Source organism: Nonomuraea sediminis (assembly GCF_018531495.1).
Taxonomy (GTDB): domain Bacteria; phylum Actinomycetota; class Actinomycetes; order Streptosporangiales; family Streptosporangiaceae; genus Nonomuraea; species Nonomuraea sediminis.
In genome coordinates, this window is record NZ_JAHDTI010000005.1 from 445,067 (window position 1) to 499,190 (window position 54,124).

Genomic DNA, 54,124 nt, shown 5'->3' on the forward strand with positions numbered 1-54,124 from the left:
AGCAGGCCGAGCAGAGGCTCAAGCAGGCGCAGCAGGACGAGAAGCAGGCACAGGAAGACCTGACGCGGGCGCGAGAGGCCGGACGCCGGGCGCTCGAGGACATGAACTTCTCCCTGGAGAGGTCGATCCTCAGCCAGAAGGACGCCGCGCTCGCCGTACGCGAGGCTCAGCAGCGTCTCGCCGAGGTCCAGGCCGACCCCAAGAGCACGCAGCTCGAGATCGAGCGGGCGATGCTCAACCTGGAAATGGCGCAGGAGCGGTCCCGCGAGCAGGAGGTCAAGACTCAGCGGGCCCGCAAGGACACCGCCGAAGCGAACAAGGCCGGGGTGAAGGGCACCAAGGAGTACCAGGATGCCGTCACCAAGCTGAAGGAAGCCCAGGAGAAGGTCGCGCAGGCGGAACAGCAGCTGAAGATCGCCCACCTGCAGCAGCAGCAAGCCATGTCGGGCGGCGGCGGCGCGGCCAACAAGCTCAAGGACGCGTTCGCCGGCCTGTCCAAGCAAGAGCGTGAGCTGGCGAAGGATCTCAAGGGCGCCAAAGACGAGTACCTCAAGTGGCAGGTCAGCCTGCAGTCCGCCACGTTCCCCGCCATCAGCGGGGCGCTCAACCTGATGACCTCGCAGCTTCCGCGGCTGACGCCGATGGTGACTGGTGCGGCCGGAGCCTTCCAACTGCTGGAGAGGGACGCTCAGAAGGCCCTTGCGGGCCCGTTCTGGTCGCAGTTCCTGGCCAACCTCACCCACCAGATCCCTACGGCGATCGTCGGGCTCGGCCGCTCTTTCGGCAACATCACGACAGGCGTCGCCGGCGTCATCAACGCGTTCTTGCCGTTCGTCCCGACGATCGTCGGAGGCATTCAGAAGGCCAGCCAGGCGTTTGCCGAGTGGGGCCAGAAACTGAAGGACAGCCCTGAGTTCCACTCCTTCATCAACTGGGTGAAGGCGGAGGCTCCGGTTGTCTGGGAGCTGATCAAGAACGTGGCCCAGTCGATCGGCAACATCGTGACCGGGCTCGCCCCGCTGGGGACGACTTCCCTGGCCGGGCTGAACCTGCTCTCCTCGATCGTCAAGGGCATGGATCCCGGGCAGATCCAGCTTGTCGCCCTGGCGGTCGCCGCGGTGTACACCGCCGTCAAGGCCGGTCAGGCGATCTCAGCCGGCGCCGAAGCGCTCAGCGTTCTCAAGGCAAAGATCTCCGGCGTCGGCGACGTGGCGGGCACCACGAAGACCAAGCTCGGCGGGATGGCCAGCTCGCTCGCGAGCGGCGGCCCGTGGGGCGTCGCCATTGGGTTGGGTGTAGCTGCGCTCGGTCTGTTCGCTTCCAAGCACGCCGAGGCCGAGCAGCGGGTCCGTGATCTGACGGAGGCCATCAAGGCTGACTCGGGCGCTCTCGGTGAGAACACCCGTAACAGAGTGATCAACACCTTGTCCACCGAGGGTTACCTGAAGAAGGCAGCAGACCTGGGCATCTCGGTGAGGACCTTCACCGACGCAGCTCTGGGTAACCGGGATGCGCTGGCGCAGGTCAACGCTCAGCTTGAGGCCACCGCCACGCGGATGACTGCAGTCGGCGGGCGTGGCGCCTCCACGAGTACGCAGTGGAAGGGCCTTACTGCCGACGCGCAGAAGCTGAAGGACGCCCTCGGCGACACCAACAGCGAGCTCGGTCAGGCGGTTGAAGCGCACCGCCTGGAGGCCGAAGCTGCCGGCAAGACCGGCACCACCGCCACCACGGCCGGGAGCGCCATCTCAACGATGGGCGGCAAGGCAGCGGTCACGACTGGCCAGGTGACAAGCCTTCGCGATGAGCTGGACAAGCTGACTGGCGCGAACTTCAACGCCGAGCAGGCCAACATCTCCTACCACTCGGCGCTGACCAGGGCGACCGAGGCGGCCAAGGAGAACGGCCGGACCATGGACCAGAACAAGCAGGCTTACTGGAACAACAGGTCCGCCCTGGTCGACCTTGCCCGGTCGTCGAACGACGTCCGCAAGGCGATGGAGGAGCAGCAGGTCCCCATGGCGCTGGTGAACGAGAAGGCCCGCGAGCAGCGGGACGCGTTCATCCAAGTGGCCGAAAAAATGGGCTACACGAAGGGTGAGGCCAAGAAGCTGGCCGACCAGATGGGGCTCATCCCGTCGAAGGTGGAGACCAAGGTCGACGCCCCGGGCATGCCGCGGACCAAGGAGGAGTTCGAGAAGCTCGCTACCCAGATCGGGATCAGCAAGAAGCGGGCCGACGAACTGTGGGAGAAACTGCAGGAGATGGACGGCAAAACCGTCCACATCACCATCGAGCAGCGGATCACACAGAACAACAAGACGGCAGAAGCCCGCGGCACCGCTATGGGCAGCATCGACCGCTACGCGGCGGGCGGCATCACGACGATGTCCGGAGGCGGGCTGCGTCCTCAACCGCCACACATCGTGTCCAAGCCGACCATTCTGTACGGCGAGGGCAGCACCGGGGCTGGCGCGACCGAGGCGTTCATTCCATATGAAAGCCGGTATCGGCCGAGGGCGATCCAGCTTCTCGGCGAGGTGGCGGCCGACTTCGGGCTCGAGGTGTACAACGCCCAGGCCGCGAAGCGGGTCGACTCGCTGGGTGGACAGATCAAGGAAGCACAGGCCGGGATCACCTCGTCCAGCAACAGGAGCCGGTCGTCTAGCTCGGGCAAGGGCAAGAGCAGCGGGACAGGCCGGGCTAGCCAGGGCGAACGAGCGGTGCCGCCCCCGCCAAAGACGGCGCTTGAGAAGCCGGTCGTGATCACTGCTGACCGGGTCTCTCCGTTGTACGGCGGCGGCGACACCTACGTGACCACGTCGGCGCCTCAGCAGCTGATCTCCGGCCGCACCACGTCGTGGCCGTCCGGCGGAGACGCCGGCGGGTCAGCACCTCCACCCGCGGTGGTCAACCGGACAGTGAACTTCCCGGACATGGTGGTCCGGGAGTCGGTCGACGCGGACGTGGTGTTCGCCAAGGCCGGCATGTTCCTCAACTCGCGCTAACCCGCCTTCTCACACATCAACCAGTTAGGAGGCGGGCTTCGGCATGCCTTGGGATCCATCTAGCGGCCAGACGTTCGGCGAGTGGATGCGTGATGGCGCTCCACTCGGCGAGGGCCGTACCGCGGACGTGGTGGTCGGGGAGCGGACATGGGCCACCCGCGACCAGGTGGAGGAGGGCCGCACCGAAGAGGGCGGCCGGTACAAGGCCGTACGCGATCAGAACGGCCACCACGTCATCGAAGAGACGCGACCGTCTGGTGAGCTCCGCCAGCACGTCCAGATCAACCTTTAGGGAGCGTGCATGGCTCTTAGCCAAGACGCATGGTTTAACGACAGCTACGTCAAGACCATGCGCCAGACGGTCACCATTGATCTTGGCAACACGACGCCGGGCACTTTTAAGGGCGCGTTGTGGACCGGGAGCGTCACCCCGGACTTCTCACAGTCCAACCCCGCCTACGGAACGTCGCCTTGGAACAGCGGGGAGACGTCGGGGCCTGGCTATTCGGCTGGCGGCAACTCGCTGACGGTAATCAGCTTCGCGGAGCTGGCTGGGATCGCAAACAAGGTCGGCTGGCGGTTCAACTCCACCTCGTGGACGTCAGCCACGATCTCCGCTGACGGGCTGCTGATCTACGCGCCCGGCATTTCAAACCGCGCCTTCCTGCTGCGGTACTTCGGCCAGACGTACACGAGTAGCAACGGCACCTTCGGTCTTGCCTGGGACTCAACCGGGGCGTGGCGGACCGTGCTTCGCGCCACCCCGTGACCTGAGCTCCATCCATTCTCGGCCTCGCCTCGGCGGGGCTTTTTGCATGAAAGGGGCCAGGTCAGATGGCTCTGTATTGGGCTGCCTCCGGGGCGATGGCCACCACCTCCCAGCTCGCCACCGTCACCACCACGACGACGCTGAAGACCCTGCTGCAGATCGCCAGCCCGTCTACGCGGGTGCTGCGCATCGTGGAGTGGGGCATTTCGTTCGACGGAAGCGCCGCGGCGACGCCGATCGCGTGCGAGTTGATCCAAACCGATGTGGCGGCGACGGTGACGGCGCACGTCAGTGCTGGCGTTCAGCCGTTCGATGATCCGAACGCGCCTGCCTCGCTGGTGCAGTTGGGGACGTCGCTATCTGGCTACAACGCCTCCGTAGAGGGGACGACAACAGCAACCCGTACGGCCGACGTTCAGTTGGTGTCGCCGACCACGTCGTTTGTGCGCCAGTGGCCGTTGGGTAGGGAATTCGTCCTGCCTCCGTCGAAGTTCCTGCGGGTGCGGGTCAAGGCCACCGGCACCGGCGTGAATGCCTACGCCTACGTGGTGTGGAGCGAGTCGTAGATGGCGCTGGCGATCGACTCGTCCACGCCCGCCATCGCCCAGGCTGACAACACCTGCACGACGGCGTCGTTCACCGCTCCGGACAGTTCGCTGCTGGTGGCGCTGTGCATGTGCAACTCGGGCAGCGGTTCCACGAACTCGGTTTCGAACTCTGGGACGGCGTTGACGTGGACGCAGTGGGTGAACCATCAGGCGGGTGAGGATTCGGGTGCCTTCAACGCCACGGTGAAGATCTTCACCGCGCCGGCGGCGACGTCGGCTGCGCGGACGGTCACTCTCACCACGAGCGGCAGCGGCTACACCGCCCTGAAGGTTCTCGTGTTCACTGGGGCCGACCTGAACGCACCGGTCGGCGCGACGGGTGAAGGGCATTCGAGCACTGCGGCGATCACGCCGAACGTGTACACGTCGACTGTCGCGAACTCGAGGTGTGTCGGCATCGGCTCCGACTCCACCAGCTTCAACAGCCCCACCACGACCGATGTCGGATTCACGTACTCCAACATCTTCCCGCAGATGTCCGGCTTGGCCGCCTACAAGTCGTCCGACACGGCAACGGCCGGCAGCACGGTGACGCTCAACTTCGACGGCACCGGCAACTCCCGGACGTGGAACTGGGTGGCCGCCGAGATCTTGCCGCTGGTGCCGCCGCTGCCTCGTCCCGGGCTGATGCTCGGCCAGGCGATCAACCGCGCCGCCTACTACTGATAGGGGGCGTGGATGGCCCGTCTCGGCCGTAGCCAGCCGATCCCGGTAACCGTCCGGGGCCGCCTCACCTACACCCTGGTCGATCTGACGCTACCTGCGTTTGAGAGCGTGTCGGAGTGGCCGACGGTCACGGTCACCTCGCCGGACGTCAACCTCAATCTCGGCCCATTCGAGTCGGTCAGCGAGTGGCCGGCGCTGTCGTTCACGATCGATCGCAACCTGACGCTGCCGCCGTTCGAATCGATCTCCGAATGGCCGGCGCTGACGGTGTCGGTGCCGGTCAAACCCGGCGACGCGCTCACGGGCGCGGACGGCGAGATCGACTTCAACGGCACTCTGTGGGGTCCGAGCACCAGTTACAAGGTTCAGATCCCGGTCGAGGGCTGGCTCGGGCTGCCGTCCGTCGACAACCTGAATGTGGAGCGGCCGACCTGGCACGGCGCGTGGGATGCCCGCAAGTTGGCCCAGCAGCGGATTGTCACGTTGCGGATCCAGGTCGATTCGGCGACTGACCCGTCTGATGTGGAGACGCTGCTGCGGCAGGTCATCGCGGTGACCGGCTTGCAGGACGACGAGACGCCGCTGCCGCTGGTGGTCAAGGGCTACGGGCCGCCCAGCCTCGCCATGGGGCAGGTTGTGGACCGGCGCCTCGACATGGACGGCGACTACAACGCCGGCCTACCCACGGCGATGGTGCTGGTGGCGTGCGCCGATCCGCGACGGTACGGGCTGGACCTGCGAGGCGTCACCGTCCCGGTGAACAGCCCGATCGCGCTGGCCAACCCGGGCAACACCGCCGCCCACCCGTTCATCCGCTTGGAGGGCCCGGTCACCAACCCGGTCCTGACCAACCAGCGGCTCAACCGGACCTTGCAGTTCAACCTGACCGTTGCTGACGGCGAGGCACTGGAGATCGACACCTTCTACAGCACCGCCACGATCAACGGCGTGTCCAAAATGTCCACGCTGACCGGCACGTTCGTCCCGGTGCACGACTTCGTCCTATCGGCGGGCGCGGACACGATCTCCTACACCGCTACCTCCGGTGGCTCTCAGGGCGTCGACTTCATCTGGCGAGACGCCACGATCTGACCGCAGGGCGGGGGTGGCCGATGCCCGCACTCGTCCGCTCCGTTCAGGCCAGCACCGTGCACGGCCCGTCCGGTACAGCATCCAGGGGCGCGGCTCAGCCGGGAGACCTGCTGCTGGCCTGGCAGTCAGCCGACTCGGGCGGACACAGCGCCATCCAACTGTCCGGCAGCTGGACCGTCCTGGACGAGTACGGCGGCGGGTTCTGGCCCGGCAGTGGCGGCAACAACTGGTCAGGCATCACCCTGTGGACGCGTACCTGCGCCGCTGGCGAGCCGACCAGCTACACGGTCTCCCAGGGCTCGGTCGCCGACGGCGTGATTGTCATCGCCGCCATCAGCGGCGCGGTCGCGGCCAGCCTCGTGGTCGCGCACAGCTCCAGCAAGATCGCGCCCACGGCCACTCCTTCATCCGCGGACGGGCTGGAGCTCAGGTACTGCTCCGGGGTTCCATCGCCGCCTACCGGTGGAGCCGTGTCCTGGTCGACGCCGTCTGGGTACACGGTGGAGACGGCAGCCCAGTCCGGCAACTTCACGTCCGGCGTGCTGGTCTCCAAGCCGATCATCTCCACGTTGGCGGTGGGCGAGGTCGGGTTTGCCTCGGCGCAGATCGTCGCCGCGGGCTCGTTCACGGTGCTGATTGCGGCTTCGGCCGCCAGTGGTGGCGAGCCTCCGCAACCGCCGGTTGTGCAGCCTTTCGCGCCCGGCAAGGGTTCCAGCCTCTACCGGTATGTGTTCACCCGCCTGCTGGACCGCACCTACCTGGGCGACTTGGACCTGGTCGGCGTCTCGTTCGACAAGCGGATCCTCCAAGCGGGCCAGTTCAGCGCGACGATCCCGATCCCGTCCCGCAGGGTCGGCGACCAGGTGGCGGAGATCATCCCGCGCGACGAGACCTACCTTGACCGCGGCCCAGGCGTGATCACCTGCCAGATCTACCGCGAGGGCGCACCCTGGGGCGAGTACTGGATCACCGCAGCCCAGCCCGCCCGCAGCAGGCGCGGCACGCCCGCCATCCAGTTGCGCGGCAGCACTCTGGACGCCTACCTGGCGCACGTCGAGATCCAATCCGATCTGCCGTTCTCGGCTGTTGACCAGATTGAGATCGCCCGCGGCCTCCTCGTCCACATGCAGGGCCGCCCCCACGCCAACATCGGGCTCAACCTCCAGACAGGCACGTCCGGCGTACCGCGCGACCGCACCTACCTCGCATCCGAGGGCGGCACCTACGGGCAGCGCCTCACAGAGCTGGCCCAGGTCGACAACGGCTTCGAGTGGTCGATCAACCTCGAGGTCATCAACGGCGCGCTACAGCGCCGCTGGGTGTGGGGCTACCCGCAGCTCGGCACGCTCGATCCGCCGCCGCACCTGTTCTCCGACGGACGCAACGGCGGCGACATCCTCGAATGGTCCGAGGAGATCGACGCCCTCCGCGGCGCGACCAGGTGGCGGGCCCGCGGCGAATCCGCTGGCGACGCCTCCACCACCGGCAGCAGCCTGATCTCGACCGCGCATGAGGCGACCGACCACCTCGCCGCAGGCTGGCCGAGGATCGACCGCACCCTGTCCTACAGCACGGTCAGCGTGTTGCAGACGCTGGAGGATTACGCCGCCTTCTGGGCAGCCCGAGCATCCGGCGCTCTGAGGGTGGACCAGGTGACGGTGACGTTTGGCCAGCTTCCGTCGTTGACACCGAACAACCTGGGTGACGCGGCGCGGCTGTACTTCAACAACGAGTGGCACCTGCCGCACTGGCGGACCCGCCGCATCATCGGCATCGCCATCACGCCCACCAGCCGCACCGACGGCAAAGAACAGGCCCGCCTCGTACTCGAAGGGACGGAGGTCCCAGGTGCCTGACGTCTATCCCGCCGATCTGCTGGCCGAGATCCGCGACCTGAAGAGGCGCGTCGAACAACTCGAAGCCTCACGCGGATCGCTGACCGCCGCGTCCAAGGGCTGGCTGATGTCCGATATGGCGATCCCGTCCGTGTCGTCGGGCCAGATCCAGATCGGGTGCAACGGCGGCGATTTCTACGTCAAGACGTCCTCGACCGTCAAGCGCATCCCTGGCGTCGCCGCATCGGTGGCCGCGGTCTCAACTACGGACGCCGGATCTACCTACACCACCAGCGTACAGACGCTGATCAACGAGCTGAAGACGAAGCTGAACGCCTTCATCAGCAACAACAAGTCCGCTGGGCAGATGCAAGGCCCATGATCGTGGCCGCCCGCGCGGGGCCTGCGCTGTCAGCCCCACATGGTGAGGGATGCGCGGGCGGCCACCAGCACCATGCACATCTATCGAGGAGCTGGTTTGAACATGTCCGCCGGAGAGCCGACTCTTGGCGAGGTCGCCCGCACGTTGGAGAGGTTCGAGCGGACCACCGACGCACGGTTCGGCGACCTGGTGACCTCGATCAGCCTGATGGTGACCCGCGACCTGTACGAGGCGCACCGGACCGAGTACCGCGACGACATCACCCAGCTGCGCGAGGAACTGAAGGCCGAACGTGAGCATGTCCGCGAAGAGCTGAAGGCCGACCGCGACCGTAAGGCGTCAGACCGGCGGATGGTCGTAGGCGCCCTCATCAGCGCGGGCCTGGCCGTCGTCGTAGCCATCATCACCACCTGGCTGAAGCTGCAAGGAGGCTGACATGCCCGGACTGGACGCGATGATCAAGGCCGCTTCGGGTGAAATCGCCTACCGCGAATCCGGCACCAACTTCACCCACTACAACCGCTGGCTCGGCAAGCTGCCCGGCTATCCGCACGACGGGTACGGCTACCCGTGGTGCTCGAGCTTCCTGTCCTGGTGCCTGAACGCCTCCGGCAACGCCGGCGCGGGCCCCAAGACCGCGGGCTGCGAGACGGGCGTCGCCTGGTTCAAGGCGCGTCACCGCTTCTACAGGACACCCGAGCCAGGCGACTTCGTCTACTACGGCCCTGGCGGCGGCACACACGTCGAACTCGTGGTGGAGGTCACCAGGACGTCGATCACGACGATCGGCGGCAACACCTCCGGCAGCCTCGACGGCCGGTACTTCAACGGCGACGGCGTCTACCGCAAGACCGTCGACCGGGACAGCCCCCGCATCTACGGCTACGGACGCCCCGACTACCCGGCCGCCGCGCCAGGCAAGACGCCGGCCCCGGCCAAGCCGAAGCCCGAGCGTGACAACACCACGGAGGCCATCGTGAAGAAGCTCCCGCTACTCAAGCAGGGCGACGAGGGCTGGCACGTGAAAACCATGCACTACCTGCTGGCCGCCCGCGGGTACGCGGTCCTGCCGGGCGTGGACGACACCCAGTTCACCAGCTCCCACGTGGTCGCTCTCAAGCACTTCCAGGACGGCGTCGGCCTGCCGCAGACCGGCACGACCACGCCCGACACGTGGGCGGCCCTGCTGAAGGTCGCCTGATCGTGGACGGCCTCCACTCGCTGATCGGGCTGTACGTGACTCGTACTGCTTCTGAACTTTCTACCGACCCTGAGGAGGGCCACATGAAGATCGGCTCGTATGCCAAGGCCGTCGTCGCCGCAGTCTCGGCGGGCATGGCATCCTTCGTCACAGCCGCCGGCGACGGCGTCGTCAACACCGGCGAGTGGGTGACCGTCGCCCTGGCCGTGGTCGGCGCCCTCGGCATCACCTACGTGGTGCCCAACAGCGAGAAGTCCGAGTCGCGCCAGCGCTACTGACCCTTGAACTTGTACGGCTAGCGCGAGGCCGTACAAGCGCCCTCCCCGGGCGCCGAAGAGCCTCCGTCCTCCTTCGGGAGGGCGGAGGCTCTTTTTCGCGTGCCCGAAGATCTACTCTCCGCTCTCTGGCGGCTTCACGAACGTGCCCCGCCCCGGCAGGGTCGCCACCAGGCCGCGGTCCCGCAGCTCCTCGGTGGCCCGCCGGATCGTGCCGAGCGCCGCCCCGTACTCCTGCGACAGGGCCCGCTCGCCGGGTAGCGGCATATTGGGCTTGAAATGGCCTGCCTTGATGCGGAGCGCGATGTGGTCTGCGATCGCGGCATACCGGTAGGCGATGCCAACGGTGTCAGGGTCCCACTCGGGCACGACGATCTCCTCTGCCATACAGATCACGCTACGGCGGCCCTGAGCTGCACAAACACTCAGGTAGCGGCATAGCGCTGTACAGCGCGTCATACCGCGTCATACGATCCGGGCATGACCCTCCAAGTGCCTGACGTGTACCAGTGCACGGTGCGGCGTCTCCCTGATGGCCAGTTCAAGATCACTCACAATCAGACCGGGGACGTCGAGATCGCCCGCGACGAGCGGGATGCACAGGTCAAGGGCATCCTCTTGCGGACCGCGGCGGCTATGGGTCTGGAGATCCCGTTCACGACTGGGGACTTGGCGTCGTGACAGCTCCAGCCCCATCTGCAGGGACATACGAGGCGCGCAAGGCACCGGACGGACTCTTCTACATCTACCGCAACGGCGCCCGGCACTCCTCCAGCGGGATAGAGCCAATCGACTACTTCGAGGAAGTCGCCATATACGTCCTGGTCGCCTTGCTCAACGAGGATCGTCGATTCCGGCTGCCGCAGCACATGCTGACCCTGGCCTCCGAGGTCGGCATCCCCGCCGAGCGGCTGAGGAACGACCTCCTCAAGACCGCGTACCACCTCATGCGCCGCTTCACTTTCGGGGATGCGGCGGCACCTCGATAGACGGCCTGGCCCCTGCCGCTTTCGCGGGCCAGGTGTGGCAGGCCCCCGCCCCAAGACTTGGAGGGTCTCCGGGGCGGGGGCCTGTGTATTTCCCGCGAATATGACTAATCAGCCTGCATGCGTCGGATGTTGCGTTCGGTGATGAAGTGCTCTAGGCCATGCATCTCGGCGTCCTCATAGTCGCCGCGGGCGCTGGCATCGATCTCCCGGCACATGGACTCGAATGACTCCTTGCTGAGCTGCTTGATCTTCGCCTCCTTGGACAGCTTCGCCTTGGCTGCAGCGACAGCCTTCTTCTTCGAACCGAACATGGTGATCTCTCCTTCTCGGTGAGGGGCCCTATCGGCCGCGGATCTCTCCGGCCCGGCCGCAGCGCGGGCAGGGCCGGTAACGCCATGGCATGAGCCATGACCGGATGACGCCGGCGCCGTGGCAGTGCGGGCACTGGCGTAGCGGGTGGCGGGCGCGCGTCCTCCACAGCAGCCACACGATCACTGCGGCTGTGAGGAGCGCCGCGATCACCTCCATGACGGCCTCCTTTCGAGCCCTGCCGGGCAGTGATGGACGGAGTTAGATCGCCGGATACGAGTTAGATCGGTAACTCCCAACCAGCGGAGGTGTAACCAACGGCCCGACCTGCGGAAAGTTAGGTCCGGAGGCGAGTTAGCCCGTGCTTGGAAACGCCTCCAGCAGGGCTGTGGAGGCGTGTTTCGCGGGGCGGGGCGAGCTAACTTAACCCGGCTCATTCGTCACGCTCCCGCCGCGCCAGAGCCTCCCGCACCGACTGCGGAGAGACGGGCCACCGGTTACCGGTCGAGGGCACCTTCACCCCCATCTCGGACAGCTGCGCCCGCAGCTCCTTACCGGTCAGCGACCGGTACGGCAACCAGCTCGGCGCCAGCCTGGCCAGCAGCGCGGGCAGGTCAGCGACCGGGACCGGGTCGACACCCATGACCGTGTCTACGTCCGCGAGCAGGTCCCGCACCTGCAGCCCGCCACCCAGCGCCCGCCGGGCGCTCGAGAGGCCGTCCTGGAGCTTCAGCGCCCGCTCCACGACAGGGGTGACCTCGTCCACGCCTGAGCCCTTGGCGATGTAGTAGCTGCGCAGCAGGCCTGGCTTGGACTGGAAGCCGCGGGCCATGCAGGTGCCGATGTCGCCGGGTCCCTCGGCCGTCTTGGGCTCGAGGTCGACGGCGGAGATGCCGGCCTTGTAGGAGCCGGTGCCGAGGATGGCGTCGTTGCTGCGCTGGTCGCCGATCGCGAAGCACGCCTTGTTCGAGGTGACGGCCATCAGGCGGCGCGGCAGCGACGTGCTGGACGGTTCGGGCGTCGCCCACACGAATGTCACCGCGTACTTGCGCGCCACGCTGATCGTCTTCACCGCGAGGTCGGCGGCTTCCTCGCCCAGCAGCGGATGCATGAACAGGCCCTGGCACTCGTCGACCACGACAATGCGGGGGCGTAGCCGTTCGTCTTTCTCGGCGAGGTTGCGGTTGACGGCGCGCTCGCCGTGCTCCTGCAGCGCCTGCCCGCGGATGGTCAGGTCGGCGTGGATGTCGCGCAGGGTGTCCATGCAGGCGGCCACGACATCGTCTCCAGGCCCGGCCAGCAGGGTGGCCAGCCTCGGCCGCATCGGGTCGTAGTCGGCGTTCGTGGCCAGCACGAACGTGTCGATGACCACCAGCGGGTCGAGCATCGCGCCCAGCAGCAGAGTGATGATGAGCGTGCTCTTGCCGCTGCCCATCATCCCGGCCACCGCGTAGTTGGCCTCGAACAACCGGCCAAACACCACGTCGCCGCGGATGTCGATGGTCAGCGGAACGCCTTTGAAGTAGTCGGTGGTGCCCTCGGTGAGCAGCGGCCACGCCGGGACCGGCCCGGACAGTGATCCCTGGTCGGCGACCCACAGATCCAGGATGCCGGGCTGCGTCTTGGGCTCGGTCGGCCACACCTCGACGGCGTGCCTGACCAGGTTGTGCGCCAGCACCTTCTTCTTCTGGGTGATCATCTCGACAGTGACGCCCGGCGGTAGCTGCAGCTGCGTGCGGTACCCCTTGCCGTCGCGCTGCGTGGGCAGCACCACCCGCGCCCGCCACCCGGCCTTGAACGCCTTGTTCAGCGGGGCGATGGGCAGGTTGCGCAGCGCCTCGAGGATCGCGCCCTCGTCTGGCACCACCTGGCGGCCTTCGGACTGTTCCTGGGGCTTGACCAGCCAGCGCGGCGGCTCGGCCCGCCGCCGCCCTTCCCGCCACCCTGCCAGCAGCAGCAGCGCCGGCAGCGCGACAACTAGCACGCTCCATGCCAGGTGCAGGGCGCTGATCAGCCAGCGGACGACCCCGGCCGCCCACGCCCAGACGTCGCCGAACTCTCCCGCTCCCGTCCCCGCGACCAGGATCGAGACCACCAGCAGCAAGACGATGACGCCGGCGACTATGAAGGCCGTCGCCTTGGCCAGCCCGACCACCAGCAGCGGCAACTCCATCAGCTTGGCGTGCCGCCGATCGGCCGCATGCTGCCTGCGGTCCATCCACGCAGCCAGCGCCTCAGCGTCGCCCGTCGCCTGCGCGATACGGATCTGCTGCCGGTAGACGCCCAGCGTCAGCCCGTCCCATGCCCTGACCAGCCACGAGTGCCAGCCCTGCAGCACGGTCACCGCGGCGCCGGTCACGCCGCGCCCGGCACGCCGCGCCTGCTCCGAGCGTGGTGCGTGAGCCAGGCGGCCGACAACGCGCACGGTGATGTCCCGGCTCCGCCGTACGGGAGTCTGGACCGGCTGGTCATCTTCCTCGACGAGCTCGGCGTCCACGATCTCCTCGACCGGCTCGATGTCGTCGTCAGTCGGCATGGCCAACTCCCCGCCCGGCTCGACGCCGGGCAGGTCCGTGAGTCTCCCGGTGTCGGGAACGTTCACCGCGATACCTGGACGAGCTGCCCGAGGTAGGTCTGCAGCCGCCGGGCCCGATCTGTACCTACCGACATCTCGTCCTTGATCGTCCGGACGGTTGGAAGCTCGCCACCGACGAGGTCCGGCAGATAGCGGCTGAGCGCCACCGGGCCGAGCGGGTCGTCCTGCTCCGACTCCGTACCGGGCTGTTCCTGGTGGGAGAACACGGGCTCGACGGGAGCCAGTGTCGGCCCTGACTCACCGGTCAGGTCATGGCCATTGACCTGCGGAGGTACATCGTGGATCGGGTCAGGTACAGCGGGCGGGATCTCCGCCGCGGCGGCGACCGTCACCGGCTCCGCGACAGTAGGCAAGGGGGTCTCAGCGACCCTCTCGGCCTCCACCGCGACGGGCGCCACCACCGGCTCAGGTACAGCAGGTACAACGACGGCCACGGGCTCGATCTCATCCCGCGCGGCCACGCTCAGGAGGTGCGCCAGGCCGCCGAGCGCCACTGGCGGGACGATGCTGACCGCGACCACGAGCACCCACGCTGAGCTGCCGAGCACGATCACGTGCGCCTCGATCAGGTGGTACACGGCGTTGGCGAGCACCGACACAGCGACGGCGGCGAGCGCATGCCCGAACGCCTGCTTGCGCACCTCCGCCGAGTACCGCGCCTTGTTCGTCGCGATCCGGGTCGCGCCCACACCGTAGGCGTCGACCGTGAGCGGGAGCAGCCACGACAGGTGCAGGTCCGCCGTGTCGAACACGGTGACGAACGCGCGCCAGCCGGCGAGCTCGCCGAGCCCGGATTGTGCGGTGAACGACGCGATGACGGTCGAGGTGGCTACGGCCAGGACCGTGACGATGAGGATCCAGTCGCGCTTCACGAGCGCCGAATCCGTAGGGTTGGGCATCAGATCCACTCCTGGTCTTGCAGGGGATGGGTTGAGGTCCCCGGCGGCGGTAGGGTCGCCTGCCGGGGACCGGCTCATAGGGTCAGGGGTTGGCGCCGAGCAGGACACCCGCCCGGTACAGCACGTGCGCGATGGCCGACAGATCCCGTACGTCGACCGCGGCCAGCAGCTCGGACCAGTCGGCGGCGGCCTCCGGCGTCACGTCCAGCTCCCGCTGGCGTCCGTCCACGCGGAATACCAGCCGGACGCGCGTCACGTCCGGCTCGGTGCCGGGCTGCTCGGCGACGATCGGGATCACGGTCAGCGAGTCGAGCCGCTCCGCGATGACGTAATGCAGCGCCGCGTCCGCCTGGTGGGTGCTCTCACACCACGGGAATCGGCAGCTCATCGCCGGTCCTCGTTGAGCATCTGGGCGCCCTCCTCGAGCAGCGTCCCGAGCTCGCGGATGCCGCGCCGGTCGAACGCCGCGATCAGCGACGCCAGGACGCTCGCCCCCTCCGGCGCCAGGCGCAGCGCGTACTCGGTCCCGTCGAGGTGGGTGTACAGCACCTCCACGAACCGGGTGTCGCCGTCGGCGATGACGTTGATCTCGATCAGGCAGTCGCGGTTGTCGAGGTGTTCGATCAGCTCGAGGTTGAGGCGGTGACGAGTGCTGCCGCTCCGATGCGTTGCCCTGCACCACGAGTACGTGGTGCAGGCGGGGCCAGTGGTCGGTACGTTGTCCACTAGATCCATCTCCTGTTAGGGCAGGGGCTGGGTTCAGGCCCTCGGCCGGTGCTCCAACACCGGCCGAGGGCCGCCGTGCTATGAGGACGCCGTGGCGGCGTTGGTCGCCTTGCAGACGGTGCAGGACGGCTCCGAGCAGCGGCCCTGCGGGTCGAACGGGGTGACGACCGGACCCCAGCCCCGGCCGCGCGCTGAGGCGACCAAGTTCTGCAGGATGGCGATCGCCTGCTCGGCCTCGTCCAGCGTCAGGTGCATCTCGAGCTGGTCGCCGCTGTCGCTGAGCGTGATCCGCGGCTCCACCTCCCGCACCTCCTGAATGAGGGACAGGTGCAGCGCGGGAGCGGCAAACCGGGTCCCGTCCGCGTACACCATGGGCACCGGAGGCATGCTCACCAGGTCCACCATGTGAGTGGTGCCGGTGTGGGAGCGGTCGTCCGGGTGGTCGGACGACTGGTGCATCTCGGTGAACTCGCACCAGTCCGGACACGGGTAGGTGGACAACCAGAAGGCGGGCCCGTCGTCGTTGGCCTGCGCCCTCATCGTCGCGCGGTACTCGGCCCGTACCTCAAACGCGGCGCGCTCCCCGGCCTTGCGGGCGCTCTCCTCCCACGCCTCCGAGATCGGCGGGATCTCCTCCTGACGGGCCTCGGCCGTGCCTACCTGGGCGAGGATCGCCTGCGCGAACTGGCGGGCCTGCTCGGGCTCCATGCCGTCGCACCGGTCGAGGTAGACGCGGTGCCCCTCGTCGGGGGTGTAGGTGAGGCCGACAACTCCGCCGTACACGTCGCCCGCGTCCAGGTCGGCGCCGGTGCAGATGTCACCGTCGTCGTGCCTCACGCACCACGGCTGGCAGCCCGGGGACACCGTGTCCCCGGCCTCCGGCTGCTCGGCCTGTACCGTCTCGGCGCCGGCGCGGTCCTCGCCGAACGGCGTTCCGCAGCCGCGGCAGGTGTCCCTGGCGTCGTTCAGCGCCGAGCAGGACGGGCACGTGACGAGTTCCGTGTGGCTGGCGCAGGCGAAGACCTGGCCGTGCACGGTCGACCCGAGGGGGGTCATCACGTCGGGCTCGGCGTGGCAGATGACGCAGGCGTGGCCGCTGCGCTGCCTGTCGCTGAGGGCAGCTGGGTCGAACTGGCGGGAGGTGGTGGTCTCCTCGTTGAGACCGCCCGTACGATTGTTCATGGATTAGGAGCTCGATTCCTGATCAAGGTCCTCGTCGGGTGTTCGCAGCACCTGGCGGGGACCGTCTTGTCTCTTGATGTGCTCCGTGCTAGTTGTGGTGGGGCACCTTCAAGATGTCGGCCGCGGGTGAGACCCGGCGCAGGATCTCCGCCTGCGCCTCCGTTTCCACGTCGCCGCCGAGCAGCACCGAGCCCGCCCGCCAGCGTGCCCGCATCACGACGCTGGAATTGTTGATCACGCTCCCCTCACCCTGGCCGCCCATCTCACCCGCCCCGGGGTCGGGCGCCAGCACAGTCAGCTCGCACGGCCCGAACACCCAGTGCATGCCCGGACTCGCCACCCATTCCGGCACATGCCACTGGCCGAGCTCGGCCACGATCCGCCCGCTTTCCTGCGGAGCCGTACGCCGTGGACTGACGACCACCGCACCAACCCGCCGCCCGCGCACCACACCCGGCAGCCCGTCCACGTGATCGGCATGCGGGTGCGTGAGCACGACCAGCGGCACATCCCGCACCCCCAGCCGCCGAAGGCACTTGTCCATCACATCCGGATCCGGCCCGGTATCCACCACCACGGCCCTGCCCTCCCCGGCGGCCAGCACCAGCCCATCCCCTTGGCCCACGTCACAAACCACCATCAACCACCCCTCGGGTGGCCAGGGCGCAAGAACAGGACGTACGGCGAGCACTGCCACCAACGCGGCACCCGCCACGGTCAGTACGACCGCCCGCCAAGCCCGCCGCCGCCAGACGGCGATCGCCACGGCCACCGCCACCCCGAGCAGGACCAGCCCCACCCACCCGCCGGGCCACGGCACACTCGCCAGCGGCATCCCCACGGCCCACCGCGCGACCTCGATGATCCACCCCACGGCGTAGCCGGCGGGCACAACCAGCAGCCGCGCCCCCTCCGGCCACACCGGCGCCACCAACGCGGCCAGGAACCCCAGCAACGTCGCGGGCGCCACCGCAGGCTCTGCCAGCAGATTCGCGGGCACGGCAACCAACGTGATCTGCCCCGACATCAAGACCAGAACCGGCGTAACCGCCACCTCTGCAGCGGCCGACACAGCCACAGCCTCCCCGACCCACCGCCACACCCACCGACCCGCCGATCCCGGGGGCGAGGACTGCCTACTCCCTGCCCGACGGGAAGGTCCGCCCAGGAGATGCCGCAGACCGTGCAGTTTCTGTCGGGGTGAACAGGAGGCTAGATCCACCGTTTCCGGGACACTCCCGGCTTGGGCAGCGGGATTGCGGTAGTGAGGGGCGGTGGAGCCGTGAGGCGAGGCGGTGGAGCCGTGAGGCGGGACGGCGGAGTGGTGGGCCGAGATGGCAGAACCGCGAGATGGACCGCCGGAACCGCGAGGCGAGGTGACGGAATCGGGAGGCGGGACGGTGGGGTGGTAGCGCGAGGTGACGGAGCCGCGAGGCTGGACGGCGGAGCCACGAGGCGAGACGGCGGAACCGGGAGACGGCTCGCCGGGACCGGGAGGCGAGATGGCGGAACCGGAAGGGGGGACGGCGGGGTGGTAGCGCGAGGTGGCCGAGCCGCGAGGTGCAACAGCGGAACTGCGAGGCGGGGCAGCAGGGCGGTCGGGCGAGATAGCGGAGCCGCGAGGCAGGGCGGCGGGGTGGTGGGGCGTCAGGTGGGATCGCCAGCGTGGGGCCAGGAGGAGGATTCCTGCCGTGGCTGCGACCGAGAGGGCGAAGCCGTACGAACGGGCTAGTTCTGGATCGAAGAGGATCAGGAGCAGGACCGCGGCCGAGAGGGCCGCGAGGCCGTCCTTGGCTCGGCCCGTGCCGAGGGCCGTTGCTGCGATCAGGCCCATCAGGAGCGCTCGCAGGACGCTGGGCGACGGGCGGGCGATCACCGTGAACGCGATCATCGCCGCGGCGGCCAGGACGGCCCGCCACGCGAGCGGGACTCCGGCCAGGCGGGATAGTGCGATCACCGCGCCTGCGACGATTGCGAGGTTCGCGCCGCTTACGGCGTTCAGGTGGCTCAGGCCCACTTCTTTGAGGTCCGCCGACACGTGGGGGTCCATGCGCGAGACGTCCCCGACGACGAGGCCGGGCAGGAGACCTCGCTGGTCGGCCGGCAGGACGTTGGACGCCTCCCGGAGCCCCTCGCGGAAGCTGCCCGCCACGGTCTGCACCCACGACAGGCCGCCCAGCCTGCGCGGCTGGCCGTGCATCAGCAGGATGCCGCCGACCAGCTCGCCAGCATCGGGCCTGGCCAGCCGCCCAGTGACCCGTAGACGCTGGCTCGGAAGCAGGCCGGGCCATTCGTGTCCGCTCGCGAACACGATGACGGGCGTGCGTACGGCCAGCCGTACCGAACCCGTCTCGATCACCTCGACGTCGGCGGGGACCACCACGCGTTCCTGCTTGAAGCGGCCTCCCTTCGAGGCACGTACCTTCGGATCGTCGGTCAGGACGATCTCCGCCGTCACCTGCGAACCACGCTTCGCCAGCTCGGCAACGGGGCCCGTCGTGACCGCATACATCTGGAATCCAACGACGCCCGCTGTGGCCGCCATGCAGCCCAACAGCCCGACGACCACGTATCGCCAGCCCATCGACGCATTGACCCGTCGCAGCCACTTCCGCATGGACGGGCTAGCCCGCTGCAGCCACCTCCGCGCGAACGGGCTGACCCATCGCCGCCACCTCCGTGCGAACGCGGGAACCCTTCGCGGGGGCGGGCTGACCCTTCGCAGCCCCCTCCGCGCGAACATGGGATCCCCTCGCAGCTCCCTTCGCGGGGACGGGCTGACCCATCGCCGCCACTCCCACGCGAACACGGGATCCCTTCGCAGCTCCCTTCGCGGGGACTGGCTGTCCCACAGCCGCCACTCCCGCGAGGACGCGGGAACCCTTCGCGGGGACGGGCTGATCCATCGCCGCCCCTCCCGCGAGGACGGGGTGACCCATGGCAGCTGCCTCCGCGCGCGGGGCCGAAGGGTCCGGGGCGCGATGCGGGGCCCGTCGATGATCGCGACGACTGCCGTGGCCACAGTGAGCGCTGCGGCGACCGCGAAGGCCGTACCTGGTGAGCTTCCGAGGAGCGCCAGGGCGGTGGCCCACGTCGCCAGGGCGGGCGGGACGAGTGCCCACGAGCGCACCGCATGGCCTTCCTCCGCCCCGGCGTCAAGGCCTCCTCCTGCGGTGGCGGCAGGGCCTCCTCCTGTGGTGGCGGTGGGACGCGTGCCGCCTGGTCCCGGAAGCAGGGTGCGAGCGAGTGCACGCAGACGCTCAGGGAGCGGATGGGTGGGGTTCGGTGGTGCAGGCATGGGCTCCTGGGCAGTGGTCAGAGTTCGGCGGCAGGGGTCGAGCGTGTCGACGGCCATGGCGGATCGCGCATCAGGCGCGGGACGCGGGCGGGGATGCCGCGACTGGAATCGGGGTGGGCGGTGGCTCGCCCATAGCGAGGTGGCAAACGTGATCGAGGAGGAGCTGCCGAGATCAGGACGTGGTTGTCGGCGGTCAAAGCGGAGCGCGCTTCGCGGCAGGGGGCGAGCGTAATCAGCGAGAGGCTGCCGTGATCAGGGCATGGTTGTCGGCGGTCAAAACGGGGCGCGCTTCGCGGCAGGGGGCGAGCGTAATCAGCGAGAGGCTGCCGTGGTCAGGGCGTGGTTGTCGGTGCTCATGCGGAGCATGCTTCGCGGCGGGGGCGAGTGTGATCAGGAAGGCGGCTACGGCGATCAGAGCGTGTTGATGGTCCAGCTTTCGCGGGGTTGTGAGCGTTCCCGTGAACGAGGTCACGATGGGGCGGTGGTTGCCCAAGTGGGTCGGCCTGCAGGCGCGGGGCGGGTGATCAGGGGAGGGGTGTGGGTCGAGGTGAGGTGTCGTGGTCGGGGTCGCGGTCGGGGTCGCGGTCGGGGCCGGGTCGGGGGTCGGGGGTCGGGGTCGGGTCGGGTGTCGGGGTCGGGTCGGGGGTCGAGGGTCGGGGTCGGGGTGAGGTGGGGTGGGGATGTGGGGTGGTTAGACGTGGACCTTGGGTTTGAGGGCTTCGAATTTTCTTGGGCCTATGCCGGAGATCTCTCTGAGTTGGTCGATGGTGTGGAAGCCGCCGTGGGTGGTGCGGTAGTCGAGGATGCGGCCGGCCAGGACCTCGCCTACGCCTGGGAGTTGTTCGAGCTCGGCGAGGGTGGCGGTGTTCAGGTCGATCGTGGTCGTGGATGGGTCGGCGAGGGCGGGGTTGGGGGGTGGGGCTCCGGGGGGTTGGGGGCCGACGATGATCTGCTCGCCGTCTATGAGGCGGCGGGCCAGGTTGATGGTGCCTGGGGTGGTGCCCTGGCGGAGGCCGCCTGCGGCTTGGAGGGCGTCTGTTACTCGGGAGCCGGTGGGGAGGGTGCAGACGCCGGGTTTGCGGACCTTGCCGGTGATGTCGATCGTGACTGTGCCTGTGGGGCTCGGGGAGGGGGCGGGTTGGGGGGCTGCTGCTGGGGGTGGGGGCAGGGGTTGGGGCTCGGGCTGGGAGCGCCAGGCGTAGATGGCCGCGACGATTGCGGCGGTCACGGCTATGGCGAGCAGGATGCGGACGCGAGGTTTGGTGGGGGCGGTGATGCCTGCCGTACGGAAGGCTTGGAAGGTTGGGGGAATGTCAGGGGGTGGTCGGTGCGGGGTGGTGATCGACCGTAGCCGGGACTCGGCTATGGCCTGCTCGGATGTCGGGTCGGGCGCGCGCACGGGATGAAGGTACGGACGGGTTGATGGGGCGGGCAGGGCCGAATCGTGTTCTGGGGATAGTGGGGGTCGCCGCCGGGTGGTTGTGGACGCGCAGGCGGCCGTTACCAGGGTGTGGACGGGCTGTGTGCGCAGGGGTACGCGCGGGCACGTGAGTGCGCGGGCGTACGTGGGCACGTGGGTGCACGGGCGTACGTGGGCACGTGGGTGCACGGGCGTACGTGGGCACGTGAGTGCGTAGGGGTAGGCGGACACGTGGGTGCGCAGAGACCTAGGGTGCGAGCAAATGGGCGCACAAGGCCGTAGGGGGGTGCGGGCAAGCCGGTGTCCGGATTTCCAGGAGTTAGGGCAAGTGCGCAGAGCTCCCAGAGGGGTGTGGGCCAGTGAACGCGCAACACCCCGAGGGGGTGCGGGTCGGTGAGTGCACTAGGTCCGAGGAGGATGATGCGCGCTGGTGAGCCCGCTCCGGTGGTGGGGCTAGAGGGCTGGGGTGATGGTGAGGCCCAGCATGCCGGGGCCTACGTGGATCCCGATCACGGGACCCATTTCCACGGTGCGGAGGTCGGCGAGGGCGGGGATGCGGGTGGGGAGGGTGGTGGCCAGGGACTGGGCCTTGTCGGGGGCCGCCAGGTGTTGGATGGCGATGTCGACGGGGGCCGAGCCGGCCGCTTGGACCGCCAGGTCCTCCAGGCGGGCGATGGCTCGCGAGGCCGTACGGACCTTTTCCAGGGGAAGGATGCGGCCGTCCGTGATGTGCAGGAGGGGTTTGATCATCAGGGCCGAGCCGACGAGGGAGGCCGCCGTGCCGATGCGGCCGCTGCGGCGCAGGTGGTCGAGGGTGTCGACGTAGAAGAACGTGCGGGTGGCGGCACCGGTACGGCGGGCCGCTTCGGCGACCGCCTCGAGGGGCTCACCGGCGGCGGCCGCCCGGGCGGCCGCGAGGACGGGGAAGCCGAGGCCCATCGCGATGGAGCGGCTGTCGACGACCTCAACTGGGATGGGGACCTCGGCGGCGGCCAGCCGGGCGGCCTCGACGGTGCCGGACAGCTCGGCCGACAGGTGTATCGAGACGACCCCCTCGAAGCCCTGGGAGGCGAGGTCGCGGAAGAGCGCCAGGAAGCGCTCGGGAGAGGGCCTGGACGTCGTCGCGCCGGCGAACCCACGTCCCCGCCCCTGCGACACGGCGACCGAGGACCGAGCACGCCCGGCTTCGGGCGCCCCCGCACTCGCGGAGCGAGTGCCGGGTACGGCCGTCCCGCGCGATGCATGACCGGCGCCCTCGGTCTCGGATGCGGGATGACCGTTCGCACGCCCCGATGAGGGCACCCCGAACGGAAAATCAACCTCATCCCACGAAATACCGTCATAAATCACTTGGACGGGGATAACCCACACCCCAGGCACATCAACCAGGTAAGACGTGGAATCCGTGACAACGGCGACCGATGGCGGCATACCCCGAGATTAACGACTACTGAACGGGCGTCCCACCCTGCCACACCCGTCGCGGCTTCAACCCGAACGCCCACGCGAACGCGCCCTCATGGTCGGCGTCCCACTGCACGATGTCGGCCAGCCGCCCGGGCGCCAGCACCCCACGGTCGGGAGCGCCAAGCACCGTGGCACCGCCCAGCGTCGCCGCCCGCAGCGCGTCGTTGACGCTCATCCCGAACGCCGAGACCGCCATCGCGATCACCAGGGACATCGAGGTGATGCCACAGTATCCGGGGTTGTGGTCGCTGCCGAGCGCGATCTGCACGCCGTGCTTGATCATCTGCCGGACCGGCGGCAGGTTGCCGCGCTGCTGCGCCGTGGCGGGGCACACGACCGCGGGCACGCCGTACCGGGCCATGATGGCGATGTCCTCGTCGGACAGGTGGTGCAGGCCGTCGGCGGAGGCGCAGCCGAGCTCGGCGGCCAGCTGGATGGCGCCGCGGCGGCTGAAGAGGCCGGCGTGGATGCGGGGCAGCAGGCCGACGTTGCGGCCGGAGGCCAGCACCCAGCGGGACTCCTCGGTGGTGAAGTGGCCCTCGTCGCAGTAGACGTCCACGCTGTCGGCGCCGGCGGCGGCCGCGTCGGCGCACCAGGCGCCCACGGCCTCGACGTACTCGCGCTGGCGGCCGAAGTATTCGGGCGGGACCACGTGCGCCGCGAGGAAGGTGACGTGCACCCGCGGCATCATCGGCTCCTTCTCCAGCTCGCGCAGGAGCCGCACGTCGGCCAGCTCGCCGTCGCGGGTGAGGTGGTAGCCGGTCTTGGCCTCGACCGTGGTGGTGCCGCTGAGCAGCCAGGAGCGCAGCCGCTCGCGCACGCCGTTGCACAGGGTCCACGGGTCGGTGCCGCGGGTCACGGTGACCGTGGAGCCGACGCCGCCGCCCGCTGCGGTGATCGCGGAGGAGGTGGAGCCCCCGGTGCGGATGGCCAGCTCCGCATAGCGGTTACCGGCGTAGACCGGATGGGTGTGAGCGTCGATGAGGCCGGGCGTGACGAGCGCGCCGCCGAGGTTCTCGACGTGGTCGACGTCGACGATGTCGTCGACGACCCCGGGCACGCTCTGCGGGAGGTCAGGCGCGCGGCCGACCCACGCGATGCGGTCGTTGTGCACAAGGATGGCCGCGTTGCTGAGGACCTCGTTCCCGGTCCAGAGGCGGCCGATGTTGGTCAGCAGGCGAACGGTCATCGCATCACCCCACGGACAGAGCGCAGCACAGAGCGCACGGCCTCCGCCGCGCCCACTGAGTCCGCTCCGGGTCCGGACGACATGGGGGTCTCCTGCTCTCATCCGCGTAAGACTGCGGTGACCTTATCGCCAGACTCATGATCCTGGCGATTTCAGTTCAGTTACGTTATTTCACAGGTCGGCTTGCTGTACAGGGTTATTCGGAAGAAAGCCCAATCGTCCCCGTGGCCCCCGCATGCTTCATGCTTCACAGCAGCCATCATCCGAAACCGCGCCATTAGTGTCGTAAGGCTTGGCTCATGGTAGCAACCCCGGCCGCACACGACCACTGCCGCTTTTGTGCAGCTTTGAGAGGTACGGCGACGCATCGCCGTACCTCTCAGGTCAGGTCAGGACACCCGCTCGACCGGCTTGCCCACCCTCTCCAGCTCCTGGAACAGGCTGGGCAGCACCCGGGCGTGCAGGATCGTCCCGTCGGCCTCGTGCTCGACGGAGAGCACCTCGCCCTCCTTGTGCGCCCGCGAGATCAGGTCGCCGCGGTCGTACGGGACCAGCAGGTGCACCTCGTGGTCGAGCCTGGGCAGCCGCTCCTCGATGAGCCGCATGAGCTCGCCGATGCCCGCGCCGGTGCGCGCGGAGACCACGATGCTGTCCTGGCCGAAGCGCCTGGCCAGCCGGTCGATCGTCTCCTGCGGGGCCGCGTCGGCCTTGTTGACCACGATGATCTCGGGCACGTCGAGCGCGCCGTCGATGTCGGCGAACACCTCGCGGACCGCCGCGATCTGCCCCTCGGGGTCGGGGTGCGAACCGTCGACCACGTGCAGGATCAGGTCAGCGTCGGCCACCTCCTCCAGCGTCGAGCGGAACGCCTCGACGAGCTGGTGCGGCAGGTGGCGGACGAAGCCCACCGTGTCGGCCAGGGTGAACAGCCGGCCCTCCGGCGTGCGCGAGCGGCGCACGGTCGGGTCGAGGGTGGCGAACAGCGCGTCCTCCACCAGCACGCCGGCGCCGGTCAGCCTGTTGAGCAGGGACGACTTGCCGGCGTTGGTGTATCCGGCGATGGCGACGGCCGGAACCTCGCGAGAGGCCCGGTGTGAGCGCATCGTCTCGCGCGCCACCGACATGCCGGAGATCTGCCGCCGCAGCTTGGCCATCCGCTCGCGGATGCGCCGCCGGTCCAGCTCGATCTTGGTCTCACCGGGGCCGCGGCCGCCGATGCCGACGCCGCCCGCGGCCCGACCGCCGACCTGCCGGGACAGGTTGCCACCCCAGCCACGCAGGCGGGGCAGCAGGTACTGCAGCTGGGCGAGCTCGACCTGGGCCTTGCCCTCGCGGCTCTTGGCGTGCTGGGCGAAGATGTCGAGGATCAGCGCGGTCCGGTCGATGACCTTGACCTTCACGATCTCCTCGAGCTGGCGCAGCTGGCCGGGGGTCAGCTCGCCGTCGCAGATCACGGTGTCGGCGCCGGTCGACTCGACCACGTCGAGCAGCTCCTGCGCCTTGCCGGAGCCGATGTAGGTGGCGGGGTCGGGCTTCTGGCGGCGCTGGATCAGGCCCTCGAGGACCTGGGAGCCGGCGGTCTCCGCCAGCAGCTTCAGCTCCATCAGGGAGTTGTCCGCGTCGACGGCCGTGCCGGAGGTCCAGACGCCCACCAGGACCACCCGCTCGAGCCGCAGCTGCCGGTACTCGACCTCGGTGATGTCTACGAGTTCGGTGGACAGACCCGCCACGCGGCGCAGCGCCTGACGCTCCTCCAGGTCCATCTCGCCGGTGTCGAATTCAGGGTGCATTCGTGTCATCTCTAATAGGGAACGTCTGGACGCAACAGAATCATCCCCCGCTGGACGTCCCTCGTCACCTGGTTATCCTGCTGCCACGTCCACGTCGCCGGATCCGACGTCCAGCGAGATCTTGTGCGAGGAACCGGAGTCGCTGGGCAGGGAGACCTTCTTGTCCCCGGAACCCACGTGGGTCTTGACGTCATAGGAGCCGTTCGGCACACGCAGGGTGATATCGCCGGATCCGTTCTTCATGTCCACATTGTCAGGCTGTGTGGCGTACTTCAACTCGATGTTGCCGGAACCGTTCTCGGCGAAGACCTTCTTGCCGCCGAGCGCCGACCCGTCGATGTCCCCCGAGCCCGCGTTCAGCGTCAGGTCGCCGGTCAGCGAGCGCAGCGTCAGGTTGCCGGATCCGGCGTCGGCGTCGAGCTTGACGCCCTTGGGGATCTCGATCTTGTAGTCGACGCTGCAGCTGCCCCAGTTGGCCGGGCAGTCGTAGGTCATGAACAGCGTGTCGCCGTTGACCTTGTGCTGCGGCTTGGGCTTGTTGTCGCGCCACTGCAGCGTCTCGGTCACGCGGATGGCCGTGCCGTCGTACTCGCTGATCACGCTGTCGCCCGAGCCGCTCTTCAGCTGCAGCGCGGTCACCTTGTCGGTGACCTGGTAGTTCTGCGTCTCCTGGTTCGTCGGCCCGCCGATGCTCTTCAGTCCACACCCCGTGAGCAGCAGCGCCGACGCGAGCAGGCCGCCCGCGATCACCATGGTCCTCATAACCGGAATCCTTCCGCGCCGTCACGCCGCGGGCATCAGGGATCACCCGGGGGGAACCCCACCTTTGACCCCTGCCGACCCATGAAGTAGCTTCACTTCCATAATTCAGAAGCTATTTTCCACAAAGCGGAAAAGAGGCCACATGGAGATCACCGGCCCGATGCTCGACGGGTTCGACGAGATCCTCACTCCCCAGGCGCTGGGGTTCCTGGAGACGCTGCAGCGCGAGTTCGGCGCTCGCCGCCTGGAACTGCTTGACGCCCGCCAGGTACGGCAGGCCGACCTGTCAGCCGGGGGCACCCTCGACTTCCTGCCCGACACCAAGGAGATCCGCGAGGGCCAGTGGCGCGTCGCCCCGCCCGCGCCCGGGCTGGAGGACCGCCGCGTCGAGATCACCGGCCCGGTCGACCGCAAGATGACCATCAACGCGCTCAACTCCGGCGCCAAGGTCTGGCTGGCCGACTTCGAGGACGCCAACTCCCCGCTCTGGGACAACTGCGTGTCCGGCCAGCTCAACCTGCGTTCCGCGCTGGACCGCACGATCGACTTCGAGACCGGCGACAAGCGCTACGAGCTGCGGCCCGACGAGGAACTGGCCACGATCGTGGTGCGCCCGCGCGGCTGGCACCTGCCGGAGAAGCACGCGCTGGTCGACGGCGAGCCCGTCTCGGCCTCGCTGTTCGACTTCGGCCTCTACTTCTTCCACTGCGCCAAGCGGCAGCTCGCCAAGGGCAAGGGCCCCTACTTCTACCTGCCCAAGATGGAGTCGCACCTGGAGGCCCGCCTCTGGAACGACGTCTTCGTGCGCGCCCAGGACCTGCTGGGGATCCCCCAGGGCACCATCAGGGCCACCGTACTGATCGAGACCTACCCCGCGGCCTTCGAGATGGAGGAGATCCTCTACGAGCTGCGCGACCACTCGGCCGGGCTCAACGCCGGCCGCTGGGACTACCTGTTCAGCGTGATCAAGAAGTTCCGCACCCGCGGCCGCGAGTTCCTGCTGCCCGAGCGGAACGCGGTCACGATGACCGCGCCGTTCATGCGCGCCTACACCGAGCTGCTGGTCCGCAGCTGCCACAAGCGCGGCGCGCACGCCATCGGCGGCATGGCGGCCTTCATCCCCAGCCGCAGGGATCCCGAGGTCAACGCCAAGGCGCTGGAGAAGGTCACCGCGGACAAGACGCGCGAGTCGGGCGACGGCTTCGACGGCTCCTGGGTCGCGCACCCCGACCTGGTGCCCGTCTGCCGCGAGGTGTTCGACGGCGTGCTCGGCGACAGGCCCAACCAGCTCGACCGGCTGCGCGAGGACGTCCAGGTCTCGGCCGCCGACCTGCTCAACGTCCAGCCGGGCGACATCACCGAGACGGGCCTGCGCAACAACGTCGACGTGGCGCTGCGCTACCTGGCCGCCTGGATGGGCGGGCTGGGCGCGGTGGCGATCCACAACCTGATGGAGGACGCGGCCACCGCCGAGATCTCGCGCTCGCAGATCTGGCAGTGGATACACAACGACGTCACGCTCACCGACACGGGTGCCCAGATCACCCGCGAGCTGGTGGAGCAGATCATCGCCGAGGAGCTGGCCAAGATCGCGACCGAGCCGGGACACGACGCGGAGCTGTACGGTCAGGCTGAGGCATTGTTCAAGGAGGTCGCTCTCAACGATGACTTCGCCGAGTTCCTCACCCTCCCCGCTTACGCCCGTATGCCGTGACCTGACCGCGCTGCTCGGCGAGCACGCGGTCATCACCGACCCGGTCAGGCTGCGCACCTACGAGTGCGACGGCCTGACCCACCACCGGGCCACCCCCGGCGTCGTGACGCTGCCCGACACGGCCGAGCAGATCGCCGCGATCGTGCGGATCTGCAATGAGTACGGCGTGCCGTTCGTGGCCCGCGGCTCCGGCACCGGCCTGTCGGGCGGCGCGCTCCCCCGCGAGGACGGCGTGCTCATCGTCACCTCCAAGATGCGCCACATCCTGGAGATCGACCTGCCCAACCGGCGGGCCGTCGTCGAGCCGGGCGTGACGAACCTGGCGATCACCGAGGCCGTGCGCGACCAGGGCTACTACTACGCGCCCGACCCCTCGAGCCAGCAGATCTGCTCGATCGGCGGCAACGTCGCGGAGAACTCCGGCGGCGCCCACTGCCTGAAGTACGGCTTCACGGTCAACCACGTGGAGGCGTGCGAGATCGTCACCCCCGACGGCGACCTGGTCACGCTCGACCGGATGAACCCGGGCTACGACCTGCTCGGCGCCTTCATCGGCTCCGAGGGCACGCTCGGCATCGCCACCAGGATCACGGTACGGCTCAGCCGAACACCCGAGTCCGTCACGACCGTGCTCGCGGCCTTCGACAGCATCGAGCACGGCGGGCGGGCCGTGTCGGCGATCATCGGGGCGGGCATCGTCCCCGCGGCGATCGAGATGATGGACGCGCTGGCCATCGAGGCCGCGGAGGCCGCCGTGGCCTGCCGGTACCCGGAAGGCGCGGGAGCCGTGCTGATCGTGGAGCTGGACGGGCCGGAGGCCGAGGTGGCACGGCAGTTCGAGCAGCTCGAGGAGATCTGCTCGGGCGCGTTCGAGCTGCGCGTGGCCGAGGACGCGGCCGAGCGGGCCGCGATCTGGAAGGGGCGCAAGTCGGCCTTCGCCGCGGTGGGCCGCATCAGCCCGGCCTACATCGTGCAGGACGGCGTCGTCCCGCGCACCTCGCTCGGGCGGGTGCTCGCGGCGATCGACGAGCTGTCCGCCGAGTACGGGATCCGGGTGGCCAACGTCTTCCACGCCGGCGACGGCAACCTGCACCCGCTGGTGCTCTTCGACGACGCCGAGGCGGGAGCGGGCGAGCGGGCGGAGACGGTGTCGGGACGCATCCTGGACCTGTGCATCGAGCACGGCGGCTCGATCACGGGCGAGCACGGCGTCGGGGTGGACAAGTCCCGATATATGCCGAAGATGTTCTCGGAGGATGATCTCGACACGATGCAGCTGGTCCGTTGTGCTTTCGACCCGAAGAGCCTGTCCAACCCGGGCAAGGTCTTCCCCACCCCACGCCTGTGCGGCGAGGTCCCGGGCGTCCGCAAGGGCGTCCACCCGCTGGTCGAATCGGGGAAGGCGGAGCAATTCTGATGAAGCTGGCCGACACCGGTGTGACGGTGCGCGACGCCGACGAGGAGGACGCGGTCGGCGGAGTCCTGCCTCGCTGGGTGGCGATGCCGGAGTCGGTGGAGGAGATCGCCGCCGTGCTGCGGGCCTGCGCCGAGGAGGACCTGGCGGTCGTGCCCGCGGGCGGCGGCACCAAGCTGCACTGGGGCGCGCCGCCCGAGCGGTGCGACGTGCTGCTCGACCTGTGCTGCATGAACGAGGTGCTCGAGCACGCATCCGGCGACCTGGTGGTGCGCGTCCAGGCGGGCCTCACGATGGACGCGCTGGCCGAGCGGCTGGCCGCCTCGGGCCAGGAGCTGGCGCTTGACGTGCCGTTCATGGAGAACACGACCGTCGGCGGCACGCTGGCCACCGCGACCGCGGGCCCCCGCTCCTTCCGTTACGGCGGGCCGCGCGACCTGCTGATCGGCATCACCGTCGTGCTGGCCGACGGCACCGTCGCCCGATCGGGCGGCAAGGTGGTCAAGAACGTCGCCGGCTACGACCTGGGCAAGCTCTTCACCGGCTCCTACGGCACGCTCGGCGTGATCGCCGAAGCCACGTTCCGGCTGCACCCGCTGCCCGCCGAGCGCGTGTGGATCACCGCCGAGGTGGCTGCCGAGGACGTGCAAGGGCTCGCGGGCTCGCTGGCGGCCGCACAGGCCGAGCCGAGCGCGGTCGAGATCGACTGGCTCGACCCGCGCGGGCCCGTCACCCTGGCCGTGCTGGTCGAGGGCGCCACCGCCCGTGCCCGCGCCGACGCGCTGAACGCCCTGGTCGGGGGCGAGATCGGCGACGTGCCGCCGCCGTGGTGGGGGCTGATCGTCAACGACGACGTGCTGATCGACCTGCGCTGCCTGCCCGGCCAGGTGGGCGAGACGCTGGACGCGGTGCGCGACACCGGGCTGTCGCTGCGCGGGTCCCCCGTGACCGGGCGCTTCCACCTGGAGGCCTCGGGCGAGCCGACCAAGGACGAGCTGGCCGCGGCCGTCGCCGGGCTGCGCAAGCGGGTGGCCGTGGTCACCGTGACGGCCTCGCCGTACCAGGACATCGACCGCTACGGCGAGGTGCCGGGGCTGGCGCTGATGCGGCGCGTGAAAGAGCAGTTCGATCCCGGGCGCAGGATGTCTCCCGGCCGTTTCGTGGGAGGGATCTGACGTGGAGCGGCGAGCCGGCCCGGAGAGAGCGAGCCGGGGTTGCGATGCCAACGGAGGGCCGAAGGGAGCGCGACCATGGGCACAGACCCGGAGCTGATCGACGACTGCGTGCACTGCGGGTTCTGCCTGCCCACGTGCCCGACCTATGTGCTTTGGGGCGAGGAGATGGACTCGCCGCGCGGGCGGATCCACCTGATGAAGCAGCACGTGGAGGGCACGCCCGTCACACCCGCGATGGCCGGGCACTTCGACGCCTGCCTGGGGTGCATGGCGTGCGTGACCGCCTGCCCGTCGGGCGTGCGCTACGACCGGCTGATCGAGCAGACGCGGGCCGAGGTGGAGCGGGTCCACGAGCGGGATCCGCAGGAGCGGGCCGTGCGCGGGATCGTCTTCAGCCTGTTCCCCTACCCGCGGCGGCTGCGGCTGCTGCGGCCGGGGATGGGGCTGGCGGCGCGGCTGGCGCCGTTCCTGGAGCGGGTGCACCCGAGCCTGGGGGCGATGGTCGCGCTGGCGCCCGAGGTCGAGCGCAGGCAGCGGCTCCCGCGGCGGGTCAGGGCGCGCGGGCCGCGGCGCGCGGTGGTGGGCATGCTCCTCGGGTGCGTGCAGCGGGAGTTCTTCCCGCAGGTGAACGCGGCCACGGCGCGGGTGCTCGCGCTCGAGGGGTGCGACGTGGTGATCCCGCCGGGGCAGGGCTGCTGCGGGGCGCTCAGCGTGCACTCCGGGCGCGCCGACCAGGCCAGACGGCTGGCCAAGCGGACGATCAGGACGTTCGAGCGGGCCGGGGTGTCGGTGGTGGTGGTCAACGCCGCCGGGTGCGGGTCGTCGATGAAGGAGTACGCCGACCTGCTGACCGGTGAGTGGGCGCACAGGGCGCGGCGGATCAGGGTCGTCGACCTCGCCGAGTGGCTGGTCGAGCTGGGGCCGGTGGCCGAGCGGCATCCGCTGCCGGTGACGGTGGCCTATCACGACGCCTGCCACCTGGCGCACGCCCAGGGGATCAGGAGCCAGCCGCGCGAGCTGCTGTCCGGGATCCCCGGGCTGGTGCTGAAGGAGGTGCCCGAGGCCGCGATCTGCTGCGGGTCGGCGGGCACGTACAACATCTTCCAGCCCGAGGCCGCGCGTGACCTGGGTGATCGCAAGGCCAAGTCGGTCGCCTCGACCGGGGCCGAGCTGCTGGTGTCGGCCAATCCCGGGTGCACGATGCAGATCGCCTCGGCGATGCGCCGGGCCGGGGGCGAGATCAGGGTCGCCCACACGGCCGAGGTCCTGGACGCCTCACTGCGCGGGGTCGGCCTGTGAACCGCGTCGGAACTCGAGGGGTCGGCCTGTGAGCGAGCGAACCATCAGATGCAACAGCGTTTCGCTCACGCCCGCTCCGAAGGAGTGCGCATGAGCGTGCAGTCGGTTGATCGGGCGCTCGACGTGCTCGAGGCGCTGGCCGAGCACGGGGGCGAGGCCGGGTTGTCGGAGATCGCCGCCCGCACCGGCCTGCCGTACGGGACCATTCACCGGCTGCTGCGGACGCTGCTCACGCGCGGGTACGTGCGGCAGGAGTCCGACCGGCGCTACGCGCTTGGCGGCGGGCTGGTCCGGCTGGGCGGGATCGCCGAGCGGATGGTCGGGGTGTGGGCGCAGCCGTACCTGGCGCGGATGGTGGAGCTGTCGGGCGAGACGGCGAACCTGGCGGTGCTCGAGGGCGACTTCATCGTCTACGTGGCGCAGGTGCCCTCGCCGCGCAGGCTGCGGATGTTCGCCGAGGTGGGGCGCCGGGTGCTGCCGCACAGCACGGCGGTGGGCAAGGTGCTGCTCGCCGACCGTCCCGGCGCCGAGGTGCTCGCGCTCTTCGAGCGCACGGGGATGCCGCGGCGGACGGCCAACACGATCACCTCCGCGCAGGACATGCTGGCGGAGCTCGACCGGGTGCGCGTCCGCGGGTATGCGCTCGACCTGGGTGAGGAGGAGCTCGGGGTGCACTGCCTGGCGGTGCCCGTGCACGACGGCGACCGGGTGGTGGCCGCGATGTCGGTCTCGGGTCCTGCCGAGCGCATCGAAGCCCTCGACCGGGACGAACTGGCCGAGAACATGCGCAAAATCGCCACCACCTTCGGCACCGAACTCAGCCCCACGCCCCCACCCCTCTGACCAGCGCACCTCTCTCGCCTTTTCTCTTGTACGGCAAGCCCCCGCAACCGGCCGCCCACCGCACTTCGGCTGAGGACCCGCGACCGGCGCTTCCGGCGAGTCGGTGACGATTCCTCACCGTCACGGCGTCCGGGGCGGTAGCCTGCCGGGTCCACGTAGGCGCCGGGTCGGTGAGGAGGTGGGCGGCGGAGGTCGGCGCCCTTGTGCGGCGGGGATGGGGAAGCGCGGTGCCCGGGGCATGGGCGCCGTGGCGGCGGGGACGTGGCATCGACTCGCCGGAAGCGCCGGGCGCGGGCCCTCAGCCGGCGGGCGGCCGGTGGCGTGGCCTGCCGTACATCCTTCCCATGGGCGCGGGAAGCCTCAGAAGCCTGGGGCGCAGGAGGCCGCAGAAGCTTGGGGCGCGGGAAGCGTCAGGAGCCGGGGCGCGGAAGCTTCAAATCCGCGGCGGTCAGGTGGGTGGCTGGCGGAGGGTGGAGAAGCCGGCGGCGGGGTGGCTGATGACGGCGATGCGGCCGAACGGGGAGTCGACGGGTGGGACGGGGACCGCGCCGCCGAGCGCGGTGACCGTGGCGGTGGCCTCGGCCAGGTTCGCCACGTCGAAGTAGACCATCCAGTGCGGCGGGACGCCGGCCCAGTGTTCGTCCATCTGGAGGCGCCCGCACACCGGCTCGCCCCCGGCGTGGTAGGTGATGTAGTCGATGCCGCCGGGCACCTGCCGCTGGTCGTAGCCGAACAGCGAGCCGTAGAAGGCGTCGGCCGCCTTGCCGTCGGGCGCGTTGACCTCCGCCCAGCTCACCGCCCCCGGCTCGGCCCAGGCCCCGGCGGGCCCCGGCGGCCCGGGCTCCCACAGCGCGAACGTCGCGCCGCCGGGGTCCTTGGCCAGGACGTAGCCGTTGAACGGCCCTTCCACGATCTGGCCGCCGGCCGCCTCGACCTGCGCCGCGCAGGCGGCGATGTCGGAGGTGCGCAGGTAGACGGTCCAGGCGGGCGGGTCGGACGCCTCGGCGGAGGGCGTGATCGCGCCGATCGGGCGGTCGCCCAGGTAGGCGGCCGCCCAGCCGCCCTGGTCGCGGCACTCCCAGCCGAACAGCTCGGCGTAGAAGCGCTGGGCGCCGTCGGCGTCGCGGGTGAGGAGCTGGACCCAGCAGGGAGCCCCGTCCGGATAGCTCATGGACGGAGCCTTGCACAGCCCGCCGACAAATTACCTTGGAAGGCATGTGCAGAAGCATCAAGACCCTCCGCCCGCCGTACACCGACGAAGTGACGGAGGCGGACGTGCGAGCGGCCGCCCTGCAGTTCGTCAGGAAGATCTCCGGCTTCCGCGCGCCGGCCGCGCACAACGCCGAGGCCTTCGACCGAGCCGTCGAGATGATCACGAAAGCGTCAGAGGAACTCCTGGGTTCATTGCAGATCCGCGGTTCCCGTTGACAGGTTCCCCAGGGCGGAGAAGCGTGCCGACTAAGAGGCATCGGACCCTGGGGGGCTCCCATGATCAGCGGGCTTTATCAAGGTCAGGACGGCGACTCCCGGCTGGAGCTCCGAGTGGACGTGGACGGGCCGCGCCCCACCCGGCGGGTCAGCGGTGACCTGTTCTCGGTCGCGGGCTCGACCACCTCCTACGTCGGCTCGTTCGTGGCCGACTCCGCGGACATCAGGGTGGAGGGCGAGCAGGCCTGGATCGAGGGGCAGGCCGCCTTCAACCACAACGCGCAGAACACCTTCCTGGGCATCCACATCGCGCCCGAGGGCTCCGAGGCGGTCATCGACGGGCGCACCTACCCGATCGCCAAGGCCTCGCCGTTCTTCAGGAGCGTGCTGCTCGAGCAGGACTCGGTGGTGGGCACCGTACCGTTCGTGGAGTACGACACGGGGAAGCTGGCGGCGCCGACCGGCAGCCCGGCGAGGACGCTGAACGTGGCGGCCGCCTACGCCGAGGCGGGCGTGGAGATCAAGACGGTGCCGCCGCACGTCATCCCGGTCGACGGGTCGGGCACCGACCTGGCCTGGGACGACGCCGAGCTGCACCACGCGATGGAACAGCAGTTCAGCCTGTTCACCGACGCGCCGTCGTGGCGCGTGTGGCTGCTGGTGGCCAGCAAGCACGTGGGCGGCTACCGCGGCATCATGTTCGACTACAACGACGCGCACCAGCGCCAGGGCTCGGCCGTCTTCTACGACGCGATCAAGGGCGACTCGCCGCAGGCGCAGCGCGCCCAGCTGCGCACCTACGTGCACGAGCTCGGGCACGCCTTCAACCTGCTGCACTCCTGGCAGAAGAACCTGGCAACGCCGCCCCAGCCCCTCGGCCCGAACGGCGGCTTCGGCGACCTGAGCTGGATGAACTACGTCCAGAACTACCTGCCCGGCGGCGAACAGGGCTACTGGGCGGCCTTCCCGTTCCAGTTCACCGACCCCGAGCTCGTCCACATCCGGCATGGCTTCTACCGCGACGTCGCGATGGGCGCCAACGCCTTCGGCACCGGGGCCGCCGAGATCGCGCCCTTCGAGCAGCCCGTCGCCGACGAGTCGGGGCTGGCGCTGGAGCTGCGGGGCAAGGACTCCTTCGCCTTCGGCGAGCCCATCGTGGTCGAGCTGAAGCTGTCCTACACCGGCGAGCCGCGCAGCACGCACGGCCACCTGCACCCCGACACGGAGTTCACCCAGGTCTGCATCACCCAGCCGAACGGCAGGACGGTCCTGTACCGGCCGATGATGCGCCACTGCGTGGACACCTCACCCGACATCCGGCTCGACGAGACGCATCCCGCGCTCTACCGCAGCGCCTACATCGGCCACGGCCGCGACGGGCACTACTTCCAGCAGCCCGGCGAGTACAAGGTGCGCGCCCAGTACATCGCGGCCGACGGATCACGCATCGTCTCCCCCGCACTGACCGTCCGCGTCCGCTACCCGGTCAACGCCGTCGACCACCAGGTCGCGGAGCTCATGCTGGGCGAGGAGCAGGGCAAGCTGTTCACGCTGCTCGGCTCGGACTCGCCGACGCTGCGCGCCGGCAACGAGGCGCTCGACGAGGTCATCGACAGGTACGGCACGCATCCCCTGGCCGTCTACGCCCGCATGGTCAAGGGGCTGAACGCCGAGCGCGGGTTCAAGGCGATCACCAAGGACAAGCACCTGCGGGTGCGCCCGCCCGACCCCAAGCAGGGCGCCGAGCAGCTGTCCGCGGTGGTGGCCGAGGACGGCATCGACAACATCTCGCTCAACCTGGTCATGCGCCGCCTGGCCAGGGCCGAGGCGCGGCAGGGCGATCTGGCCAAGGCCGACGCGGTGATGGACCAGATGGTGAGCACGTTCGAGGCCAAGGGCGTCAACCCCATCGTGCTCGGCCAGATCAGGCGCCAGGCGGAGCTCACCAAGGAGGCTCTCAGCGCCGAAGTCTGACGAGAACCGGATATATGGCCTTTTAGTGGCACCCGCTATACCTAGACTTTACGAAAAACGAAGTCTGGGGGTACGGCGGTGCGGGTGCGAGCAGTCCTGGCCGGGACGGCGGCTGCGGCGATGCTGGCCGGGTGCGGCGGGTTACAGGCGCAGAGCGGGACGAATGCGAGCAAGACCCAGCCCGCCGACGTAAGCGGGGCACGCAAGAAGCTGGACAGCCTGGCGGTGAAGGGCCGCGCCCCCAAGACGGGCTTCGAACGCGACAAGTTCGGCCCTGCCTGGTCCGACGTCGACCACAACGGCTGCGACACCCGCAACGACATCCTCAAGCGGGACCTCAAGAACGAGACGTTCAAATCGGGCACCCACGACTGCATCGTGCTGACGGGCACGCTCGACGACCCGTACTCCGGCAAGACGATCAACTTCAAGCGCGGCAACGAGACCAGCAGCGCCATCCAGATCGACCACCTGGTGCCGCTCTCGGACGCCTGGCAGAAGGGCGCCCAGCAGTGGGACGCCGACAAGCGCAAGCAGTTCGCCAACGACCCGCTGAACCTGCTGGCCGTCGACGGGCCGCTGAACGGCCAGAAGAGCGACTCCGACGCCGCCACCTGGCTGCCGCCCCGCAAGGGCTACCGCTGCGCCTACGTCTCGCGCCAGATAGACGTGAAGGCCAAGTACGCCCTCTGGGTCACCACGGGCGAGAAGACTGCGATGGAGGGCGTCCTGGCCTCCTGCTAGGGGTACGGCCGGCCTGCCGTACCCCTCTATCGGGAGTGCGGCGGGTCAGGAGCGGCCGTAGGAGTCCTCGAGGCGCTCGATGTCGTCCTCGTCGAAGTGGCCGAAGGCGATCTCCAGGATGCGCGTGGCGGGGCCCGACGAGCTCAGGCGGTGGGTCTGGCCACGGTGGATCAGGACGCGCTCGCCGACCGCGGGCTCGATGCGCCTGCCGTCCACCTCGAAGACGCAGCCGGGGTCGAGCGCCACCCACAGCTCGTCACGGTGCTCGTGCCGCTGCAGGCTGAGGGTCTGCCCCGGCGACACCTCGATGATCTTCACGGTGGACTCTTCGTTGAGCGTGAAGCGGTCGAACCCGCCCCACGGCCGCTCGTCACGGATCACTGCGGCAAGCCGGTCGATGTCCTGCACAATTAACCTCCGTACGGTGAAGAACGCCGGTGAAAGCTATCAGGTCACCAGGAAACCGCCGTCCACGGGGAGGGTCACTCCCGTGACGTACGACGAGGCGTCACTGGCCAGGAAGACGGCGGCGGCGACCAGTTCCTCCGCTTCCCCCGAACGTCCCATGAGCACCCGCTGCTCCAGCATCCGGTCGATGTAGCCGGGCATGAACTGCTCTGTCATCTCCGAGGCGAAGAAGCCGGGTTCGAGGCAGTTGACGCGGATGCCGCGGCGGCTCGTCCACTGCTGGGCCAGGTCCCTGGTCAGGCCGATGATCGCGGCCTTGGAGGCGCTGTAGGCCGCCTGGGGCAGCCCGGCCGTGGTCTCGCCCAGGATGCTGCCGATGTTCACGATCGACGAGCCGGGGCGCATCACCCGGGCGCACGCCTGCGCCATCCAGTACGTGCCGTTCAGGTTCACGTCGATCACGCGGCGGAACTCGTCCGGCTCCTCGCGCACCGCCGGCACCGCGGTGCCCACCCCGGCGTTGTTGATCAGCACGTCGACGGTGCCCAGCTCGGTCACGGCCGCCTCGACCAGCCTGGAGCACTCCTCGGGCGAGGTCACATCGGTCTGTACGGCGACGCAGCGCTGCCCGGTCTCCTCGACCAGCCGCCGCGTGGCCTCCAGCCCGTCAGGCCTGCGCGCCCCGATCACCACGTCGGCACCGGCCTCGGCCAGCCCCCTGGCGAACGCCACACCCAACCCGGACGAGGCCCCGGTGACGATCGCCACCCTCCCACCGAGCCCGAACCGCTCAAGCACCACCTAGGACCACCTTTCCGACGGAAACCCCCGCACGCTCCTGAGCGGCGGGGGTCCGTCACCGTGCGGTGAGTGAGTCAGAGGCCGTACTCCTTGACGATGCGCTCGTGGCGTTCGACCTCGACGTCGACCTCCTTGGCCAAGTCGAGCCAGGCCAGGGGGTGGGACCAGCGCTCCGTGGCGTCGTCCAGGAGGGCGTCCACCTCGACGGCGGTCACGTTCGGCGGGACCGCGACCCAGCCGAAGACGCCGGGGAGCGGCTCGCCGGAGGTCGGGTGGGTGACCTTGTAGTTCTCGTCGCTGTAGACCCACATCGGCCAGCCGCGCTCGGCCATGACCTCGGTGAACTCGGCCCAGTCGCTCTCGCTCGGCGCGGCGCCGTCGAAGAAGTAGCTGTTGTACCCGCCGGGCCGCAGGATGCGGACCGCCGCGAAGGGCGGCACGAAGTTCTGCTGCTCCTGCGGGTCGTCGGGCACGGGCTCGAGCAGCTGCGGGTCGAAGACGACCAGGTCGCCCGCGTTGTACTCCATGCCGCGCGGCTGCGGCAGGGCGAGCCTGGCGGTGGCGGGGCCTGTGCGGATGGACAGCACCTGGCGCTGGCCGCCGTCGGGCGCGGGGAGGATGACCCGGATGAGGCCCATCTCCTCGTCGATCGGCCCCGACGCCGACTTGATCGGCATGCCGATCTTGGCGGTGCCCTTGCGGACGGTGTCCCAGTCTTCCGCGGAGGTGGCCATGACGATCATGCGCCAGACGTCCTCGTCGCCCAGGTCGTCGAGCACCTCGAGCAGCACCTGGGCGCCCCTGGCGTTGTCGTCGAGCTGCTGGGCCGCGGCCGACACCAGGCGGCGGGCCTCGATACCGGCGTCCGCGGCCACGGCCTGCTCGGCCTCCTGGAGCGTCTCCTGCCAGCGCTCGCGGGCGCTGTGGAGGCGGGCCAGCGCGAGGTGGCGGGAGGCGTCGGGCAGCATCGCCGCCATCTGCTCCAGCCGCTCGTCCTGGCGGGCCTCGACCAGCAGCGTGGTCAGGAACGTGGTGTCGTCGGCGTCGGCGGTGGCGATGTCGCCGGTGTCGACGAGCATCTTCCAGTAGATGTCGGCGCCCAGCGCCGGGTAGCCGAGGAAGCCCAGCGTGGTGGTGTGGCGTCGGGTGGCCTCAAGGTCGGTGCCCGACAGCGGGGCCAGCCAGCCGATCCACTTCTCCGGGTCGGCGTTGTAGCCGTCGGCGGCGTCGAAGTAGGCGACCCGCTCGTCCTCGGGGCCGGGGGCGGCGGGCTCGGTGGTGGCCTCGGCCTTGGCGCGCAGCTCGGCGATCCGCTCGGCGACGCCTTCGGAGGCGCGCAGCTCGGCGGTGGCCGACTCGGCCAGGTCGGCGAGCAGCTTGGCCTGCCAGACGCCCTGCCGCTGCACGGCCAGGTCGCCGGCGATCAGAGCCAGCTCGACCCTGGCGCGGTAGCCACCCATGGTGGCGAAGTAGTCGATCCACTGGCGCAGCACGCGGCCGAGCTGCCAGGTGTTGGTGATCTGCGAGGAGGAGGCGAGCAGGCTGACGGCCCGCGACCACTCCACGAACACCCGCGGGTGGTCGCCCACCACGTCCAGGTCGGGCAGCGCGTCGACGGCCTCGGCGGTGCGGCCGAGCGTGGCCAGGATCAGCGCGCGGCGGACCCCGTCGCGGTGCGCCTTGGCCACCGGGTCGTCGGCCTGGAAGCCGCTCGCGGCCTGCAGCGCGTTGAGCGCGTCCTCGGGCCGCCCGGCGGCGAGCAGCGCGCGGGCGCTCTCGGCGCCCAGCTCCCAGCTGGCCTCGCGACCGGCGCCGCGCAGCCGCTCGACGGCGGACTCGGCGTAGGCGACGGCCTCGCCGGCCCGGTCGGCGTCGATGAGCGCGGCGACGTACTGGGTGACCAGGCCGGTGTAGGCCGGGTTGGCGGGCTCGAGGTCCTCGATGACCGCGCCGAGGGTCTCCAGCCGCTCGGTGGCGTATCCGGGCCCGTCTGCGTTGCCCCAGGCGACGGCCAGCGCCTCGACGGCGGCCGGCGTGGCGGGGCACTCACGCACGTCTTCGCGCTGGGCGAACGACAGCAGCTCCTCGGCGTCGCCGACGGCTACCGCGCCCTGCGCCCGGTCACCGATGCGGCCGACCAGGTGCCAGTAGCGGGCGTAGAACTCCAGCCACGGCAGCTGGAGGGACTCGGCCTGCTGGGCGATGGCCGGGGCCATCACGTCCAGCTGGGGATACCGCCCCTCGTAGGCCTGTGCGGGGAGGTCTCCCAGCGCCATGGCGAGGCCCATGTCGCCCGCCTCGGAAAGCTGCTGCTGGGTTTCGCCGACCCAGGCCCAGATGTCCACGTCCATGAGCCATCAGTCTGCCAGGTCAATGGACATGCCCAAAACGCAGAAGCTCGATGAGCTCGTCCGATTCGCCGTCACTGAGCACCGCGAAGATCGGGGCCATGAGCTCGTCGGTGACGGTTTCCGCCTCGGCGCGCCGCTGGACGGCCTCGGGGCTCGGCTTGGCGTACGGCTCGGGCCAGCGGAAGAACTTGGCGATCATCTCACCGGACGCGTGCCCGAAAGGGGTGGCGTCGTGGTCGGTGGCCAGCGTTGCCTCCAGCGGATCCAGCCCGGCGGCGATCACCGCGTTGGCGTGCAGCCCGCCGCGCAGTTCCCGCACCACGTGCATGAGTTGCGCGGCCCGCGCGGGCGCGTCGTCGGCGAGGGGTACGGCACGCCATCCCGCGAACAGCGGCGCTCCCACCGACGAGGCCCGGGCGACGACGGGCTCGAGCAACTCGGCGATCCTGACGCAGCCGTCGAAGCCGCCGAGCTTGCGCCTGCCCCACTCCTGGCAGGCCCGCGCGTAGAGCTCGACGGCCTTTTCCACCGGCAGCTTCCTGCCGCCGTCCCAGCTCTCCTTGACGTGCTCGAAGGGGAAGAACACCGCGACGGAGTGCACGACGTCCGCGTCGCACTCGCCGAGCACGCCGCAGCGGCCGCGGAAGTACAGCTCGCGCGGCCCGAGCCCGTACTCCTCGCACAGCGCCTTGGCCTCCCTGGAGACCATGAACCCGCCGCCGTACTGACCGATGGGCGCCTTGACCTGGATCGCCGTAGTCCGTGGATCAGCCATGGACCAAGCATCGCTCAGGAGAACATTATTCTGCAAGGAGGCGGAGTTCGCCGTCGGCGACGATCACCGCGGGACCCGCCAGGTAGCTGGTGTGCTCGTCCAGGGTGACCGTCAGGGTGCCGCCGAGGACCTCCACGGCCCAGGTTCCGGTCGTCTCCCCCGCCAGCGCCGCGGCGGCGACGGCCGTGGCCACCGCGCCGGTGCCGCACGAGCGGGTCTCGCCCACCCCACGCTCGAAGACCCGCATGAGCGCCCTGCGCTCGCCCACCGCGTTGAGGAACTCGATGTTGACGCCGCTGGGGAACACCCCGGGGTCGAAGCCGGGCTGGTGGGTGAGGTCGAGCTGGGCGACGGGCTCGCCGATGACGCAGGCCAGGTGCGGGTTGCCGATGTCGATGTGGAGGCCGACGACCTCGTGGCCGCCCAGGGTGGCGACGCTCTCGCCGTACACGGTGGGCTTGCCCATGTCCACGCTCACGTCGCCGGTGGGTTCGAAGCGGATCCGCCTGACGCCGCCCCTGGTGGCGATGCCGAACTCGCCCGGGTCGGCGAGGCCGGCCTCGACCAGGTAGCGCGCGAAGACGCGGACGCCGTTGCCGCACATCTCGGCCATGCTGCCGTCGGCGTTGCGGTAGTCCATGAACCACTCGGCCCGTCCGGCCTGGTCGCTCACCTCGTGACTCAGCTTGGTGGGCACCACTCGGAGCACGCCGTCGGCGCCGATGCCCGCCCGCCGGTCGCAGATCCGCGCGACCAGTACGGCGGTCACGTCGAGCTCGCCATCGAGGTCGGGGAGGATGACGAAATCGTTCTCGGTGCCGTGGCCCTTCAGAAAGCGCATCTTCCAATTTTAGGCCGACCCCGTGCCCCCGATCAGCGCCAGGGACCGTTCGAGCAGGTCAGGTGCGTCGTAGGGCAACCACACGACCCTCGGGTCACGCCTGAACCACGACTCCTGGCGGCGGGCGAAGCGCCGGGTGGCCCTGACCGTCTCGGCCATCGCCTGCTCCTCGCTCCACTCCCCCTCCAGGAACCTGAGCACCTGGGCGTAGCCGAGGGCACGGCCGGCCGTACGGCCTTCCGCCAGGCCCTGCCCGAGCAGGCCCCGCACCTCCTCCACGAGGCCCGCCTGCCACATGCGCTCGACGCGCAGCTCGATGCGGGCGTCGAGCTCGGGCCTGGGCACGTCCAGGCCGATCTGGACGCTCGGGTAGACGGCGTCGTAGGAGGGCATCGTGGCCGAGAACGGCCTGCCGGTGAGCTCGATGACCTCGAGCGCGCGCACGATGCGCCGGCCGTTGCTGGGCAGGATCGCGGCGGCCGCGGTCGGGTCCAGGGCCTTGAGCCGCTCGTACAGCGGCTCTCCCGCGGCGAGCTCCGCCTCGAGCCGCGTCCTGATCTCCGCGGAGGTGCCGGGGAACTCCAGCTCGTCCAGGGCCGCGCGCACGTACAGCCCGCTGCCGCCGACGAGCACCGGCACCGCGAGGGACTCGATGAGCGGACGGACCAGCCGCTGGTACTCGGCGACGCTGGCCGTGACCGTCACGTCCCAGATGTCCAGCAGATGGTGAGGCACTCCGCGTTGCTCCGCTTTGGAGAGCTTTGCTGTGCCTATGTCCATTCCTCGGTAAAGCTGCATCGAGTCGGAGTTGATGCATTCACCCCCGAGGCGGAGGGCGATATCCACGGCGAGGTCGGACTTTCCTGCCGCCGTGGGACCCACGACGGCGATGACTGGCTGCTGGCGCACACGGATAAGTGTGTCAAGTGTCTGGGTATCTAAGGACAGTCGGCGCCTCGGACGTCGACCAGGGGGACGACCATCGGGGGAAGCAACATGTCGATTTTCGACAAGGTCAAGGAGATGTTCGGCGGTACGGCCGAAAAGCTGAAGGACATCCCCGAGCAGGGCGGCATGAAGGACAAGGCCGAGGGGGCCGCCATGGGCGGCATCGACCAGACCTCCGACGCCGCCAAGCAGGCCACGGGCGGCAAGTACGACGAGCAGATCGACCAGGGCACGGAAAAGGCCAAGGACATCGCCGACAAGATCGACGGCGAGGAGGGTTGATCAGAACAGATCGAGCAGCGTCGGCTGCAGGTATCCCTCATGGGTCAGCAGCCAGCGCTTGGTCTCCACGCCGACGCCACCGCTGAAGCCGCCGAGTCCGTTGCCGGCGACCACGCGGTGGCACGGCACGACGATTCCCAGCGGGTTCCCGGCCATGATGGACCCGATCCCGCGGGCGGGCACGCTCGTACCACTGAGCCGGGCCAGCTCGCCGTACGTGACGACCGTCCCGTAGGGCACCTCGTGCAGGGCCTGCAGGACGCGCCGCCGCGAACCGGAGGACAGCCGCCAGTCGATGGGTGTCTGGAAGGTCCGCAGTTCTCCGGCGAAATAAGCCTTCAGCTCACTGACCGCGAAAGCCGTACGATCCGGGTCATGAACCTCAGGGATACCAAGATCCCGACGCCCGCCCCAGCCGGTGGTCACCAGGCCGGCCTCGGTGACGGCCAGCACGAAGGGCCCGACAGGCGTCGACACTTCGGCGAACGCGACCGTCTCCATCATGTCCTCACGTGAACTCGTGGTGCTCGGCACCTCCAGCGCGGTGCCTACCAGACACCGTAACCACAATGGCTATCTTCTGCGCTGGGATGGACAAGGCTTCCTTTTCGACCCGGGCGAGGGAACACAGCGCCAGATGCTGCTGGCCGGGGTCACCGCGCACCAGGTGAACTGGATCTGCCTGACCCACTTCCACGGCGACCACTGCCTGGGCGTCCCGGGTGTCATCCAGCGCATCGCGCGCGACAAGGTCGAGCATCCCGTGCGGGCGGTCTTCCCCGAGTCGGGCATGGAGTACTGGAACAGGCTCAGGCACGCGGCCGTCTTCACCGACACCGACGTGATCAGCGAGGTCCCGATCTCCGGCGAGGTCTTCGAGGAGCCGCCGCTGACCGCGCGCCGCCTGTCACACCCCGTCGAGTCGTACGGCTACCGCCTGCAGGAGCCGTCGGGCAGGCGGATGCTGCCCGACCTGCTGCGCGCGCACGGGATCATCGGCCCTGAGGTGGGCGAGCTGCAGCGGACGGGCTCGGTGCGCGGGATCACGCTGGAGGAGTGCAGCGTGCCGCGGGCCGGGCAGAGCGCCGCGTTCGTGATGGACACCCGCATCTGCGACGCGGTGTTCGAGCTGGCCAACGGGGTGGACCTGCTGGTGATCGAATCGACGTTCCTGTCCTCGGAGAGCGGGCTGGCCAAGGAGTACGGTCACCTGACCGCCTTCGAGGCCGGGCTGGTCGCGGCGGAGTGCGGGGTCAAGCAGCTGGTGCTGACCCACTTCTCCGAGCGCTACCGCCCCGCCGAGGAGCCGGCCTTCAGCCAGGAGGTGCGGAGCAACTTCGACGGCGAGCTGATCCTGGCGCGCGACCTCATGCGGGTGCCGCTGCCGCGTCAGCGCCACACACCGACGACGTAGCCGACCCCGTAGGGGGCGATGTCGGCCAGCAGCCTGCCGTCGTAGCGTCCCTCCCCCGCCGCGCCGGCCAGCACCTGCAGCGCCGCGCGCCCACCGACCCACAGGCGCTCCGCCTTGCCGGGGTCGAGCGCGGCCAGCGCGCCCGCGTCCGCCTCGGCGATCGCCCTGACGATCATCTCCTGGTACGGCGGGGCCGCGGGATCGTAGTAGCCGGGCGCCTTCTCGGTGAGGCAGGCCGAGCCGTCGGCCATCACCAGCAGCCCGACGCGCCCCTCGGCGGCCAGGTCCCGCCCGAGCGCCAGGCAGGCGGCAGGGGAGGCGTCGGCGGCGACCGCCTGGAACCGGTCGGGGTCGTCGTCGAGCAGCCACCGCCCGATCGTCAGCGGCAACGGCAGTGTGGGCTCGCCGTGCCCGGTCCTGACGTCGACGCCCCACGGGGCCATGGAACCCGCCGACCGCCCGCCGTACACCCGGGTCTGCGGCGCTGCGCCCACGACGACCAGCACGTCGGGGTGGGCGGCGCGCAGCTCGGCGATGGCCCGCGCGCAGGCGGCGCGCAGCTCGTCGAGCTCGGGGGCGGCGGCGCCGGCCAGCTCGGGCACGATCAACGGCGGGTGCGGGCAGACGGCCGCGGCGACTAGCACGCCAGCCAGGCTAGTCGAGGGCGGCGTGGACCCTGCGCAGCAGCCCGTGCAGGGTGTCCCGCTCGGCCTCGTCGAGCGGGGCGAGCAGGTGCTCGCGCACCTCGTGGACCTGCTCGCCCATGCGGGCCAGCGACGCGCGGCCCGCCTCGGTGATCTGGACGATGACGCGGCGGCGGTCGGCGGGATCGCGTTCGCGTTCGACCTCTCCCCATCCGGCCAGCTCGTCCAGGGCCTTGGCCACGTCGCTCGGGTCGATACCCAGGCCCGGCGACAGGTCGCGCTGGGCCACGGGGGACGCGGCCAGGGCGTGCAGGATCCGCATGTGCCACATGCGCCGGCCGTCCTGCGCGAAGCGGGCGGCGACGAGGCCGCGCGCGGCCTTGCCCACCTGGGACAGCAGGAACGGGGTGAATTCGTTCACAGAAATTATTATAGGGTTACACCCATGGATTCTCTGTACCCGCGCGTGGTCGTGGACGACTTCGCCCGCGCCTTCCGGTTCTACGAGGCCGTGCTGCCCGCGCTCGTGGGCGCCAAGCTGATCAAGGGCACCGCCGAGGGGCCCTACGCCAACTGGGACGTCGCCGACCAGGCCGTCCTGGTGATCATCCACAGGTCGCTGCTCGAGGGCATGGCGGAGCCCGCCGGGCCGGGCGACAGGACCATGTTCGCCAGCCGGGTCGAGTCGGTCGACGAGGCCTACGCGCTGTGCCTGGAGCACGGCGGCACGCCGGTCAGCGCGCCCGCCGACCGGCCCGGATGGGGGCCGAACCTGCGCACCGCCCACGTGCGCGACCCCGAGGGCAACCTGTGGGAACTGCAGTCCTACTGATAGGGGTTGCGTCCCTCCTTGACGGCCTGGATCAGCGACCTGGTGTAGGCGTGCGCCGCCCGGTGCAGGCCGTGGCCGAAGCTGATCCTGGCCACCCCGAGCTCCGCCAGCTCGGCCAGTGACGGGCTGGTGGGGCGGAACAGCACGTTGACCCTGCCGCCGAGCTCGGCGGCCAGCGTGCGGATGTGCCCCGCGTCGTCGATCCCGATCGGGTAGACGCAGTCGGCGCCCGCCTCCAGGTACCGCCTGCCGCGCTCGACGGCGGCCTCCACGGTGCCGTCGCCGCTCAGGTAGGTGTCGACGCGCGCGTTGATCACCAGGTGGGGTCCAGCGGCCGCCCTGACCTCGGCCAGGAACTCCGCCTGCACGCCCGGGTCGATCAGCTCGTCGGTGCTCGGCTCGGTGTCCTCCAGGTTGCAGCCGGCGGCGCCGGTGGCCAGCAGGCGCTCGACCAGCTCGACGGGCTTGAGGCCGTAGCCGCGCTCCACGTCTGCGGTCACGGGGACGTCGACCGCGGCCACGACGCGCGAGACGGCGGACAGCATCTCGGCCACCGGGGTCGCCTCACCGTCGTCGTACCCCAGCACCTGCGCGACCGCCGCGCTCCCCGTCGCTACCACCGGGAACCCGGCCTCCACCACGGCCCTCGCGGACGCGGCATCCCAGACGTTGGGCAGCACCAGCGGGTCTCCCGGGACATGCAGGGCACGCAGAGTCGCAGCGCGGTCATCACTCATGACCCCGACCCTAGGCGGCCTAATTGGCTCCTCAGAAGGGCCACTGTGACCGTTTAACGCCAAGCCACTTCATTCCTTCTGTACGGCGAGCCGCCGCCACCCGCCGCCCACCGCACTTCGGCCGAGGACCCGCGACCGGCGCTTCCGGCGAGTCGATGACAGTGCCCCACCGTCACGACACCCGGCACCCAAGTCCCACGGCCCCACGCCGCCCACCGCACAAGGCGCCGCCCCCACCGCCTCACTTCCCGCCGACCCGGCGCCCGAGCCCGGACCGTGGGGTGCCTTGCGTTGCCAGACCGTGGGTCCCTGATCGCGGGATCCCGGGTGCCCCCCGATTGCCGGACCGAGGGTGCACCCGGATAGCCGGACCGTGGGTTTCCTGGATTGCCGGGCCGGGGCGCCTCGAACAGCCGGACCGTGGGGTGCCCGGATCGCGGACCGTGGTTGATCGCACGACGTGGGCCGGGGCACATCGTGGGGCTCGGCGTCCTGACGGCTGGGTCGAATCGTGGGGTCCCCGACGGTCCGGAGGCCGGGTCGAATCGTGGAGTGCCCGACAGTCCGGAGGCCGGGTCGAGGGATCGCCTCGGCCCGGCCGGGGGTCAGCAGCCGGACTTGGAGCACTGGCCGGCAAGTTCGCCGGCAGGGCCGTCGGCGGGGTTGTCGGCCTGGTCGTCCTGGGTGGGGGTGGTGGGCTTGGCGGTGTGGGAGTTCTTGCCCGCCGAGCCGGTGTCGGCGGTCGGTTTGCCGGTCGGTTGGGTGGGCTGGCGGCTGTCCTGGGGCGTGCCGTCAGACGGGGTGCCCGACTGCGGGTCCCCGTTCGTGGCATCGCCGTTCGTGGCGTCGCCGTTGGTGGCGTCGCCGTTGGTAGCGTCGCCGTTGGTGGCGTCGCCGTTGGTGATGTCGCCGGACTTGGGGTCGCCGCTGGTCGCCGCGCTGTTCTCGGGCGGGGTGGCGGGGGTGGTGGGCTGGTTCGCCTGGGCGTCGGAACGGCTGGCCAGGGCGTAGCCGACGCCTCCTGCCGCGAGCACGGTCACCAGGGCCGAGGCAGCGAGGATGAGGGTCTTCCTGTTGGTGGTGCGTGGCCGGTGATCGTCGTTGCTGAGGGTTTCTGAACGATTCTGCTCGGTCATGAGGGGGACTTCTCCCTGCGGTCGTATCGGGAAAGCTCTCCGGCTTCCGCGGGCGATGGACCACACTAGCCGCAGCAGTGGAATGCTCGCGCACCAATCACAAAGGAATCACGACTTGTCCGATCTTAGACCTATTAGCGCAGGTCGCCAGGCATGGGTGGCACCGGTCGTGAGCGTCTTAGGAGTCCTCGCCACGGCGGTCCTCGGCATTTCCCTGGCCATCCTGGGAAGCCGCCCGCCGTCCCGGGAAAACGCGGCGGTATTGCATCGGGAAATACCGCTTTCCCCTTCACCGAACACGCCACTCGTCGGGCACGTCGTGAGCGCGGAATCCGTGCGCGCGTCGGTGCTCGGATGGATCGAGCCGTTCCCGCCACCGGTGCTCGCCGACGGCTTCCAACCGCCTGACAGCACGCCCCAAGCCACCACGGAAGGCGATCTGCCTGGCTACGCGGGGCTCCCGGGTGTCGCGGTACTACCGGGGAATGCCGAGACACCGGGCCACGAAGGAAGCGCTCCGGGGACGTCGCGACGCACCGAACCGGATGATGCGCAGCGCGTCTTCTCCCCCGAAGCCGTCCCCCCGGCTCCGCCAACCGCAACCCCGCGTGCGGCACCGCAGCCCGCCCCGGTGGCGACCACGGCGCCGACCACAGGGGCCACCACAGCGACCCCGCGCAGGCAGCCCGCCCAGGTCAGCGGGCCGAACCCGTGCGCCACGTTCAACGACTTCCGCCGCCCCTACTGCGAGCAGGTCATGCGCGACCTCGCCCACCGCTGAACGGCCGGCCGTACGGAAAGAACCGCCGAACGGCCAGCCGTACAGAAAGAACCGCTGAGTGGCCGGCCTACGGAAAGAACCGCGTCAGTGGGCCGAGCAGGCGTTGGCCGGAGCGGGAGTGGGGGCGGGACGGCCGCGGGTGGGCATGCCGAGCAGGACGCCCGAGGCCGTGGGAGCCTCGCGCCTGGCCTGCCAGGCGTCGCCCGCGCGGGTGCGCCGCAGCGCCAGGGGCTGCCCGTCGGCGACCAGGTGGTGCGGGGCCGCGTAGGTGACCTCGACCGTGACCATGTCGCCGGGCCTGGGGGCTTCCTCACCGACCGCGAAGTGGACGAGCCGGTTGTCGGGCGCGCGGCCGGACAAGCGGTGCGTGACCTCGTCCTTGCGGCCCTCGCCCTCGGCGACCAGGACCTCGAGCGTGCGGCCGACCTGCTTCTTGTTCTCCTCCCAGGAGATCTCCTCCTGCAGGGCGACCAGGCGCTCGTAGCGCTCCTGGACGACCTCCTTGGGCACCTGGCCGGGCATGGTGGCCGCGGGGGTGCCGGGGCGGATGGAGTACTGGAAGGTGAAGGCGTTGGCGAAGCGGCTCTGCCGTACGACGTCGAGCGTCTCCTGGAAGTCCTCCTCGGTCTCGCCGGGGAAGCCGACGATGATGTCGGTGGAGATGGCGGCGTCGGGCATCGCGGCGCGGACGCGCTCGATGATGCCGAGGTAGCGCTCCTTGCGGTAGGAGCGGCGCATCTCCTTCAGCAACCGCGACGAACCCGACTGCAGCGGCATGTGGAGCTGGTGCATGACGTTGGGCGTCTCGGCCATGGCGGCGATGACGTCGTCGGTGAAGGCCGCAGGATGGGGCGAGGTGAAGCGGACCCGCTCCAGGCCGGGAACATCCCCGCATGCCCTGAGGAGCTTGCCGAAGGCCAGGCGGTCGCCGAACTCGACGCCGTAGGTGTTGACGTTCTGCCCGAGCAGGGTGACCTCGAGGACGCCCTGGTCGACCAGCGCCTGGACCTCGGCCAGGACGTCGCCGGGCCGCCGGTCCTTCTCCTTGCCGCGTAGCGACGGCACGATGCAGAACGTGCAGGTGTTGTTGCAGCCGACCGAGATCGACACCCAGGCGGCGTAGGGCGACTCCCGCTTGGTGGGCAGCGTGGAGGGGAAGACCTCCAGCGACTCCTTCAGCTCGACCTGCGCCTCGCCCTGGATGCGAGCCCGCTCGAGCAGCACCGGCAGCGAGCCGATGTTGTGGGTGCCGAACACGACGTCCACCCAGGGCGCCTTGCGGACGATCTCGCCCTGGTCCTTCTGCGCCAGGCAGCCGCCCACGGCGATCTGCATGCCCGGCTTGGAGGCCTTCACCGGACGCAGGTGGCCGAGATTGCCGTAGAGCCTGTTGTCGGCGTTCTCCCGGACGGCACACGTGTTGAACACGACCACGTCGGCGGCCTCGCCCTCGAGGGCGGGCACGTAGCCCGCTTCCTCCAGCAGGCCCGACAGCCGCTCGGAGTCGTGCACGTTCATCTGGCACCCGTATGTGCGCACTTCATAGGTGCGGGCGCTCTCCTGGGTCACAGTCATCGCGTGTTCAAGGGTAGTCCTTGTACGGCAAGCGTCGCCCCTGACAGGGTGACTCCACTCACACCCCTCGCTCTCTGTAATCAGGGACGGGAATTTGTCGGTGTTTTCCCTAGTCGCACGATCCAAAAGGCCAGCTTGGTGGCATGATGTGATCGGATCGGTACCACTCGGTTAGTGCGCAGCGTCTTAGTAACCTCTACGTTTTGATCCATGACGGAGAACGGGGACGCGACTCCACTGGTGCAGTTGGAGGCCGTCAACAAACACTTCGGGACATTGCACGTCCTGAAGGACATCAACCTGACCGTCTCCCGTGGCGAGGTACTGGTCGTGATCGGCCCGTCAGGTGGCGGGAAGTCCACGCTCTGCCGGGCCATCAACCGCCTGGAGACCATCGACGGCGGCCGGATCGTCTTCGACGGACAGCCGCTGCCGGAGGAGGGAAAGGCGCTGGCCAAGTTGCGTTCCGAGGTCGGCATGGTGTTCCAGTCCTTCAACCTGTTCGCCCACAAGACGATCCGTGAGAACGTCACGCTCGGGCCGGTCAAGGTGCGCAAGAAGGCCAGGGACGCCGCCGACAGGCGGGCCATGGAGCTGCTCGAGCGTGTGGGGATCGCCGCGCAGGCCGACAAGTACCCCGCCCAGCTCTCGGGCGGCCAGCAGCAACGGGTCGCCATCGCCAGGGCGCTCGCGATGGATCCGAAGATGATCCTCTTCGACGAGCCGACGTCCGCCCTGGACCCGGAGATGGTGCAGGAAGTGCTCGACGTCATGATCGGGCTGGCCCGCGACGGCATGACGATGATGGTGGTCACCCACGAGATGGGCTTCGCCCGCAGAGCGGCCAACCGGGTCGTGTTCATGGCCGACGGACAGATCGTCGAGGAGAACACCCCGGACGAGTTCTTCACCAACGCCCAGACCGACCGGGCGAAGGACTTCCTCTCGAAGATCCTCACGCACTGAGATTGAGGTAACCAACTATGCAGATGCGTCGAACGGGGGCGGTCTTCGCCGTCGCGGCCCTGGCGCTGGGAGTCGCCGCCTGTGGCGGTAACAAGACCTACGCCTCCCTGAGCGAGAAGCTCAAGGACAGCAACGAGGTGACCGTCGGCACCAAGTGGGACCAGCCCAGCCTGGGTCTCAAGCAGGGTGACGCGCCCGTCGGCTTCGACGTCGACGTGGCCAAGGCGGTGCTGACGGAGATCAACGGCGGCAAGGAGCCGAAGATCACCTGGAAGGAGTCCGCCTCGTCCAACCGTGAGGCGTTCCTGGCCAACGGCACCGTGGACATCATCTTCGCCACGTACTCCATCACCGACGCCCGTAAGCCCAAGGTCACCTTCGGCGGGCCGTACGTGATCGCGCACCAGGACGTCATGGTCCGCAAGGACGACACGTCCATCACCAAGCCGCAGGACCTCGCGAACAAGCGGATCTGCAAGGCGGCCGGCTCCAACTCCTACAAGCGGATCACCGAGCCGCCGCCGGACGGCCAGCTGGGCCTGTCCACCGCCAAGACGGTGGACGCCGCCAACTACTCCGAGTGCGTGCAGAAGCTGAGCGGCAGCAACCTCGACGCCGTCACCACCGACGACCTGATCCTGGCGGGCTTCGCCAAGCAGGCCGGCGGCAACTTCAAGATCCTCGGCCAGCCGTTCACGGATGAGAAGTACGGCATCGGCCTGAAGAAGGGCGACAAGACCACCTGCGAGGCCGTGAACGTCGCGGTCAAGAAGCTGTGGGACAACGGGACCATGAAGCAGCTGCTGGACAAGTGGTTCGGCGGCACGGAAGGTCTGAAGCTGTCCGAGACCGCTCCGCCCGCGGAGGGGTGCAGCTAGTCACACTGCGAGGCGGCGGCCGTGAACCGGCCGCCGCTCTCCTTTGTGGTGGGGAGAACGATGAAAGATCTGTTCGATTACGCGGGCGCGCTCGCGGTCGGCTTCCTGCACAACGTCGAGCTGGCCGTCCTGTGCGCGGTCTTCTCGCTGATCCTCGGCACGATCCTGGTGGCGATGCGGGTCTCGCCGACGCCCGTACTGCGTGCCGCGGGCACCATCTACGTCAACGTCGTCAGGAACACGCCGCTGACGCTGATCCTGGCCTTCTCCGCGCTGGGCCTCAGCGACACGCTAGGGCTGACGTTCTCCGAGGAGCCGCGGACGAACTCGTTCTGGCTGGTGGTGCTCGGCCTGTCCGCCTACACGGCCTCGTTCGTCTGCGAGGCGCTGCGCGCGGGCATCAACACGGTGCCGATGGGCCAGGCCGAGGCGGCCAGGGCCATCGGGCTGACCTTCACGCAGTCACTGCGGCTGATCATCCTGCCGCAGGCGTTCAGGGCCGTCATCGCGCCGCTGGGCAGCGTGATCATCGCCATGACCAAGAACACGACCGTCGCCGTGGCGGGCGGTTACCTGGCCGAGGTGTCCTATGTCATGAAGGAGACGTTCGACACCACGGGCGTCTCGATCCCGATCTTCGTGGCCATCGTGCTGGCCTTCATGGCGATCACCCTTCCCGTCGGCTGGCTGTCCGGCCGGTTGTCGAAGCGCATGGCGGTGGGCCGATGAGCACCTCAGTACTGTTCGATGCCCCGGGGCCGCGCGCCAGGGCCCGCAACGGCATCCTCACCGTGGTCGGCATCCTGCTGGTCGCGGCCGTCGTCTGGTTCATCTACAGCGGCTTCGACAAGAAGCACCAGTTCGAGGGCAAGATCTGGCAGCCGTTCCTGACGGCCGAGGTCTGGACCGACTACATCATCCCCGGCCTGGCCGGCACGCTGTCGGCCGCGGCGGTGGCGGCCGTGCTCGCCCTGGTCTTCGGCGCCGTGTTCGGCCTGGGCCGCCTGTCGGACCACGCGTGGATCGCCAAGCCCTCCGGGTTCATCGTGGAGGTCTTCCGCGCGATCCCGCTGCTGCTGCTGATCTTCTTCCTGTTCTACTTCGCGCCGAGCGTGTTCGGCAGCGGCGACTGGGCGTTCTTCGCGCTGGTCGCGGGCCTGATGTTCTACAACGGCTCGGTGCTGGCCGAGGTGATCAGGGCCGGCGTGCGGGCGGTGCCCAGGGGCCAGTCCGAGGCCGCCTACGGCATCGGCATGCGCAAGAACCAGGTGATGAGGCTGGTGCTGCTGCCGCAGGCGATCACCTCGATGATGCCGGCGATCGTGAGCCAGCTGGTCGTCCTGCTCAAGGACACCGCGCTCGGCTACATCATCGCCTACGTGGACCTGCTGAACTACGGGTTCAAGATCATCCCTGCTCGGTTCTTCGGGTCCCTCATCCCCGCCGCGATCGTCGTCGGCGTGATCTACGTCGGGCTGAACATGCTGCTCAGCTACTTCGCCACCTGGCTGGAGAAGCGCAGCCGACGCAGCAAGAAGACCGCCGCCCCGCCGATCGTCGCCGCGGTCCCTGGCGCGAGCCTGGAGAGCGCCGGCGTGGCCGATCTGAACGAGGGCGCCGACTAGGAGTCGTCGTGGCGGGGGGGGCGGCCCCCCCGGACCCCCCCCGTTTTTACGGGAAGGTGCCGGGATTAGCATAATG

General features: G+C 69.5%; 56 protein-coding genes (1 of these 56 only partly in view). 29 read left to right on the plus strand and 27 right to left on the minus strand.

Annotated features, from left to right (window positions below; translation table 11 throughout):
* The 11 genes from KIK09_RS26760 to KIK09_RS26810 all read left to right on the plus strand — a co-directional run.
* On the plus strand, nucleotides 1–3,008 hold the 3' portion of the coding sequence (locus tag KIK09_RS26760) for a hypothetical protein (RefSeq protein WP_214322093.1). Its footprint begins 715 nt before the window's first position; the window shows 3,008 of its 3,723 coding nt (coding positions 716–3,723); its start codon lies off the left edge, out of view; the stop codon is at nucleotides 3,006–3,008.
* Between the two features lie 43 nt (nucleotides 3,009–3,051).
* Complete coding sequence (locus tag KIK09_RS26765) at nucleotides 3,052–3,300, plus strand: hypothetical protein (protein ID WP_214322094.1); 249 nt, start codon at nucleotides 3,052–3,054, stop codon at nucleotides 3,298–3,300.
* 9 nt (nucleotides 3,301–3,309) lie between these two features.
* Nucleotides 3,310–3,777, plus strand: coding sequence for a hypothetical protein (locus tag KIK09_RS26770; RefSeq protein WP_214322095.1), 468 nt, complete (start codon nucleotides 3,310–3,312; stop codon nucleotides 3,775–3,777).
* A 95-nt stretch (nucleotides 3,778–3,872) separates the two neighbouring features.
* A complete protein-coding gene (locus tag KIK09_RS26775) occupies nucleotides 3,873–4,343 on the plus strand; it encodes a hypothetical protein (protein WP_214322096.1) in 471 nt (156 codons plus the stop codon).
* Nucleotides 4,344–5,051: a hypothetical protein gene (locus KIK09_RS26780; protein ID WP_214322097.1), complete on the plus strand. Its 708-nt coding sequence runs from the start codon at nucleotides 4,344–4,346 to the stop codon at nucleotides 5,049–5,051. It begins immediately after the preceding gene.
* Between the two features lie 12 nt (nucleotides 5,052–5,063).
* Nucleotides 5,064–6,143, plus strand: a complete 1,080-nt coding sequence (locus KIK09_RS26785; RefSeq protein WP_214322098.1) for a phage distal tail protein — start codon at nucleotides 5,064–5,066, stop codon at nucleotides 6,141–6,143.
* 20 nt (nucleotides 6,144–6,163) lie between these two features.
* Nucleotides 6,164–7,999 carry a hypothetical protein gene (locus KIK09_RS26790; protein ID WP_214322099.1) on the plus strand — a complete coding sequence of 612 codons (1,836 nt, stop codon included), beginning with the start codon at nucleotides 6,164–6,166 and terminating at the stop codon, nucleotides 7,997–7,999.
* Entirely contained in the window at nucleotides 7,992–8,360 is a 369-nt protein-coding gene (locus KIK09_RS26795; RefSeq protein ID WP_214322100.1) for a hypothetical protein, read from the plus strand. The genes KIK09_RS26790 and KIK09_RS26795 overlap by 8 nt, the downstream gene beginning before the upstream one ends.
* Nucleotides 8,361–8,462: 102 nt before the next feature.
* Nucleotides 8,463–8,795: a hypothetical protein gene (locus KIK09_RS26800; protein WP_214322101.1), complete on the plus strand. Its 333-nt coding sequence runs from the start codon at nucleotides 8,463–8,465 to the stop codon at nucleotides 8,793–8,795.
* A gap of 1 nt (nucleotide 8,796) precedes the next feature.
* Nucleotides 8,797–9,561, plus strand: a complete 765-nt coding sequence (locus KIK09_RS26805; protein WP_214322102.1) for a CHAP domain-containing protein — start codon at nucleotides 8,797–8,799, stop codon at nucleotides 9,559–9,561.
* An 83-nt stretch (nucleotides 9,562–9,644) separates the two neighbouring features.
* Nucleotides 9,645–9,839 carry a hypothetical protein gene (locus KIK09_RS26810; RefSeq protein ID WP_214322103.1) on the plus strand — a complete coding sequence of 65 codons (195 nt, stop codon included), beginning with the start codon at nucleotides 9,645–9,647 and terminating at the stop codon, nucleotides 9,837–9,839.
* Nucleotides 9,840–9,950: 111 nt separating this feature from the next.
* Here the strand turns inward: KIK09_RS26810 and KIK09_RS26815 are convergent, their stop codons facing one another.
* The gene (locus KIK09_RS26815) at nucleotides 9,951–10,223 is read right to left on the minus strand and encodes a winged helix-turn-helix domain-containing protein (protein ID WP_214322104.1); all 273 of its coding nucleotides are present in this window, start codon (nucleotides 10,221–10,223) and stop codon (nucleotides 9,951–9,953) included.
* A 93-nt stretch (nucleotides 10,224–10,316) separates the two neighbouring features.
* Here KIK09_RS26815 and KIK09_RS26820 point away from each other — a divergent pair, with 93 nt between their 5' ends.
* Nucleotides 10,317–10,517: a hypothetical protein gene (locus KIK09_RS26820; RefSeq protein WP_214322105.1), complete on the plus strand. Its 201-nt coding sequence runs from the start codon at nucleotides 10,317–10,319 to the stop codon at nucleotides 10,515–10,517.
* Entirely contained in the window at nucleotides 10,514–10,825 is a 312-nt protein-coding gene (locus tag KIK09_RS26825; protein ID WP_214322106.1) for a hypothetical protein, read from the plus strand. Before KIK09_RS26820 ends, KIK09_RS26825 begins: the two co-directional genes overlap by 4 nt.
* A 104-nt stretch (nucleotides 10,826–10,929) precedes the next feature.
* Here the strand turns inward: KIK09_RS26825 and KIK09_RS26830 are convergent, their stop codons facing one another.
* The 13 genes from KIK09_RS26830 to KIK09_RS26890 all read right to left on the minus strand — a co-directional run bounded on the left by KIK09_RS26830 (nucleotide 10,930) and on the right by KIK09_RS26890 (nucleotide 26,463).
* Nucleotides 10,930–11,136, minus strand: a complete 207-nt coding sequence (locus KIK09_RS26830) for a hypothetical protein (protein WP_214322107.1) — start codon at nucleotides 11,134–11,136, stop codon at nucleotides 10,930–10,932.
* A 28-nt stretch (nucleotides 11,137–11,164) separates the two neighbouring features.
* On the minus strand, nucleotides 11,165–11,353 hold the full coding sequence (locus KIK09_RS26835; protein ID WP_214322108.1) for a hypothetical protein: 189 nt from the start codon (nucleotides 11,351–11,353) through the stop codon (nucleotides 11,165–11,167).
* A 214-nt stretch (nucleotides 11,354–11,567) separates the two neighbouring features.
* The gene (locus tag KIK09_RS26840; protein ID WP_214322109.1) at nucleotides 11,568–13,736 is read right to left on the minus strand and encodes a hypothetical protein; all 2,169 of its coding nucleotides are present in this window, start codon (nucleotides 13,734–13,736) and stop codon (nucleotides 11,568–11,570) included.
* A complete protein-coding gene (locus tag KIK09_RS26845) occupies nucleotides 13,733–14,629 on the minus strand; it encodes a hypothetical protein (protein ID WP_214322110.1) in 897 nt (298 codons plus the stop codon). The genes KIK09_RS26840 and KIK09_RS26845 overlap by 4 nt, the downstream gene beginning before the upstream one ends.
* Before the next feature lie 82 nt (nucleotides 14,630–14,711).
* Nucleotides 14,712–15,017 (minus strand): hypothetical protein, encoded by a 306-nt coding sequence (locus KIK09_RS26850; protein ID WP_214322111.1) that lies wholly within the window; start codon nucleotides 15,015–15,017, stop codon nucleotides 14,712–14,714.
* Nucleotides 15,014–15,355 carry a hypothetical protein gene (locus KIK09_RS26855; RefSeq protein WP_214322112.1) on the minus strand — a complete coding sequence of 114 codons (342 nt, stop codon included), beginning with the start codon at nucleotides 15,353–15,355 and terminating at the stop codon, nucleotides 15,014–15,016. The genes KIK09_RS26850 and KIK09_RS26855 overlap by 4 nt, the downstream gene beginning before the upstream one ends.
* A 78-nt stretch (nucleotides 15,356–15,433) precedes the next feature.
* Entirely contained in the window at nucleotides 15,434–16,537 is a 1,104-nt protein-coding gene (locus KIK09_RS26860) for a DUF6907 domain-containing protein (RefSeq protein ID WP_214322113.1), read from the minus strand.
* Between the two features lie 88 nt (nucleotides 16,538–16,625).
* Nucleotides 16,626–19,121 carry a ComEC/Rec2 family competence protein gene (locus KIK09_RS26865; RefSeq protein WP_214322114.1) on the minus strand — a complete coding sequence of 832 codons (2,496 nt, stop codon included), beginning with the start codon at nucleotides 19,119–19,121 and terminating at the stop codon, nucleotides 16,626–16,628.
* Nucleotides 19,122–20,526: 1,405 nt separating this feature from the next.
* Entirely contained in the window at nucleotides 20,527–21,234 is a 708-nt protein-coding gene (locus tag KIK09_RS26870) for a ComEA family DNA-binding protein (protein WP_214322115.1), read from the minus strand.
* A gap of 474 nt (nucleotides 21,235–21,708) precedes the next feature.
* Nucleotides 21,709–22,413 carry a DegV family protein gene (locus KIK09_RS26875; RefSeq protein WP_308164299.1) on the minus strand — a complete coding sequence of 235 codons (705 nt, stop codon included), beginning with the start codon at nucleotides 22,411–22,413 and terminating at the stop codon, nucleotides 21,709–21,711.
* Nucleotides 22,414–22,702: 289 nt separating this feature from the next.
* Nucleotides 22,703–23,911: an imidazolonepropionase gene (gene hutI / locus KIK09_RS26880; protein ID WP_214322117.1), complete on the minus strand. Its 1,209-nt coding sequence runs from the start codon at nucleotides 23,909–23,911 to the stop codon at nucleotides 22,703–22,705.
* Nucleotides 23,912–24,300: 389 nt separating this feature from the next.
* Entirely contained in the window at nucleotides 24,301–25,710 is a 1,410-nt protein-coding gene (gene hflX, locus KIK09_RS26885; RefSeq protein WP_214322118.1) for a GTPase HflX, read from the minus strand.
* Nucleotides 25,711–25,773: 63 nt separating this feature from the next.
* Nucleotides 25,774–26,463: a DUF4097 family beta strand repeat-containing protein gene (locus tag KIK09_RS26890; RefSeq protein WP_214322119.1), complete on the minus strand. Its 690-nt coding sequence runs from the start codon at nucleotides 26,461–26,463 to the stop codon at nucleotides 25,774–25,776.
* A 142-nt stretch (nucleotides 26,464–26,605) separates the two neighbouring features.
* On the opposite strand from KIK09_RS26890, the gene aceB reads away from it, so the two are divergent.
* From aceB to KIK09_RS26915, 5 genes are all read left to right on the plus strand, one after another.
* Nucleotides 26,606–28,177 carry a malate synthase A gene (gene aceB, locus KIK09_RS26895; protein ID WP_214322120.1) on the plus strand — a complete coding sequence of 524 codons (1,572 nt, stop codon included), beginning with the start codon at nucleotides 26,606–26,608 and terminating at the stop codon, nucleotides 28,175–28,177.
* The gene (locus KIK09_RS26900) at nucleotides 28,128–29,594 is read left to right on the plus strand and encodes an FAD-linked oxidase C-terminal domain-containing protein (protein WP_214322121.1); all 1,467 of its coding nucleotides are present in this window, start codon (nucleotides 28,128–28,130) and stop codon (nucleotides 29,592–29,594) included. Before aceB ends, KIK09_RS26900 begins: the two co-directional genes overlap by 50 nt.
* The gene (locus KIK09_RS26905) at nucleotides 29,594–30,766 is read left to right on the plus strand and encodes an FAD-binding oxidoreductase (protein WP_214322122.1); all 1,173 of its coding nucleotides are present in this window, start codon (nucleotides 29,594–29,596) and stop codon (nucleotides 30,764–30,766) included. The genes KIK09_RS26900 and KIK09_RS26905 overlap by 1 nt, the downstream gene beginning before the upstream one ends.
* Before the next feature lie 75 nt (nucleotides 30,767–30,841).
* On the plus strand, nucleotides 30,842–32,065 hold the full coding sequence (locus KIK09_RS26910; protein ID WP_214322123.1) for a (Fe-S)-binding protein: 1,224 nt from the start codon (nucleotides 30,842–30,844) through the stop codon (nucleotides 32,063–32,065).
* A gap of 90 nt (nucleotides 32,066–32,155) precedes the next feature.
* Nucleotides 32,156–32,908, plus strand: a complete 753-nt coding sequence (locus tag KIK09_RS26915; protein ID WP_250573776.1) for an IclR family transcriptional regulator — start codon at nucleotides 32,156–32,158, stop codon at nucleotides 32,906–32,908.
* 448 nt (nucleotides 32,909–33,356) lie between these two features.
* Here KIK09_RS26915 and KIK09_RS26920 read toward each other — a convergent pair whose 3' ends face one another.
* Nucleotides 33,357–34,079: a VOC family protein gene (locus KIK09_RS26920; protein ID WP_214322125.1), complete on the minus strand. Its 723-nt coding sequence runs from the start codon at nucleotides 34,077–34,079 to the stop codon at nucleotides 33,357–33,359.
* Nucleotides 34,080–34,123: 44 nt separating this feature from the next.
* Here KIK09_RS26920 and KIK09_RS26925 point away from each other — a divergent pair, with 44 nt between their 5' ends.
* The 3 genes from KIK09_RS26925 to KIK09_RS26935 all read left to right on the plus strand — a co-directional run bounded on the left by KIK09_RS26925 (nucleotide 34,124) and on the right by KIK09_RS26935 (nucleotide 37,054).
* Complete coding sequence (locus KIK09_RS26925; protein ID WP_214322126.1) at nucleotides 34,124–34,336, plus strand: DUF2277 domain-containing protein; 213 nt, start codon at nucleotides 34,124–34,126, stop codon at nucleotides 34,334–34,336.
* A 60-nt stretch (nucleotides 34,337–34,396) separates the two neighbouring features.
* On the plus strand, nucleotides 34,397–36,310 hold the full coding sequence (locus KIK09_RS26930) for a hypothetical protein (RefSeq protein ID WP_214322127.1): 1,914 nt from the start codon (nucleotides 34,397–34,399) through the stop codon (nucleotides 36,308–36,310).
* A gap of 84 nt (nucleotides 36,311–36,394) precedes the next feature.
* Nucleotides 36,395–37,054: an HNH endonuclease family protein gene (locus KIK09_RS26935; protein WP_308164300.1), complete on the plus strand. Its 660-nt coding sequence runs from the start codon at nucleotides 36,395–36,397 to the stop codon at nucleotides 37,052–37,054.
* Nucleotides 37,055–37,099: 45 nt separating this feature from the next.
* Here the strand turns inward: KIK09_RS26935 and KIK09_RS26940 are convergent, their stop codons facing one another.
* The 6 genes from KIK09_RS26940 to miaA form a co-directional block, all read right to left on the minus strand.
* The gene (locus KIK09_RS26940) at nucleotides 37,100–37,462 is read right to left on the minus strand and encodes a phosphomannose isomerase type II C-terminal cupin domain (RefSeq protein ID WP_308164301.1); all 363 of its coding nucleotides are present in this window, start codon (nucleotides 37,460–37,462) and stop codon (nucleotides 37,100–37,102) included.
* Between the two features lie 39 nt (nucleotides 37,463–37,501).
* Nucleotides 37,502–38,263, minus strand: coding sequence for an SDR family NAD(P)-dependent oxidoreductase (locus KIK09_RS26945; protein WP_308164302.1), 762 nt, complete (start codon nucleotides 38,261–38,263; stop codon nucleotides 37,502–37,504).
* 74 nt (nucleotides 38,264–38,337) lie between these two features.
* The gene (locus tag KIK09_RS26950) at nucleotides 38,338–40,614 is read right to left on the minus strand and encodes a tetratricopeptide repeat protein (protein WP_214322128.1); all 2,277 of its coding nucleotides are present in this window, start codon (nucleotides 40,612–40,614) and stop codon (nucleotides 38,338–38,340) included.
* Nucleotides 40,615–40,633: 19 nt separating this feature from the next.
* Nucleotides 40,634–41,389, minus strand: a complete 756-nt coding sequence (locus tag KIK09_RS26955) for an SCO6745 family protein (RefSeq protein WP_250573777.1) — start codon at nucleotides 41,387–41,389, stop codon at nucleotides 40,634–40,636.
* Nucleotides 41,390–41,414: 25 nt separating this feature from the next.
* Nucleotides 41,415–42,230: a diaminopimelate epimerase gene (gene dapF, locus KIK09_RS26960; RefSeq protein WP_214322129.1), complete on the minus strand. Its 816-nt coding sequence runs from the start codon at nucleotides 42,228–42,230 to the stop codon at nucleotides 41,415–41,417.
* 9 nt (nucleotides 42,231–42,239) lie between these two features.
* Nucleotides 42,240–43,139: a tRNA (adenosine(37)-N6)-dimethylallyltransferase MiaA gene (gene miaA / locus KIK09_RS26965; protein WP_214322130.1), complete on the minus strand. Its 900-nt coding sequence runs from the start codon at nucleotides 43,137–43,139 to the stop codon at nucleotides 42,240–42,242.
* A gap of 87 nt (nucleotides 43,140–43,226) precedes the next feature.
* On the opposite strand from miaA, the gene KIK09_RS26970 reads away from it, so the two are divergent.
* Complete coding sequence (locus KIK09_RS26970; RefSeq protein WP_214322131.1) at nucleotides 43,227–43,460, plus strand: antitoxin; 234 nt, start codon at nucleotides 43,227–43,229, stop codon at nucleotides 43,458–43,460.
* On the opposite strand, the gene KIK09_RS26975 is transcribed toward KIK09_RS26970, so the two are convergent.
* A complete protein-coding gene (locus tag KIK09_RS26975) occupies nucleotides 43,461–43,964 on the minus strand; it encodes a methylated-DNA--[protein]-cysteine S-methyltransferase (RefSeq protein WP_214322132.1) in 504 nt (167 codons plus the stop codon).
* On the opposite strand from KIK09_RS26975, the gene KIK09_RS26980 reads away from it, so the two are divergent.
* The gene (locus KIK09_RS26980; RefSeq protein WP_214322133.1) at nucleotides 43,963–44,874 is read left to right on the plus strand and encodes a ribonuclease Z; all 912 of its coding nucleotides are present in this window, start codon (nucleotides 43,963–43,965) and stop codon (nucleotides 44,872–44,874) included. The two genes, KIK09_RS26975 and KIK09_RS26980, sit on opposite strands and share 2 nt — an antisense overlap.
* Here KIK09_RS26980 and KIK09_RS26985 read toward each other — a convergent pair.
* Both KIK09_RS26985 and KIK09_RS26990 read right to left on the minus strand, forming a co-directional pair.
* Nucleotides 44,850–45,518: a class III extradiol ring-cleavage dioxygenase family protein gene (locus tag KIK09_RS26985; protein WP_214322134.1), complete on the minus strand. Its 669-nt coding sequence runs from the start codon at nucleotides 45,516–45,518 to the stop codon at nucleotides 44,850–44,852. The genes KIK09_RS26980 and KIK09_RS26985 overlap by 25 nt on opposite strands.
* 10 nt (nucleotides 45,519–45,528) lie before the next feature.
* Nucleotides 45,529–45,939, minus strand: a complete 411-nt coding sequence (locus tag KIK09_RS26990; RefSeq protein WP_214322135.1) for a MarR family winged helix-turn-helix transcriptional regulator — start codon at nucleotides 45,937–45,939, stop codon at nucleotides 45,529–45,531.
* A gap of 24 nt (nucleotides 45,940–45,963) precedes the next feature.
* Between KIK09_RS26990 and KIK09_RS26995 the strand changes: the two genes are divergently transcribed.
* Complete coding sequence (locus tag KIK09_RS26995; RefSeq protein ID WP_250573778.1) at nucleotides 45,964–46,350, plus strand: VOC family protein; 387 nt, start codon at nucleotides 45,964–45,966, stop codon at nucleotides 46,348–46,350.
* Here the strand turns inward: KIK09_RS26995 and KIK09_RS27000 are convergent.
* Nucleotides 46,344–47,087, minus strand: a complete 744-nt coding sequence (locus KIK09_RS27000; RefSeq protein WP_214322136.1) for an isocitrate lyase/PEP mutase family protein — start codon at nucleotides 47,085–47,087, stop codon at nucleotides 46,344–46,346. The genes KIK09_RS26995 and KIK09_RS27000 overlap by 7 nt on opposite strands.
* A 605-nt stretch (nucleotides 47,088–47,692) precedes the next feature.
* Complete coding sequence (locus KIK09_RS27005; RefSeq protein WP_214322137.1) at nucleotides 47,693–48,223, minus strand: hypothetical protein; 531 nt, start codon at nucleotides 48,221–48,223, stop codon at nucleotides 47,693–47,695.
* Between the two features lie 631 nt (nucleotides 48,224–48,854).
* On the opposite strand from KIK09_RS27005, the gene KIK09_RS27010 reads away from it, so the two are divergent.
* A complete protein-coding gene (locus tag KIK09_RS27010) occupies nucleotides 48,855–49,004 on the plus strand; it encodes a hypothetical protein (protein WP_214322138.1) in 150 nt (49 codons plus the stop codon).
* A gap of 84 nt (nucleotides 49,005–49,088) precedes the next feature.
* Here the strand turns inward: KIK09_RS27010 and miaB are convergent, their stop codons facing one another.
* On the minus strand, nucleotides 49,089–50,579 hold the full coding sequence (gene miaB, locus KIK09_RS27015; protein ID WP_214322139.1) for a tRNA (N6-isopentenyl adenosine(37)-C2)-methylthiotransferase MiaB: 1,491 nt from the start codon (nucleotides 50,577–50,579) through the stop codon (nucleotides 49,089–49,091).
* A 210-nt stretch (nucleotides 50,580–50,789) separates the two neighbouring features.
* On the opposite strand from miaB, the gene KIK09_RS27020 reads away from it, so the two are divergent.
* From KIK09_RS27020 to KIK09_RS27035, 4 genes are read left to right on the plus strand one after another with little or no spacing between them, the layout of a single operon-like run.
* Nucleotides 50,790–51,545, plus strand: a complete 756-nt coding sequence (locus tag KIK09_RS27020; protein WP_275956278.1) for an amino acid ABC transporter ATP-binding protein — start codon at nucleotides 50,790–50,792, stop codon at nucleotides 51,543–51,545.
* A gap of 17 nt (nucleotides 51,546–51,562) precedes the next feature.
* Nucleotides 51,563–52,423 (plus strand): glutamate ABC transporter substrate-binding protein, encoded by an 861-nt coding sequence (locus KIK09_RS27025; protein ID WP_214322140.1) that lies wholly within the window; start codon nucleotides 51,563–51,565, stop codon nucleotides 52,421–52,423.
* 60 nt (nucleotides 52,424–52,483) lie between these two features.
* A complete protein-coding gene (locus KIK09_RS27030; protein WP_214322141.1) occupies nucleotides 52,484–53,152 on the plus strand; it encodes an amino acid ABC transporter permease in 669 nt (222 codons plus the stop codon).
* The gene (locus KIK09_RS27035; RefSeq protein WP_214322142.1) at nucleotides 53,149–54,048 is read left to right on the plus strand and encodes an amino acid ABC transporter permease; all 900 of its coding nucleotides are present in this window, start codon (nucleotides 53,149–53,151) and stop codon (nucleotides 54,046–54,048) included. The genes KIK09_RS27030 and KIK09_RS27035 overlap by 4 nt, the downstream gene beginning before the upstream one ends.
* The last annotated feature ends 76 nt before the right edge of the window (nucleotides 54,049–54,124 follow it).

What these genes read in the sequence shown, in the direction of transcription:
- KIK09_RS26820 (WP_214322105.1), top strand. Translation starts at nt 10,317, where the DNA reads ATGACCCTCCAAGTGCCTGACGTGTACCAGTGCACGGTGCGGCGTCTC.
- KIK09_RS26890 (WP_214322119.1), bottom strand. Translation starts at nt 26,463, where the DNA reads ATGAGGACCATGGTGATCGCGGGCGGCCTGCTCGCGTCGGCGCTGCTG.
- KIK09_RS26770 (WP_214322095.1), top strand. Translation starts at nt 3,310, where the DNA reads ATGGCTCTTAGCCAAGACGCATGGTTTAACGACAGCTACGTCAAGACC.
- KIK09_RS26915 (WP_250573776.1), top strand. Translation starts at nt 32,156, where the DNA reads ATGAGCGTGCAGTCGGTTGATCGGGCGCTCGACGTGCTCGAGGCGCTG.
- KIK09_RS26790 (WP_214322099.1), top strand. Translation starts at nt 6,164, where the DNA reads ATGCCCGCACTCGTCCGCTCCGTTCAGGCCAGCACCGTGCACGGCCCG.
- KIK09_RS26785 (WP_214322098.1), top strand. Translation starts at nt 5,064, where the DNA reads ATGGCCCGTCTCGGCCGTAGCCAGCCGATCCCGGTAACCGTCCGGGGC.
- KIK09_RS26800 (WP_214322101.1), top strand. Translation starts at nt 8,463, where the DNA reads ATGTCCGCCGGAGAGCCGACTCTTGGCGAGGTCGCCCGCACGTTGGAG.
- miaB (WP_214322139.1), bottom strand. Translation starts at nt 50,579, where the DNA reads ATGACTGTGACCCAGGAGAGCGCCCGCACCTATGAAGTGCGCACATAC.
- aceB (WP_214322120.1), top strand. Translation starts at nt 26,606, where the DNA reads ATGGAGATCACCGGCCCGATGCTCGACGGGTTCGACGAGATCCTCACT.
- KIK09_RS26930 (WP_214322127.1), top strand. Translation starts at nt 34,397, where the DNA reads ATGATCAGCGGGCTTTATCAAGGTCAGGACGGCGACTCCCGGCTGGAG.
- KIK09_RS26995 (WP_250573778.1), top strand. Translation starts at nt 45,964, where the DNA reads ATGGATTCTCTGTACCCGCGCGTGGTCGTGGACGACTTCGCCCGCGCC.
- hutI (WP_214322117.1), bottom strand. Translation starts at nt 23,911, where the DNA reads ATGACCGTTCGCCTGCTGACCAACATCGGCCGCCTCTGGACCGGGAAC.
- KIK09_RS26765 (WP_214322094.1), top strand. Translation starts at nt 3,052, where the DNA reads ATGCCTTGGGATCCATCTAGCGGCCAGACGTTCGGCGAGTGGATGCGT.
- KIK09_RS26850 (WP_214322111.1), bottom strand. Translation starts at nt 15,017, where the DNA reads ATGAGCTGCCGATTCCCGTGGTGTGAGAGCACCCACCAGGCGGACGCG.
- KIK09_RS26810 (WP_214322103.1), top strand. Translation starts at nt 9,645, where the DNA reads ATGAAGATCGGCTCGTATGCCAAGGCCGTCGTCGCCGCAGTCTCGGCG.
- KIK09_RS26970 (WP_214322131.1), top strand. Translation starts at nt 43,227, where the DNA reads ATGTCGATTTTCGACAAGGTCAAGGAGATGTTCGGCGGTACGGCCGAA.
- KIK09_RS26780 (WP_214322097.1), top strand. Translation starts at nt 4,344, where the DNA reads ATGGCGCTGGCGATCGACTCGTCCACGCCCGCCATCGCCCAGGCTGAC.
- KIK09_RS27000 (WP_214322136.1), bottom strand. Translation starts at nt 47,087, where the DNA reads ATGAGTGATGACCGCGCTGCGACTCTGCGTGCCCTGCATGTCCCGGGA.
- KIK09_RS26860 (WP_214322113.1), bottom strand. Translation starts at nt 16,537, where the DNA reads ATGAACAATCGTACGGGCGGTCTCAACGAGGAGACCACCACCTCCCGC.
- KIK09_RS27030 (WP_214322141.1), top strand. Translation starts at nt 52,484, where the DNA reads ATGAAAGATCTGTTCGATTACGCGGGCGCGCTCGCGGTCGGCTTCCTG.
- KIK09_RS26830 (WP_214322107.1), bottom strand. Translation starts at nt 11,136, where the DNA reads ATGTTCGGTTCGAAGAAGAAGGCTGTCGCTGCAGCCAAGGCGAAGCTG.
- KIK09_RS26815 (WP_214322104.1), bottom strand. Translation starts at nt 10,223, where the DNA reads ATGGCAGAGGAGATCGTCGTGCCCGAGTGGGACCCTGACACCGTTGGC.
- KIK09_RS27025 (WP_214322140.1), top strand. Translation starts at nt 51,563, where the DNA reads ATGCAGATGCGTCGAACGGGGGCGGTCTTCGCCGTCGCGGCCCTGGCG.
- KIK09_RS27020 (WP_275956278.1), top strand. Translation starts at nt 50,790, where the DNA reads ATGACGGAGAACGGGGACGCGACTCCACTGGTGCAGTTGGAGGCCGTC.
- KIK09_RS26900 (WP_214322121.1), top strand. Translation starts at nt 28,128, where the DNA reads ATGACTTCGCCGAGTTCCTCACCCTCCCCGCTTACGCCCGTATGCCGT.
- KIK09_RS26835 (WP_214322108.1), bottom strand. Translation starts at nt 11,353, where the DNA reads ATGGAGGTGATCGCGGCGCTCCTCACAGCCGCAGTGATCGTGTGGCTG.
- KIK09_RS27005 (WP_214322137.1), bottom strand. Translation starts at nt 48,223, where the DNA reads ATGACCGAGCAGAATCGTTCAGAAACCCTCAGCAACGACGATCACCGG.
- KIK09_RS26805 (WP_214322102.1), top strand. Translation starts at nt 8,797, where the DNA reads ATGCCCGGACTGGACGCGATGATCAAGGCCGCTTCGGGTGAAATCGCC.
- KIK09_RS26950 (WP_214322128.1), bottom strand. Translation starts at nt 40,614, where the DNA reads ATGGACGTGGACATCTGGGCCTGGGTCGGCGAAACCCAGCAGCAGCTT.
- KIK09_RS26925 (WP_214322126.1), top strand. Translation starts at nt 34,124, where the DNA reads ATGTGCAGAAGCATCAAGACCCTCCGCCCGCCGTACACCGACGAAGTG.
- dapF (WP_214322129.1), bottom strand. Translation starts at nt 42,230, where the DNA reads ATGCGCTTTCTGAAGGGCCACGGCACCGAGAACGATTTCGTCATCCTC.
- hflX (WP_214322118.1), bottom strand. Translation starts at nt 25,710, where the DNA reads ATGACACGAATGCACCCTGAATTCGACACCGGCGAGATGGACCTGGAG.
- KIK09_RS27035 (WP_214322142.1), top strand. Translation starts at nt 53,149, where the DNA reads ATGAGCACCTCAGTACTGTTCGATGCCCCGGGGCCGCGCGCCAGGGCC.
- KIK09_RS26865 (WP_214322114.1), bottom strand. Translation starts at nt 19,121, where the DNA reads ATGGGCTGGCGATACGTGGTCGTCGGGCTGTTGGGCTGCATGGCGGCC.
- KIK09_RS26955 (WP_250573777.1), bottom strand. Translation starts at nt 41,389, where the DNA reads ATGGCTGATCCACGGACTACGGCGATCCAGGTCAAGGCGCCCATCGGT.
- KIK09_RS26920 (WP_214322125.1), bottom strand. Translation starts at nt 34,079, where the DNA reads ATGAGCTATCCGGACGGGGCTCCCTGCTGGGTCCAGCTCCTCACCCGC.
- KIK09_RS26845 (WP_214322110.1), bottom strand. Translation starts at nt 14,629, where the DNA reads ATGCCCAACCCTACGGATTCGGCGCTCGTGAAGCGCGACTGGATCCTC.
- KIK09_RS26975 (WP_214322132.1), bottom strand. Translation starts at nt 43,964, where the DNA reads ATGATGGAGACGGTCGCGTTCGCCGAAGTGTCGACGCCTGTCGGGCCC.
- KIK09_RS26980 (WP_214322133.1), top strand. Translation starts at nt 43,963, where the DNA reads ATGTCCTCACGTGAACTCGTGGTGCTCGGCACCTCCAGCGCGGTGCCT.
- KIK09_RS26910 (WP_214322123.1), top strand. Translation starts at nt 30,842, where the DNA reads ATGGGCACAGACCCGGAGCTGATCGACGACTGCGTGCACTGCGGGTTC.
- KIK09_RS26905 (WP_214322122.1), top strand. Translation starts at nt 29,594, where the DNA reads ATGAAGCTGGCCGACACCGGTGTGACGGTGCGCGACGCCGACGAGGAG.
- KIK09_RS26775 (WP_214322096.1), top strand. Translation starts at nt 3,873, where the DNA reads ATGGCCACCACCTCCCAGCTCGCCACCGTCACCACCACGACGACGCTG.